We start from the raw sequence: 56,130 nt of genomic DNA, 5'->3' as shown, positions 1-56,130 counted from the left end.
TAGAGGTAGACCGGGACGATCTCGGCGACCGTGGCGTAGTTCTGCAGCGTCGGCTCGCGGGGGATCAGGTTCGGCGGGAAGGAGTAGATGTTCTCCTGCGGGCCCTTGAACGACGTCGACAGCTGCCACAGGAAGGGGCCGATGACGAGCACGAGCACGAGCAGCAGCAGCGCGTACCGGCCGATCAGTCCGCCGAGGGTCGGCTTGCTGAAATCGCCGGAGCCACGTCGGCGGAAGATGGGTTCGCGCGTGGTCGCAGCCGGCTGATCGCCGGGGCGACGGTCGTCGTCGATGAGGGGCGGAGTGAGGGTGCTCATGCGGAGACCTTCGCCTTCTTCTCGCGATTCATGAAGGCGATCGCGGCCAGCGGGATGAGGGTGAGCAGGAACAGGGCGACGCTGATCGCCGAGGCGTAGCCGATGTTGCCGTTGAGTCCTGAGCCGACCTGACGGATCAGCATGACCAGCGACATGTCGTATCCACCGGGACCGCCCGTGCTCTTGGAGAGGACGTCGAGCTCGGCGAACACCCTCATGGCCGACACCGCGATGAGCACCGCGATCAGCAGCATCGCGCCTCGCACCGAGGGGATCGTCACCGAGAGGAAGCGACGGAAGGATCCAGCGCCGTCGAGCATCGCGGCCTCGTGCAGCTCCTTGCCGACGTTCCCGAGGGCGGCGAGGTACACGACCATGTAGTAGCCGAGGCCCTTCCAGACCGTGAGCAGGATCGCGCAGCCGAGCAGCAGCCAGCGGTCGACGAGGAACGCCATGGGCTTGTCGACGAGTCCGAGGAACTCGAGCGTCTGGTTGATGATGCCCCGGCTGTCGAACAGCCACGTCCAGATGAGGGCGACCACGACGACAGAGGCGATGACCGGGAAGTAGAAGGTGGTGCGGAAGAACGCGATGCCGGGGAGCTTCTTCTGCACGAGCAGGGCGAGCAGCAGCGGGAGGATCGTGAGCAGCGGGACGCAGACCACCACGTAGATGATGCACGTGGTCAGCGCGTTCCAGAACATCTCGTCCCCGAACATCCGCTCGTAGTTCGCTCCGCCCACGAACTCGGGGGTCCGCAGGGGGCGCGCGTCGGTGAAGCTCAGGAACACGGTGTTGAGGAACGGCCAGAGCGCGAACACCAGCACCCAGATGACGGCGGGGCCGAGGAGGAGCCACGGGGTGAACCACCGGTGCGATCTCATGGTGGTCCTCCTGGTCCGGGTGCTGGTGTGCGCGCTCATGGCTTACTGGTCCACGCGGTTCGCGTTGGCGTACTCGACGATCTTGTCGAGCTGCTCCTTGGCGTCGGCCTCGCCGTTGACGGCCAGCGCGATCTGCTGGGTCATGTACGTCGCCATGTCGGAGGTCCACTGGAACGGGATGGCCTTGGCATCCTCCATCGCGGTGAACACCGTGTCGATCGCGGCGAGCTGCTTCTCGTCGGTGATCGAGGACGAGATGTTCTCGACGACCGCATCCCCACCGCTCGAGGTACCGGGTGCCGTGCCGACGGCGAGCGACGAGAACGCCACCTGGTTCTCCTCGTTCGTCGCGAACTCGGCGAAGGCGAGGGCGGCTTCCTTGTTGTCGGAGTCGGCCGAGACGTTGAGTCCCTGCACGTAGAGCGGCGGGATGCCGAGCCGCTGCGTGGCGACGGTGTTCTCCAGCAGCGCGGGCGCGTCCTTGGCGAGGTCCGTCGTGAAGCCGGTGCCGCCGGTCGTGAACGCGACCTTCTCCTGGATGTAGGCCTCGGCGTTCCCGCCGTAGTCGCCGGTCAGCGCCTCGGCCGGCATCGCGCCCGCGGCGTAGGCATCCGCGTACTTCTCGATGATCGCCGCCGCCTCATCCGTGTTGAAGTCGAACTCGCCCTTGTCGTTGATGACCTCCATGCCTGCGGAGGTGAAGGTGTCGAGGGCCGGGATCGACGAGAGCAGCTGCACCTTGCCGCCGGACTCGGTCGCGACGTCCTCGGCGAGGTCGAGCAGCTCGTCGACCGTGGTCGGGAGGTTGTCCTCCGTGACGCCGTAGGGCGCGAGCTGGGCGAGGTTCCACCACGACGCATCGCTGGAGAGGTACCAGGGCAGACCGTAGGTGCCCTCGACCTCGGGGTACTGGCTGTACGCGTCCCACGCCCCGGCGTTGTACTCCGACTTCAGGTCGGGGTCGGCCTTCTCGAGGTCGAGGAGCTTGCCGGCGGCCACCAGCGGGTACGCGATGTCCGGCGGCAGGTTCAGCACGTCGGGCAGGGTGTCGGCGTTGGCCTGGCTGAGGATCTTCTCCTGATAGCCGTCGCCCGGCTGGTCCAGCCACTCGACCGTGACGTCGGGGTGCTCCTTCTCGAAGGCGTCGATCAGCTCTTCGAAGTACGGGGTGAACTTCTCGTTCTTCAGCGACCAGGTCTGGAACTGGATCGTTCCGCTCAGTTCGCCGGAGGTGTCGATGGGGCCGTCGGAGCCTGCGGGGGCGCCGCCCCCGGTGCAGCCGGCGAGCGCCATGGCGCCGATCGTGAATGTTGCCAGAGCGACAATGCGTGCGGGAACTTTCATCGTGCTTCTTCCTCGAGGCGGGCGATTGGCGGTGTCCACTCCCGTGGACTACAACGCTTTAGCAGATGAAACCATCGGAAGCCGCCTCTGTCAAGGCTAGCCACCGTGTCGTCAATCGAGACAGAGAACACGCGGTAGGGCGTCCGGTGCTCAAGCGTTATAGTGGTGCGACCTGTCCTCGTCGGAGGGCTCTGTCGGAAAGGTCCGGACACATGACGCAGCGCCGCGCTCTCGATGCTCCACTGAGATTCGGGGCGAACTACACGCCGTCGAAGGAGTGGATGCACTCCTGGCTCGACTTCACCCCCGACGACGTGCGGCGCGACTTCGCCGCGCTCGCGGAGCTGGGCCTCGACCACGTCAGGGTCTTCCCGCTGTGGAACGTGCTGCAGCCCAACCGCACCCTGATCCGCGCGAAGGCCGTCGACGACGTGCGCGCCATGGTCGACATCGGCGCCGAGTTCGGTCTGGACGTCAGCGTCGACGTCATCCAGGGCCACCTGTCGAGCTTCGACTTCGTGCCCTCGTGGCTCTACACCTGGCACGACCGCAACATGTTCACCGACCCCGCGGCGCTCGAGGGGCAGGCGGCCCTCGTGCGCGCGCTCGCCGGATCGCTGCGCGATGCGCCGAACTTCCTCGGGCTGACCCTCGGCAACGAGGTCAACCAGTTCTCCGCCCACACGCACCCCTCGCCCTGGCCGGTGACGACGGATGAGGCCGGGCGATGGATCGAGACGCTGCTGGCCGCTGCCGAAGAGGCGGCACCGGGGCTCCCTCATGTGCACAGCGAGTACGACGCGGTCTGGTACATGGACGGGCACGGCTTCACCCCGGCCCACGCGTCGCGTCTCGGGGCGATGACCACCATCCACTCCTGGATCTTCAACGGCACCGCCCAGCGCTACGGCGGAAGGTCGGTCGCGGCCGACCGTCATGCGGAGTACCTCATCGAGCTCTCCCGCGCGTTCGCGACCGAGCAGGATCGGCCGGTGTGGCTGCAGGAGGTCGGCGCCCCCTCGAACTGCCTGGAGGAGGGCGAGATGCCCGACTTCCTCGAGGCGACGCTGCGGTCGGCCGTGCGCACCGACGATCTCTGGGGGGTGACGTGGTGGTGCTCGCACGACGTCAGCCGCGACCTCGGCGACTTCCCCGAGCTGGAGTACTCGCTCGGGCTCATCGACCAGAGCGGAGCGGCGAAGCCCATCGGCCGCCGCTTCGCGGAGCTCATCCCGGAGCTGCGGGCGCGGACGGCTGCCCCCGCCCGCGACACGGCCATCGTGGTCGAGGTCGACGAGCACGAAGTGCCCGTGAGTCGGGCGGCGCTGAGCCCGGGCGGCGCGGTGTTCCAGGCCTGGGTGGATGCCTGTTCCGCCGGCGTGGATCCCGCGTTCGTCACCTCACGCGAGGCGCTGAATCCTGCGGCGCTGGATGCGCGCGGCATCCGCTCGCTGATCCGTCCCGACCTGTCGGTCGGCGAGGTCGACCGCTACGGCTCGGTCAACACGGTTCTGAACGGCTGAGGCGGGCACGCCCGGCTGATGCCGGCCTGGACGGCTGACGCGGGCGCGGCTGGAATCCCGAGCGCGTCAGGATGCCGCGGTCGGTGGCGCGGTGCTCTCGCGTGCGGTGAGGGTCGGAGTGGGCCCCTGGATGCTGGGCAGGGTGGTCCCTGCGACGATCTGCTCCAGGAGCAGCGTGGCCGCGCGCTCGCCGAGCTCGAACGTGTCGCGGGTCATGGCTGTGATCGACGGGTTGATGAGACCCGCGATCACGGAGTCGTCGAACGACGCGATCGAGACGTCCCGAGGCACGGAGCGCCCCATCTCCTGCGCGACCCGGAGGCCGGCGACCGCCATCACGTCGTTGTCGTAGACGATCGCCGTGGGGCGCACCCTCCCCGAGAGCTGTGCCCTGGTCACGGCCGACGCGCGGGCGGGGGAGAAGTCCGTGGTGATGACGTCGCCCGAGACGCCGTCGGACGCCATGCGCGCGAGCACCTGCGCCCGCAGATGCGTGTGTTCGAGGTCGTCGGGGCCCGCCACGTAGGTGATGCGCGTGTGGCCGAGGGCGGCGAGGTAGGAGAACAGCGTCTCGGCGACCTCGTCGTCGGCGATCCAGACACTGGGCACGGCGCCGACGGGGGAGGGGTTCGAGCCGATCAGCACCGCGCGGGCATCGAGGGCCGTGATGCGGTCGCTGCGGGGGTCGTCGTCGCGCGGATCGATCATGATGATGCCGTCGACCTGGTTCGACGAACGCCATTGCCGGTGCACCTCCATCTCCTCGGCGATGTCCGAGACGAGCCGCAGCTGCAGGCTGACCTTGCTCTCCGAGAGTCGCGACTCGATGCCGGCGATGAGGTCGGTGAAGAAGGCCTCGGATCCGAGTGAGCGGGCAGGGCGCGCGAGCGCGAATCCGACCGTGTTGGCGCGTGCGCCGACGAGCGCTCTGGCGGCGGAGCTCGGCTGCCAGTGGTTCTCCTCGACGATCGAGAGGATCCGCTGCCGGGTCTCGTCGCTCACGCCGGGACGGCCGTTGAGGGCGAACGACACGGCACCGGGGGAGACTCCGGCCATGCGCGCGATGTCCGCGATCGTGACGCGTTTGCCGGAAGCCATGGGCATCACCCTACTTGATCGGTTTAGAGGCCAGGAAGTGCGACTCGGAGCACGGATCCGACAGCGTGCTAGATCGCTTTAGTAAATCCGATAGCATTGTCGGCACCCCGTCCGCGCAGCGGACGTCCGTCGAGCCCCCTCTCACCGTCGAGCCCGGAGAACAGACCATGCATGACGACACCTCCCTCACCGTCGGCCGCGTCACGCGCGTGCTCGACGAGCGCATCCGCCCGGCCGTCCATTCGGCCTCCGTCCCGCTGACGATAGAGGTCAACGAGCTGCCGGGGGAGCCCATCAGCCCCGCCGAGGGACTCGCGCTGGACTTCGCACCGGCATCCGTCCCCGCCCTGTGGGGACCCGCCTGGTCGACGACCTGGTTCAAGATCACCGGACGGGTTCCCGCCGAGTGGTCGGGGCGCCGCGTCGAGGCTGTCATCGACCTCGGATTCGACATCAACATGCCCGGCTTCCAGTGCGAGGCGCTGGTCTATCGCCCGGACGGCACGCCGGTCAAGAGCATCAACCCGCGCAATCAGTGGCTGTCGATCACCGAGACGGCGCACGGCGACGAGCCGGTGGAGCTGTACCTGGAAGCTGCGGCCAACCCTGTGCTGCTCGATTACCACCCCTTCCTCCCGACGCAGGAGGGCGACATCCAGACGTCCTCGCGCGAGCCGCTGTACCGCACACGCCGCATCGACCTCGCCGTGTTCGAGCAGGAGGTGTTCGAGCTCTCCCTCGACCTCGAGGTGCTGTTCGAGCTGCAGGCCGAGCTGCCGGCGACCTCGCCGCGGCGCATGCGGATCCTGCAGGCGATGGACGACGCGCTCGACGTGCTCGACCTGCAGCGCATCGTCGAGACAGCGCCCGATGCCCGCGCCAGACTCGCCCCCGCGCTCGCGGCTCCGGCCGAGGCCAGCGCCCACCGCATCTCGGCCGTCGGCCACGCGCACATCGACTCCGCCTGGCTGTGGCCGGTGCGCGAGACCATCCGCAAGGTCGCCCGCACCACCTCGTCGATGACCACGCTGATCGAGGAGCAGCCCGACTTCCTCTACGGCATGTCCAGCGCCCAGCAGTACGCCTGGATCAAGGAGCACAGGCCCGAGGTCTACGCCAGGGTCAAGGCAGCCGTCGCCCAGGGGCGCTTCCTGCCGCTCGGCGGCATGTGGGTCGAATCCGACACCGTGATGCCGTCCGGCGAGTCGCTCGTGCGGCAGTTCTCGTACGGTCAGCGGTTCTTCGAGCGAGAGTTCGGCATCCGCTCGAAGGGCGTCTGGCTCCCCGACAGCTTCGGCTACTCGCCGGCGCTTCCCCAGCTCATGCGGCGCGCGGGCTTCGAGTGGTTCTTCACGCAGAAGATCTCCTGGAACCAGCAGAACGTGTTCCCCCATCACACCTTCCTCTGGGAGGGCATCGACGGTTCGCAGGTGTTCACGCACTTCCCGTCGATGGACACGTACAACTCGCAGCTCAGCGGCATGGAGGTCGCGAAGGCGTCTCGACAGTTCAAGGAGAGTCGGGTCACGTCGCGCTCGATCGCGCCCGTGGGCTGGGGCGACGGCGGCGGCGGGACGACCCGCGAGATGACCGGCAAGGCGAAGCGTCTCGAGAACCTCGAAGGCAGCGCCCAGGTCGTGTGGGAGCACCCGGACGACTTCTTCGACGCCGCCAGGGCCGAGCTCCCGAACCCGGCGGTCTGGGTCGGCGAGCTGTACCTCGAGCTCCACCGCGGAACCCTCACCAGTCAGCACGCCACGAAGGCGCTGCACCGCTGGGCAGAGCACGCGCTGGTCGAGGCGGAGCTGTGGGCGGCGACGGATGCCGTGCGCACCGGCGCCGCGTACCCGCAGGCCGAGTTCGATCGACTCTGGGAGACCGTGCTGCTGCACGAGTTCCACGACATCCTCCCCGGCACGTCGATCGCCTGGGTGCATCGGGAGGCCGTCGAGGTCCTCTCGAACGTCCTGTCGGATGCCCGCGACCTCGCGGATGCCGCCCGCCGCTCGCTCGCGGGCGAGGGCGACCGCGCCCTGCGGTTCGTGCCGACCTCCGTCGGAGCTTCCGTCGGTGGCAGCCGTGCGCTGGGTGCCTCCTTCGCCGATGCCGAGAGCGCAACCGAAGCGGCATCCGTCCTGCTCTCCGGCGAGGACGGCGGATGGCGTCTCGAGAACGAGCTGGTGTCGGTGCTGATCTCCGCCGAGGGACTCATCGTCTCCGCCGTCGACAAGGCGACGGGGCGCGAGGCGGTCGCCGAAGGGCGCGCCGCGAACCTGTTCCAGCTGCACCAGGACTTCCCCAACATGTGGGATGCGTGGGACATCGACAAGTACTACCGCAACAGCGTCGACGACCTGACCGGCGCCGCCTCGATCACCGCATCCGTCGTCGACGGCGTCGCGAGCGTCGTGGTGACGAGGTCGTTCTCGGAGTCGACGATCGAGCAGACGATCACCCTCGCGCCGGGCGAGCGCACCGTGCTGCTGCGCAACGACATCGACTGGCATGAGACGGAGAAGCTGCTCAAGCTCGCCTTCCCGCTCGACATCCAGGCCACGCACACCGAGGCGGAGACGCAGTTCGGGTACCAGTCGCGCGTCACGCACACGAACACCAGCTGGGAGGCGGCGAAGTTCGAGACCTCGATGCACCGGTTCGTGCTGGTGCGCGAGCAGGACTTCGGCGTCGCCCTCGTGAACGACTCGATCTACGGCTACGACACGTCGCGCGAGGTGTCGGACGACGCGGTGTCGACGACGGTGCGGCTCTCGCTGCTCCGCGCGCCGCGGTTCCCCGACCCGGACACCGACCACGGACACCACGAGATCACGATCGGCTTCGTGATCGGGGCGGATGCCGCGGTCGCGACGACCGAGGGCATCCGGCTCAACACCATGCCCTCGCTGGTGCGCGGCGCCCGCGAGGTCGCCCCGCTCGTCTCGGTGCAGGGCGAGGGGATCGTCGTCTCGGGCGTGAAGCTCGCGGATGACGGGTCCGGTGACGTGATCGTGCGCCTGTACGAGGCGCTCGGACGCCGTGCCGTCGGCGCGCTCATGGCGGACTTCGATCATCGGGAGATCCGCGAGGTCTCCCTCATCGAGGACGAGATCGCCGACCCCCGCACGGGCGGCGAGCTGCGGCTGCGGCCGTTCGAGGTGCAGACCCTGCGCATCGCGCGCTGAGTCCGGGCGGCGGAAGCCGTGCCAGCGCCTTCTCGGGGCGAGGTCGCCATTGTGGCGGGCCTCTCCCGGGAGGACGATAGGCGGATGGCGACCATCGACGACGTCCGTGAGATCGCTCTCACGCTCCCCGGTGTGACGGAGCGGATCGGCGGTCATACGGGTGAGCCCTCCTGGAGGTTGCCGAGCGGGCAGATCGCCTGGATCCGCGGACCCAGCAAGGTGGATCTGCGCCAACTCGCCGACCTCGGCATGGAATGGCCGGACGGACCCGTGCTCGGCGTTCGAGTCGGAAGCCTGGAGGAGAAGGCCGCACTGCTCGCCGCGGAACCGGACGGACTGTTCTCCATCCCGCACTTCGACGGCTACCCGGGGCTGCTCGTGCAGCTGGATGCCGTCGAACGGGATCGGCTGGCCGAGATCCTCGCGGACGCCTGGCTCGTGAGGGCGCCCGTGCTCGTGGCGAAGAAGTGGCTCGCGGAGCGCGGACTCGACTGACGGCGGGACGGCGGCCTGGTGAGGTCAGTCGGGCAGCCGGGCAGTCTGGTGAGGTCAGTCGGGCAGGAGGAAGGGGCGTGCCGCCGCCAGGAAGGCGCGTGGATCGTCGGCCCAGAGCCGGACTCGATCGACCACGTGGATCCCGCCCTTCGGCGCGACTCCCGGCAGGCGGATCTCGACGGGGCGCTCGAGCTCGATCTCGATGTTGGTCTCGTCCTGCATCCGCTCCGCATACTCCGAGCCGGTGACGCGGCGCTGCTTCGGCTCGTCGACGCGTCGGTCGATCGCGACGGAGGCGACGTCGCTCCAGGCGAGGGGGACGTCGAGCTCCAGTCCGCTGCGCACGCGGATGCCGTCGGGGCCGACGGTGTGCGGCCGCATCAGCATGGCGCACAGCAGTCCGAGCATCCAGGTGACGCCCCAGATCCCGAGGATCAGGAGCGGAATGCGGACGGCCGGCCACGGGTGCACGATCAGGTCGATGATCGGGATCTCCACGGCGGACAGTCCGATGAAGATGAACAGCACCGTCAGCACGGGGCGGTGGTAGCCGATGCCCGTCGCGCCCTTCGCCACGGCGGGGCGGCGTGCGATCGCGCGGCCGATGCTGGAGTACACGCGCAGCTCGGCGATCCACGCCCTGTGCAGGAAGTTGAGCGCGCGGGCGAGGGGCGTCGGGCCGGCTGACGGGGTGGGTGTCGTGGCGTGCAGTTGCTCGGTCATGGCGTCGCGGTGGTGTCGGGGGTGGTCGGTGTCGGTGTCGGTGCTGGTGCTGGTGTCGGTGTCGGTGTCGGTGCTGTGTCGTTCGTGGCGGCGTGGACGAGCCGCTCCAGGTGTGTCGCCACCGCGGTCAGGCCCCTCTCGAGAGCGGGCCGGTCCTCCGGAGCGACCGCCTCGAGAAGGGACGCATTGAGTTCGGCGTGCTCCTCCTGCATCCGAGCCATGGTCGCCTTCGCATCGTCGGTCAGCTCGACCAGGACGGCCCGTCGGTCGGTGGGGTGCGGAGTGCGGCGGACGTGTCCGGAGCGCTCGAGGGCATCGACGAGTCCGGTGATGTTGCGCGGGGTCACCTCGCACAGCGTCGCAAGGGTCTGCTGGGTGGAGGGGCCGGAATGCTGCAGGACCCAGAGCAGATGCACCCTCGTCGGCGTCAGGTCGGTGCCCGCGAAGGCTCGCGCCATGTCCCTCTGGAACAGGTCGCCGATCTGCAGGAGTCGGTCGACGAAGAGGATGTCCATAGTCGTGATGCTACTACATTGTTACCTTCATTCACTAGTTTGGGGATCGGGGAACGTGCGGGGTCGATTTCGCACCGGGAAACGGTGTCGGGGTCGATTTCGCACCGGGAGACGGTGGCGGGGTCGATTTCGCACCGGGAATGGGCTCCAGCGATGCCATTCTGACCCCGCACTGAGACGGGCGGTGGATATCGTCGTCAGTCCACGGTTTTCAGAGCCCCCTTCCTTCCCTGCGCTCACGCGCCCCACCTCGTGCCCGTGCGCTGGCGTCCATCTCCTCTGATCCCTTCTCGTCGCTGCGCCTCGGTTGTTCACTCGGTTGTGGCTGGTCGGGTTCGGTCTCTTCGGACCCTCTCGCCTTCCCCTGCGCAGGCTCGTTCGCGTGCTATGCCGGGAGATTGGAATACGGGGTCTGATCTGGGGTTCTGGGGGTGGTTTCGGGGGATGAATGTCGGTGGGGTGGGGTTGACTGGCGGGTATGAACAGCACCGTGCAGCGTTTGGATCAGGTCATCAGCGACCTGTCCGGGGTGTTGTGTGATGACGTGTTGGCGGGGTTGTCGGACGCGGAGCGGGTCGAGGTGTTGCAGCGGGCGGGGGCGGCGTTCCGGCGGGCGGAAGCGGTGGTGGTGGAGACGCTTGCGACGGCGGATGCGGTGGGGTTCCCGCATGCGGTGGGGTGTCGGAACACGACCGAGTTGTTGCAGCGGACGGTGCGTGTCGAGGTGCGTTCGGCGACACGGGTGGGGACGACGGTGACGCGGGTGCGGCGGGAGTCGAGCCTGGTGTCGGGGGAGCGGCTGCCGGCTCGGTGGCCACATATGCGGGAGGCCCTGTTGGATGGGGTGGTGGGGGTGGCGGGGTTTCTGGCGGCGACGGGTCCGATCGAGAAGGTCTGGGACCGGTTGAGCACCGACCAGCGTCTCGCTGCGGATCTCGCTTTGGCCGGTGCTGCCCGCGGGCATGGTCTCGCCCCGGTCGATGACCCCGATGGTGGCGACCCCGACGCGGACGGCTCGGGTGATGACGATGACACTGCCGACGTCCCTGATGCGGATGCGGATGGCGATGCAGACGATGGTCCTGCTCCGACGACGGATGATCTGTCGAGTCTGGCGGAGGGTCTCGCGTCGATCTTCGATCCGGATGGGGAAGAACCCAAGGATGAGGATGCGCGGCGTCGCCGCGGGCTCACGATCGGCCGGTTGAAGAACGGGTTGCACGCGATCCGCGGGTATCTCACCCCGGAAGTCGCAGCGCAGTTGCTGCTGATCATGGACGCGATCCTGAACCCCAAAGGCCCGGGAGCTCCGATGCCCGGGGTGTTCTTCACCCCCACCGACACCACCGACACCAGCGACACTGGAGACACTGAGGCGACCAGTGACACGGGTGCGGACTTCGAGTCCGCTGGCGTTGGCGCTGACGCTGACGCTGACGGTCGCGCCGACTCCGAGTCGCACGATCCCGGAGGGGAGGATCCGTTCAATTCGGATCCGCGGAACGTGTTCGATGACCGCACGACGGAACAGAGACGTCATGACGCTCTCGCGGCCGCGCTCGCGATCGCCGCCCGCCACACGGACATGCCCACCCTGGGCGGGGCGGCACCGACCGTGGTCGTCACCGTCGACGCGACCGCTCTTGCCACCGGGACCGGGTGGGCGACGATCGCCCGCACCGGCGCGCACCTGCCCGTCTCGATCGCCGCGCACGCCGCGTGCGCGGGCGCGATCCAGCGGGTCCTGTTCGATGAGGGCCGCATCATCGGGATCACCAGCACCGACCGGGTCTTCACCGTCCACCAACGCCGCGCGATCATCGCCCGCGACAAGGAATGCCTCATCCCCGGCTGCCACGTCCCCGCATCCTGGTGCGAGATCCATCACGTCACCGAGCACGCCCGGGGCGGTCCCACCCATACCGACAACGGTGTCCCGTTGTGTTGGTGGCACCACCGCTCCCTGGACACCTCCCCGTGGGAGATCCGCATGCACAACGGCCTCCCCCAAGTCAGAGGACCAGGATGGTGGGACCCCACCCACCAGTGGCGCACCCCACGACACAGCCTCCCACCCGACTCAACGAGCCCACCGGGCACCCCGCTTCCCAGAACCGTCGAGCCGACACTCCGTCGCACCGGCTGACCTCCCTCGCACCGGCTGACTTCAGCGACCGTATGAACCGCTGAACCTGAAGGAACGGCGAATCGGCCGATTCGCCGACGACAACACCGATCCGTCCCATTCGCTGATCAAAGCCCAATCCGCTCGTCAAAGGAGTACAACAGCACCATGAGCACAGACGTCACAGGGATAGGTGGACTCTTCTTCCGCAGTAGAGATCCGGAGGCGCGCGCCGAGTGGTACCGCGAGCACCTGGGCATCGGCGCCGGGGACGAAGGCATGTGGAACCAGGAAGCCGGGATGACGGTGTTCGCACCGTTCGCATCGGACTCCGACTACTTCGCGGCCGATCAGCAGTTCATGATCAACCTTCGCGTGAAGAACCTCGAAGGTCTCGCCGCCCGACTCGAGGCGGCGGGGATTCCCGTCGAACGCCGAGACGAATGGAACACCGACGAGTACGGCACGTTCGCGCGGATCCACGATCCCGAAGGGCTGGCGATCGAACTCTGGGAGCCGCCGACGACAGCCGATGAGAGCTGACCTGCCCACCCTGAACCTGACCAGCCCACCCCGAACCTGACCAGACCCCCCGAACCTGACCAGACCCCCCGAACCTGACCAGCCCACCCTGAACCTGACCAGCCCACCCGAACCTGACCAGACCCCCGACCAGACCCCGAACCCCGATCAGCCCCCGAACCCCGATCAGGCCGGGTCGAGTCGAAGCACTTCGGGGGATTCGCCGCCGGTCAGCTCATCGGCGATGCGGATGCTTCGCGCGAGGTCGTCGAGCGAGCCGTCGAGGGTCCCGAAGCGCTCACGATCGCTGCAGACGGCGGTCAGGGTCACGAGGTGCGTCCCGGTGTCCCAGGTGTACGTCACGAATGGGGGCGCGGCGGGTGTCGGCGGCATCGCCACGACGAGCTTCTCCCCGGCGCCCAGCCAGCGACTCGAGAACGACTGCGTGTCGTCGTAGTCCATCGGCATCGAGGCTCGGGCGATGCGCACCTCCGGCGTCAGCGCCTGAGCGGTCGCCATCGCGACCACCAGCTCGGGGTCGCCCTTCCACGTCCACACCAGCACGCGACCGGCGGCCCTCCGCATCAGCAGCGGGGCGGCCTGGCTCATAGCCCAGGCACCCACTCGCGAACCCGGTCGCTCGGTGACGCCGATGGCCGAGTTCACCTGTCCCAGCAGCATCCGGATCGCCGCCTTGCGATGGCGGCGCCCCCTCCATCCCAGCGAGTCCGTGACGGGGATCCACAGTTGGGGGTCGGCGTCGGCAGTCAGTCGCATGGCTCCACGCTAGAGGGTGAGGCTGAGGGATGCCGGTAAGCCTCGGCCGCCCGATCAGGGCCCTCGGGTAGAGTGGCCAGCGCCCGATCGGGCTCCCTGGCCGCCGTACCGTAAGGCAGAATGTCCTCCTCTACCTCCGATCCGACGAGTGCTCCCGACGTCGCCCCCGATTCCGGACAGCGCCCGCTGCGCATCCTGATCGGATGCGACACCTTCGCACCCGACATCAACGGCGCCGCCCGCTTCGCCGAGCGTCTCGCAGCGGGTCTGGTGCAGCGCGGACACGACGTGCACGTCTCCGCACCCAACCAGGCGTACCGCCGCACCACGCCGCGGACCGAGGTCATCGAGGGTGAGCCGATGACCCTTCACCGGCTGCCGTCGGTGCGCTGGCTGCCGCACGACTGGCTGCGGTTCGTCTGGCCGTGGCGCGCGAAGCACTACGCGCGCAAGGTGCTCGACAGCGTCAAGCCCGACGTCGTCCATATCCAGTCGCACATCGTGATCGGTCGCGGCCTGGCCCGTATCGCCCACCAGCGGGGCATTCCTGTCATCGCCACCAACCACGTGATGGCCGAGAACATCCTCGACCACTCCGTGTTCCCCGACTTCATCAACCGCCCGATCATCAAGCTCGCGTGGGCGGATGCCGCGCGCACGCTGAAGCTCACCCGAGCGGTCACGACGCCCACGCGCCGGGCCGCGGACTTCCTCGAGAAGACGATCGACCTCAGCGGCGTCATCCCGGTCAGCTGCGGCATCGACCGCACGCAGTACTTCCCGGTGATCGGTCCGCGAGAGCGGAACCGTCTGATCTTCGTCGGCCGCCTCACCGCGGAGAAGGAGATCGAGGTCATCCTGCACGCGATGACGAAGCTCGATCCCGCGCTCGACACGACCTTCGACATCGTCGGCGGCGGCGATCAGCGCAAGAAGCTCGAGCATCTGGCGCACGATCTCGGCCTCGATGAGCAGGTCGTCTTCCACGGCCGCACCACCGATGAGGAACTCCGTTCGCTGCTCTCGCGAGCCAGCGTCTTCACCATCGCGTCCATCGCCGAGCTGCAGTCGATCGCGACGATGGAGGCGATGGCCTCCGCACTGCCGATCGTCGCCGCTGACGCGGTCGCACTGCCGCACCTCGTGCACGACGGCGAGAACGGCTACCTGTTCGAGCCGGGCAACGCCGACGCCCTCGCCGCGCGGCTGACCGATGTGCTGACCGCCGACCGTGCAGAATTCGAGCGGATGCAGCAGGCGTCCCTCGACGGCGTCGCGATCCACGACATCAACCGCACACTCGACACGTTCGAGGCGCTCTACCGCGACGAGCCGCTGCCCGAGTGACGTCGCGCGCCATGCACATCGTCTTCTTCGCCGACCAGCATCTCGACTCGCTCGGCGGGGCGCAGGTGTCGATGAGGCTGCAGCGCGAGTTCCTCGAACGGGCCGGGCACACCGTGACGGTGGTGGCGCCCCGGATGCATGGAGCGCGCGCCGGTCGCACCGGCATCCCCTCCTCCATCGATCTGCCATCCGTGCCGATCACCGTCGACCGCGAGTACTCGATGAGCTGGCCCGGCCGCGCCACCGATCGCTTCCTCGACCGCGCGATGACCCGGCGCCCTCCGGTGGACCTCGTCCACGTGCAGGCCGACTTCTGGGGCGCGTTCATCGGCCGCCGGTATGCGGCACGGCACGGCATCCCCGTCGTCGTCACGATGCACAACCGAGTGGATGTCGGCATCGCCGCCGTCACTCCGCTGCACCGGCCGGTGCTCGCGGTGCTCAACCTCTGGCGCCGCGTCGCTCTGCAGGGCGCCGTCGAGAAGGCCGCCGGCAGCGAGAGTGTGCGCGGGGTCGAGAACGGGCGCGACAGTGAGAGCGTGCGAGACGGTGAGAGCGTGCGCGGCAGTGAGAGCGTGCGCGGCAGCGACGGCTGGGCGTTCCTGCGCGGCATCGCCCGCGGCGCATCCGCCGTGACCGCGCCATCGACCCACTTCGCCCGTCGCCTCGAAGAGCACGGCGTCTTCACTCCGGTCGACGTCGTCTGGAACGGCATCGACGACGACATCCGAGAGGCGACGCTGGCCAAAGCCCCGTCGGATCGTGAACCGGGCCGGCCGCGCTTCGTCTGGCTCGGGCGTATGAGCCCCGAGAAGCGCCTGCTCCCGTTCCTCGAGGCTTTCGTGGACTCAGGAGTCGACGCCGACCTCGAGATCATCGGCGGTGGTGCGCAGCGTCCTGCCGCCGAGAAGGTCGTCGCCGGTGCGGCGAACGTCCACTTCGCCGGCAAGCTCGGCTATGGGGAGACCCTCGCTCGCATCGCTGCAGCCGACGCACTGGTTCAGACGTCCATCGGCTTCGAGACACAGGGGATGACTCCGTTCGAAGCGGCGACCCTCGGTACGCCCTCGGTCATCAGCGATCCTGACATCGCCGCCGAGCTCGGAGGAGGTCTCTGGGCGGTTCCCGGTGCGGAGGGCAACGAGGATCAGCGCACTGCGGGCCTCGTGCAGACGCTGCGTCGCGCCGCCTCCGACATCGCCGCCGGCACGGCGCCCGTGCCGATGCGGGAGGTCGCTGAGGCCTTTCGCCAGTCGTCGCGCACGGCGGCCATGATCGAGGTGTATCGGCGCGTGCTCGCGCGCTGAAGGCGGCCCGCGCCGGTCGGCTGATCGTCGCGTGCCCGCGCAGGGATGACGGCGCGTGCTCGTGTCGTGCTGCAGAGTGCGAGCGTTGAGTGTCGGCGGCGTGCCCGAAGCCGGAGCCTCAGAAGCCGATGTAGTACATCAGGCTCGACATCCACGACACCAGAACGGTGGCGACGGTGCTGCCGGCGAGACCGACGGCGATCGCGGCGAGCAGATGCGGTGCCGGGCGGCGCAGCGCGACGAGGCCGAGCACGAGTCCGGCGACGGCGGCGAGCAGCACGATGACCCGTACGAGGTTCGACACCACCTCGACGGCGTCGTATCCCACGCTGGAGTACAGGAACGGGGTGATCAGCAGCACGAACAGATCGGCTGCGACCGCGATCAGTGCGACGAGGAACGCCGTGCGACCGAGGTTGCCGCGGGCACCCGGGCCGGTGGTGCCCTGCGGGACGCCGGCGGAGGGCGAACCGTACGGCTGGCCGGGCTGAGCGTAGGGCTGGCCGGGCTGAGCGTAGGGCTGGCCGGGCTGAGCGTACGGCTGGCCGGGCTGAGCGTAGGGCTGGCCGGGCTGAGTGTACGGCTGGCCGGACTGGGACTGGCCCGGCTGAGAGTAGGGCTGGCCGGGCTGGGACTGGCCCGGCTGGGAGTACGGCTGTTCGGACTGGGACTGGCCCGGCTGGGAGTACGGCTGGCCGGGCTGGGAGTACGGCTGGCCGGGCTGGGACTGGCCCGGCTGGGAGTACGGCTGACCCGGCGGGGAGTACGGCTGGCCGGGCTGGGGCTGCTGCGGATCTGTCATGGATGTCTCCGGGCTCAGAACGTGAAGGCGTAGAAGAGGTTCGACACCCAGGAGATGACGATTCCGGCGATCTGCGTCGCCGCGATGCCGATCGCGATGCCCGCCAGGATCGGCGAGCCCGGACGGCGCACCGCCATGAGGCCCAGAATGAGCGTGACGATCGCGACCACGAGTACCAGCCCGTTGCCCATCGCACTGACGAGGCCGATGGCGTACGTGTCCTGCAACGTGCGGACGATCACGGGGAAGGCCAGAGCGACGACGAACCCGACGGCCAGTGAGGCGAGGGCGAGGATGAAAGCGAGTCGGCCGAGTCCGCTGCCGGCGGCCTTCGCCGGTGCGCCGGGGTACTGCTGCCCCGGATACTGCTGCCCCTGGTACTGCTGCCCTGGATACTGCTGCCCCTGGTACTGCTGCCCCGATGGATACGACTGCCCCCCATGGGGTGGCTGGCCTCGGAACTGACCTTGGGGCGGCTGGTCAGGATGCTGCTGCGCGGATGGCTGCTGCGGCTCGCTCATGTCACGAGCGTAGCCCGCGCTGCCCGGTCGACGGGAGACCCTTGCGCGCGCCCGGCGACAGCCGGACCTCAGCGGTAGAGGTGGCGGGCTTCGGCGCGGTCGAGGCTGTCGCGTCGGCCGACGCGGGACCAGTCGGTGGGGACGCGGCGGTATCCGTCACGGTGGAGTTCGACGATGGTGGCGACGAGCGCCCACAGGCCGAGGGCGAGGAGTGCGATGAGAATGATCATGGCAGAAACGCTACGTTCACTCTTGATCTGCCACGAGTGGCCGAATAGACTCTGAACGTAGGAAATCTGCCAACCCGGGAGCACCTCATGCTGAAGACCGTCGCCTGCATCATCCAGGACGGTTTCGCGCCGTTCGAGTTCGGTCTCGCCTGCGAGGCCTTCGGGCTCGACCGATCGAATGACGGGGTGCCGAACTTCGACTTCCGCGTCGTCGCCCCGCATCCGGGCGTGGTGACCTCGAAGCTGGGGTTCTCCCTGAACGTCGAGCACGACCTGTCGTTCGCCTACGAGGCCGACCTCGTCATCTTCTGCCCGGTGCCCCGCGAGTACTGGGGGCAGATCGATCCTCTGCTGCTCGAGGTGGCCCGCGACGCCGTGGCGCGCGGCGCGTGGGTGCTGACGATCTGCAGCGGCTCGTTCATCCTGGGAGCGGCGGGAGTGCTCGACGGGCGACGCGCGACCACGCACTGGATGTACTCCGAGGTGATGGCCGAGATGTACCCGCAGATCGACATCGACCCCGATGTGCTCTTCGTGCAGGACGGGCGAATCATCACGAGTGCGGGAACTGCGGCGGGCATCGATGCCTGCCTGCACCTGCTCCGCCAGGAGCTGGGGGCCGAGCTCACCAACCGCATCGCCCGACGCATGGTCGTGCCACCGCAGCGCGACGGCGGCCAGGCGCAGTTCATCGATCGTCCCATCCCGGTCGTGCCGAGCGATTCGCTCGCCGCCGTCGCCGACTGGGCCGTCGAGCATCTGCGCGACGACCTGGGCGTCGATCAGCTCGCCGCCCGTGCGCTGATGTCGCCGAGGACGTTCGCGCGGCGATTCAAAGCCGAGTACGGCGCGACGCCGGCAGCCTGGCTCGCTCGGCAGAGGGTGCTGCACGCGCAGCGGCTGCTCGAGCGCAGCGATCTGGCGCTCGATCAGATCGCCGACGAATGCGGCTTCGGATCAGCCGCCGTGCTGCGACAGAACTTCTCCCGGGTGCTCGGGACGACGCCGACCGCCTATCGCGCCCGCTTCTCGTGCGCGGACGACGCCGAGTCGTCTGCGGCCTGAGAGTCCGTCGGCACGCCCCAGTGCCCGGGGCTCGGCAGTGCTCGATAGTCGACCTCGACCGCCGCCGGCGTGATCTCCGCCGTGCAGTACAGAAGCGACTGGGTCGGGTAGCCGTGCGGGCGGTTGTCGCGGATGATCGCCCGATCATCCTCCGGGTCGAGCTGCGCGGACGACGCGAGGAGATCCGTCCAGGCAGTCGCCCAGTCGGCGCTTTCGGCGGTCGGGCCCAACGCGCGGAACTCCGGCAGCCAGGCGGCGATGCGCGCAGTGCCCGGGTCGTCGAGGTCATCGTGGGCGATCATGTGGATGCCGTCGGCGACCGGCGTCTCGCGCAGCTCGGCACCGTCCCAGCTGAGCACCCGCGCCCCGCCGGGTCCGACCTCGAGCAGGTTGAATCCGTGCATAGGCAGCGGGGCGACAGGGGAGCGGCCCAGAACGGATTCGAGCACGAGGGAGCCGCGGGACACCGCTGCGTCCGCGGCGAGGTCGCCCACGTCTGCCCTGTTCAGCAGGACGGCGAGCCGTCTCTCGGAGGCGTTCACCGCCATCCAGGCGCCACCCGCCCGACGGTCGCGGATGCCCGAGACGCCGGGGTAGTCGTGCGGCCACCAGTCGCCCAGAGCATCCCATTCGCGCTGCGGATCCTCGTCGCGCACCGCGAGCAGCCGCGCGTCACCGGCCCCTGCCACGTCGATCACCACTGTGCACACGGCCCTCATTCTACGAGCGGGTCGCGAGGGCGGGCCGGACGAGCGGGCCGGACGAGCGGACCGGACGAGCGCACCGGACGAGCGTGCTTCGAGAGCGGACCCCTGAGACCGGATGCTGCGGCAGAATCGAATCGTGAACATCGTCGTCGGGGTTACGGGTGGTATTGCCGCATACAAGACAGTGCACCTGGTGCGTCTGCTGACCAAGGCGGGTCACGACGTGACCGTCGTGCCGACCGAGGACGCACTGCGCTTCGTGGGCACTCCGACCTGGGAGGCGCTGAGCCGGCATCCCGTCACCACCAGCGTGCACGACGACGTCGCCCGCGTCCGTCACGTCGCGCTCGGTCAGGGCGCCGACCTCGTCGTCGTCGCACCGGCGACCGCCAACTCGATCGCGAAGATCACCGCCGGCATCGCCGACGATCTGCTCGGCACGACGCTGCTCGCCACCGAAGCACCGGTGCTGCTCGCCCCGGCCATGCACGCCGAGATGTGGCGGAACGCCGCGACGCAGGCCAACATCGCCACGCTCCGGAGTCGGGGCGTGCACCTCGTCGGCCCCTCGGACGGCGAGCTCGCCGGTGGCGACAGCGGTCCCGGGCGCATGGCCGAGCCGGAGGAGATCGTCGACAGGGTCATCGCACTGCTCGGCCCGCGCGACTTCCAGGGGCTGCGCGTCGTGGTCTCCGCCGGCGGCACGCGCGAGCCCATCGACCCGGTGCGCTTCCTCGGCAACCGCTCCAGCGGGCGCCAGGGGGCAGCGCTCGCCGCGGAAGCCGCCGCACGGGGAGCCGAGGTGACCCTGGTCGCGGCGAACATCTCCGCCGACGTGCTGGCCGAGGCCCGGCATCCGTCCGTCCGGGTCGTGACCGTGGGCACGGCTGCGGAACTCGCCACCGCGATGAAGGGAGCCGCCGCAGCTGCCGACGTCGTGGTCATGGCGGCGGCCGTCGCGGACTACCGCCCGGCCTCGGTCGCCGCACACAAGCTCACGAAGGAGCAGGGCGTGCTCACCCACGTCGACCTCGTCGAGAACGAGGATGTCGTGGCCGCCCTCGCGTCAGCGCGCGCGCAGGGCGGGGCTCCGAGCGGGCAGACCATCGTCGCGTTCGCCGCGGAAACCTCCGAGGATGCCGAGGAGCGCCGCGACCGCGCCCGACGCAAGCGCGAGCGCAAGGGCGTCGATCTGCTCGCGGTCAACCTCGCCAACGCCGAGCAGGGTTTCGAACGACCGGACAACGCCGTCGAGATCGTGGGCGAGGCGGGCGCGGTCGTGGGGGCCGCGGCGGGAACCAAACGCGAGGTCGCCTCCACGATCCTGGACGCCGTGCTCAGCGTGCGCTAAACTTGAGTCAAGTCCACTCAACTTTCCGGACGCTCGGCTGCGGATGCGCAGCTTCCCCAGCGATCAGCCGTCCGTGACCAGAAGGAGTCTCCCAGGAGGAACGCATGCCAGGCCCACAGAGCGCGCAGAACGACGACCAGCAGTCCGCCCTCGAGCAGTTCGGGATCAACCTCACCGACCGTGCCCGCCAGGGCAAGCTCGACCCGGTGATCGGTCGCGACAGTGAGATCCGCCGCGTCAGCCAGGTGCTCACCCGACGCACGAAGAACAACCCCGTGCTGATCGGCGAGCCCGGCGTCGGCAAGACCGCCGTGGTGGAGGGTCTCGCGCAGCGCATCGTCGCCGGTGACGTCGCCGAATCGCTCAAGAACAAGGAGCTGGTGTCGCTCGACATCTCGGCTCTCGTGGCCGGCGCGATGTACCGCGGCCAGTTCGAGGAGCGGCTGAAGAGCGTCCTCAAGGAGATCACCGAGTCCGAGGGGCAGATCATCACCTTCATCGATGAGCTGCACGTGCTGATGGGAGCGGGGGGCGGCGAGGGATCGGTCGCCGCATCCAACATGCTCAAGCCCATGCTCGCGCGGGGCGAGCTGCGTCTCATCGGCGCGACCACGCTCAACGAGTACCGCGAGTTCATCGAGAAGGATGCCGCCCTCGAGCGGCGCTTCCAGCAGGTCTACGTCGGCGAGCCGACCGTCGAGGACACGATCGCGATCCTGCGCGGACTCAAGGGGCGCTACGAGGCGCACCACGGGGTGACCATCTCGGACAGCGCCCTGGTCGCCGCGGCCGCCCTCTCGAACCGCTATCTGCCCGCCCGGCAGCTGCCCGACAAGGCGATCGACCTGATCGACGAGTCGATGTCGCGGCTCAAGATGGAGATCGACAGCTCGCCGGTCGAGATCGACCAGCTCAAGCGCCAGGTCGATCGGATGAAGCTCGAAGAGCTCGCCCTCAAGCGCGAGAAGGATGCCGCGTCCAAGGAGCGCCTGAGCGCCCTGCGCGAGCAGCTCGTCGGCATGGAGGCCCAGCTCGCCGAGCTCGAGGCCCGCTGGGCGCGCGAGCGCCAGGGGCTGAACAGGGTCGGTGACCTCAAGAAGCAGCTCGACGATGCGGTCACGCAGCGCGATCTCGCGATGCGCGAGGCCGACTACACCCGCGCCTCGAAGCTCGAGTACGAGACCATCAAGCGCCTCGAGCGCGAGATCGCCGAGGCGGAGCAGGCCGAGGCCGCGGTCTCGACCGAGGGCCGCATGGTCAACGAGCAGGTCACGGACGAGGACATCGCCGCCGTGATCGCCGCATGGACCGGCATCCCCGTCGGTCGGCTGCTGCAGGGTGAGAGCGAGCGGCTGCTGCACCTCGAGTCCGAGCTCGGCCGGCGCCTCATCGGACAGAAGGATGCCGTCAAGGCGGTCTCCGACGCGGTCAGGCGCTCGCGCGCCGGCATCAGCGACCCCGGGCGTCCGACCGGCTCGTTCCTCTTCCTCGGCCCCACCGGCGTCGGCAAGACCGAGCTCGCCAAGGCACTCGCGGACTTCCTCTTCGACGACGAGCGCGCCATGGTGCGCATCGACATGTCGGAGTATGGCGAGAAGCACTCGGTCTCCCGGCTCGTCGGAGCCCCTCCCGGGTACGTCGGCTACGAGCAGGGCGGTCAGCTCACCGAGGCCGTGCGGCGGCGTCCGTACAGCGTCGTGCTGCTCGACGAGGTCGAGAAGGCGCATCCCGAGGTGTTCGACGTGCTGCTGCAGGTGCTCGACGACGGCCGCCTGACCGACGGCCAGGGGCGGACGGTCGACTTCTCGAACGTCATCCTGATCCTCACCTCGAACCTCGGATCGCCGATCCTCATCGACCCGATGCTGTCGCCGGATGAGAAGCGCGAGCAGGTGATGGCGCTGGTGCGCCAGGCGTTCCGTCCCGAGTTCCTGAACCGTCTCGACGACGTGGTGATGTTCTCGACGCTCACCGAAGACGACCTGGCGCAGATCGTCGAGCTGTCGATCGATCAGCTGCATCAGCGTCTGCACGATCGTCGACTCACCCTCGCGGTCACGCCCGACGCGCGGTCCTGGCTGGCCGAGCGCGGCTACGACCCGGTGTTCGGCGCGCGGCCGTTGCGCCGCCTCATCCAGACCGAGGTGCAGAACAAGCTCGCCACCGCCCTGCTTGCGGGCGGAGTGCACGACGGCGACACGGTGCGGGTCGACGTCTCGGTCGACGGCACGGGCTTGGTGCTCACCTCGACCTCACCCGAGCCCGAGCCGGAACCCGGCTCCGACGACGATGTGATCGAGGCCGAGCTGCTCGACGAGTAGAGGGGCGGATACGACGAGAGGGGCGGATGCTGTCGCATCCGCCCCTCTCGTGTGTCGCCCGTGGGCGATGCGTCAGGCGCTGAGGACGACCGTCTCGGCGATCGGGCGACGCACGCGCGGGGCGACCTCGCGCTCCTGCAGGACCTCCGGAAGCGTCTCGACATCGCCGAACTCGCCGACCGCGATGACGGTGGCCGGCACGAAGCGCTCGTCGAGGTCGGCGAACTCGCGGACGACCTCGGGGTCGAAGCCGCTCATCTGGTGCACGACGAGTCCGTCGTGGTGCGCCTGCACGGAGAAGTGCGCGACCGCCTGGCCGAGGTCGTAGAAGGCGTGGGTGATCGGGGTGCCGTCTGCGGTCGCGGTCTCGGCGATCGCGACGACGAGCACGGCCGCGTTGCCGGCCCAGGCCTGGTTGAAGCCCATCAGCGAGTCGACGACCTGCGCGTGCAGAGCGGTGCCGCGACGGGCGACGATGAAGCGCCACGGCTGGGAGTTGTTGGCCGAGGGGCTCCAGCGTGCGGCCTCGAGGGCGGTGGCGAGCTTGGCCTCGTCGATCGCGTTCTGCGCGTCGTAGGCGCGGGGGCTCCAGCGCCCGGCGAGGACGTCGAGGACGGGGTGCTCGGTGGGGGCGGTGCGATCGATCACGGTAGTGCTCACGGGAGGGCCTTTCGACAGGAGTTCCGACTGGGGTGGATCGGACTCCGTCGTCCGCGTACGAGGATCTCAACGAATGCATGTGAATGCATATTCCCGGCGTCACGGAATGACTCCGTGCCCGGGTCGCGGCGGGGGTCAGGACGGGGGTCAGGGCGGGGGTCAGGACGGCTTCAGGTGTGGGTCGGGCAGCCCAGCTGCTCGGCGACCGCGCGCATCGCGGCGGCGGCCTTCGGTACCGTCATGAGGGCGTTGCCGCCGACGATGTGCAGGCCGTATGCGTCTTCCAGCGCGACGAACGTCATCGCGAGCTGCTCATCGTCGAGGCCGGGGGTGAAGACCCCCGCATCGCGTCCGGCGGCGATCACGCCGCGGTACGTCTCGAGCTGGCGGACATAGAGCTTCTGCACGAGCTCGTCGTGCAGGGCGGAGTTGCCTGCCAGGACGTCGAACTCGTACAGCAGGCTCATCAGGGCGTCGTCCGGGCCGTCGGGGAGGCCGGCGTCGATCGCCGCGCGCAGTCGCTCGCGGGGGTCGTCGATGCGGGCGAGCACGGCGTCGCGCTCATCGCAGAACCGTTGGATGCCCGCCGCGTGCGCTTCCACGAGCAGAGCGTCGAGGTCCTCGTAGTAGTACAGGATCGCCCCGCGGGTGAGGCCGGCGGTCGCCGCCACGTCGGTGAGCGAGAGCGAGCGGAGCCCGTGCTCCTTGCCCGCCGCATAGGTGGCGTCGATGAGGGCTGCGCGCCGCTCCTCCTGTCGCCGGGGTCGTGCCATTCCTTGACACTACCGGAGCGCCGTGTCACACTCGGGGAGTTCTTTGACGTTGGAGTCAAAAAACTACCCGCACGACTCGGACCGCGACGAAGAGAGCCCGATCATGTCCCACCCGAACCCCGCAGCAGGGCTGCCCTCACTCGACACCGCAGCGTCGACGACCCACGGCGGTCAGCTCTCTCGATCGCTCGGCGTCGGCGGCAACGTGCTCATCACGCTGTCCGGCATCTCGCCGGCCTCGAGCGTCTTCATCCTGGGCGGCGCCGCGTTCGCCGGCTACGGCACCGGGGTCTTCTGGGGGTTCATCCTCGCCGGAGTGATCAGCCTGCTCGTCGCGCTCTGCTACGCCGAACTCGGGTCGCGGCATCCGCTCGCCGGCGGTGACTACACCCTCGTCAGCCGCGTCCTCGGGCCCGCCGCCGGGTCGGCCGTCTTCTTCATCAGCCTCATCTCGCTGCCGCTGATCGTGGCGATCTTCGCCCTCGGCGTCGCGGATTACCTCGGCGTCGCGATCGCGGGCCTCGACCCGCTGTGGACGGCGGTCGTCGTGATCGTGCTCGCCACGGTCACCGCGTGCTTCAACATCCGCACCAACGCCTGGGTGACCGGGGCGTTCCTGTTCATCGAGATGGCCGCGCTCGCCTACCTCACCGTCCTCGGGGTCATCCACATCGAACGCCCGCTCAGCGACCTGCTGAACCCGCAGGCGCTGAACGACGCGGGCGGCCTCGCGCCGCTCGGCATCGCGGGCCTCGTGCTGGCCGTGACGCAGGGCATCTTCTCGTACAACGGCTACGGCGGAGCGATCTACTTCGCCGAGGAGACGAAGGACGCCCGTCGCACCATCGCGAAGGCGCTGCTGTGGAGCGCCGTCATCACCGTGCTCGCGGAGATCATCCCGCTCACCGCGATCATGCTCGGTGCGGACACTCTGGAGGAGCTGTTCGGAGCGGACCTCCCCGTGGAGTCGTTCCTCTCCGCGCGCTCCGGCGATGCGGTGTCGACGGTCATCCTGATCGCGATCGCCCTCGCGATCGTCAACGCCATCATCGCCATCGTCCTGCAGTCCGGGCGCCTGCTGTTCGCGGCTGCACGCGACGGAGCGATGCCGCCCGCCGTCGCCGGGAGGCTCGCCCGCGTCTCGCCGCGCACCCGGATGCCGGTCGCCGCCACGATCACGATGGGCGTCATCGCCCTGATCGGCTGCTTCATCCCGTTCGACGTGCTGCTGAACGCGACGGGTTCCACTCTCGCCTTCTCCTACGGCTTCATCGCGCTCGCCGCCTTCGTCGTCCGTCGCCAGCCCGAGGTCGCCGGCGGCAGCTACCGGATGCCGTGGTGGCCGCTGCCGCCCGTGATCGCGATGGTCGCGATCGCGACCATCTTCGTGATCGGCATCCTCGATCCCGCCCAATGGCTGAGCCTGGGCATCTCCGCGGGGATCATCGCCGCAGGGTTCCTGTACTACGCGCTGTATCTGCGGGCGAACCCGGGCGCGATCCATCTGCTCGAGGCCGACGACGAGGAGCGCACCGCATGAGCATCGACACGCTGATCACCGGCGCCCGTGTGCGGACGTTCGATCCCGCGCAGCCCTGGGCGGAGGCCGTGGGCATCGACGGGGACCGGATCGCCTATGTCGGACCGGCATCCGAGGGTCCGGCTGCCCGGCGCACGGTCCACGCGGAGGGCCGCCTGCTGACCCCGGGCATCATCGACAGCCACAACCATCTGCTGCTCGGCTTCGATGAGGACGCGGTGTCGCTGGAGGGGGCGCACACGCTGGACGAGGTGCGTCGCCGCATCGCCGAGTTCGCCGCCCGCCGCACCGACCTGCCCTGGATCTGCGCCGAGAACGCCGTCTACTCCATCGTCGAGGGACGACGCCCGAACGCCGCCGACCTCGCCGGGGTCACCGACCGCCCGGTGTTCGTCACGACCTACGACCAGCACTCGGTGTGGCTGAACGCGCACGCGCTGCAGGTGCTGGGCATCGCGGACGGGCACGACATCGCCTGGGGGCGCCCGGAGCGGGATGCGGCGACAGGAGCGGCGACGGGATGGGTGACCGACTTCTACACGAGTGCCATGACGATCGCCGGCCTCGCCGAGCTGCAACGCGACATCCCGATGTACTCGCCGGAGCGTCGCTACCGCAAGCTCCTCTCGAGCATGCGGATGGCCACCGCGAGCGGCATCACGACCGCCGTCGAGCCGCAGGTGCCGCTGGCGGAGATCGGGCTGTTCCAGCGCGCGCTCGCCGCGGGAGAGCTGACCTCTCGCGTGATCACCGCACTGTTCCACCCGGTCGGTGCCGACGGCGCCTTCCGGCAGCGGCTCGTCGAGGCCGTGCGCGAGGCGGAGCAGGACGCCGACCCCGAGGGGATGCTCCGGCTCGGACCGCTCAAGCTCTACGCCGACGACGTGATCGAACCGCACACCGCGCTCATGCTCGAGGACTACGCGAACCGTCCGGGCGTGCGCGGGCGGCCGAGCTACCCCGGTCGGGAGCTGGTCGATGTCATCTCGGAGCTCGACAGGCTCGGCTTCCAGACGCACACCCACGCGACGGGGGACGCCGGGATCCGCCTCGCCCTCGATGCGATCGAGCAGGCCGGTCGTCGCAACGGGACCACCGACCGTCGGCACGGCGTGGTGCACGTCGAGTGCCTGCATCCCGACGATCTGCCGCGTTTCCGGCAGCTCGGAGTCACGGCGGCCATGCAGCCGCGGCACTGCTCGCCCGACCTCGTGGCCGGCACCTGGATGGAGAACGTCGGCGAGGACCGCTGGTCGCGGGCGTGGCGGTTCCGCAGCCTGCTCGACAGCGGCGCGACAGTGGCGTTCTCCAGCGACTGGCAGGTCGGCGAGATGGACCCCCTGGTCGGCCTCTACTCCGCCGCGACCCGCGCGGGACTCGACGGAGCGGATGCCTGGACGACCGGAGAATCAGTGGGCCTCGACCGATCGCTCGAGGCCTACACGGTCCACGGCGCCCGGGCCTGGCACGCCGAGGGCGACCGCGGCCGCCTGCGCGCAGGGATGCTCGCCGATCTGGTCGTGTGGTCGGACGACCTCTACCGGCATGTCGAGGACCCGGCCGGGCTCCTCGACCAGCACGCCGAGCTCACCGTGGTCGGCGGCCGCTTCGCCCACTCCGCGGGAGCGCTCGCCGCGCCCACCGGTGCTCGTGCCGAAGACCCCGTCGCGGCCGGCGTCGGTGTGAAGGAGGAGCACGTGCACCCGCACTGAGCTCAGCCTTGGAGGGGGATCAGGCGTCGTCCGGGAGGATCACGGCGGCAGCCTCCGCGAGCGCCTGGCGGACGGCCCTGATCGCGGGGGCTGCGGCAGACACCCGACGGGCCGAGGAGAAGACCTCGCGCCGCGGCGCCCCCGGCAGCGGGGTGACAGCGACCGTCGGGTCATCGCCCGCCCAGACGAGCTCGGGCAGGATTCCCACCGCGAGTCCAGCCCTGATCAGGCGGATGTGGGTGGTGAGGTCGGCGACCTCGAAGTGCACGTCCGGCTCGAAGCCGGCGGTGCGGCAGAGCTGCTCGGCCCACGCGCGGGACGCCGTCCCTGCGGGCTCCAGCACCCAGGGCTCGTCCCTCGTGGCCCAGAGCGCCGCCGCGGCATCCGAGGCGGGTGCGCTTCCCGGGCGCCGGGCGAGCGTGATGGCGTCGTGCGTCAGGACCACGCGATCGAGGTCGGCGTTGATCGGGCGGGTGCGTCCGGGGTACTGCTCGGCGAGCATGAGGTCGAAGTCCCTGCTTGCGACGCCGTCGAGGCTCGTCTCGGGGTCGCACTCCGCGACGTCGACGCGGAGCGACGGATGCTGTTGCTGGAGCGCGAGCAGCGCCGGCGGCAGCAGCGCATGCGCAGCCGTCTGGAACACCGCGATGTGCACGGTGCCGGTGACCTCGGTGAGGGATTCGGCGACGGCCACCTCGGCGTGCTCGAGCTGGTCGAGGATGCCGATCGCCTGCTCGACCAGGACCGCGCCCTGCGGAGTGAGCTGCACGCCGCGGCCGACGCGTCGGAGCAGCGGCACGCCGACATCGCGCTCCAGTGCGCGCAGTTGCTGCGACACGGACGCCTTGCTGTACGACAGCGCGTCAGCGACCGCCGACAGGGTGCCACGGCGCGACAGCTCGACGAGCATCCTCAGCCGGTTGATGTCGAGCATCCGCGGTCGTTCTCCCTGTGCGCGTTTGTTCAGTCTGACTGAACAGAAAGCATCCAAATTGGTTGATAGACGTAGCCTACGCGCGGACCTGAGAATGATCGAGCCGCACACGAACCCCGGGTGTGCGATCCCCTGGAAGGTTCCCCCGATGACTGTCGCCGCCGACACCACCACTCCGGCCACCGCCCCGGCCGCCGCCCCCACCACCGCCGAGGTCGCCGCCCTGGTGCAGCGCTGGCTCGCGGAGAGCGAGACCCACCCCGTCGAGCCCGCCGCCCAGCGCCTCGCCGAGGTGCTGAAGGACCCGAACGGACTCGCCTTCACCGTCGGCTTCGTCGACGGCGTGATGCGCCCGGAAGACCTCCGTGTCGCCGGTCGCGCGCTCGCCGACCTCTCCGAGATCACGCCGTCCCTGCTCCCCGGCTACCTCCGCGCGGCCATCAGGACGGGTGGCTTCTGGGCACCCAAGCTCCCGGGTGTCGTCGTGCCGATCTCCCGCCGCGTACTGCGCGCGATGGTCGGACACCTCGTGCTCGACGCGACCCCGTCGAAGCTCGGCCCGGCGATCGCGAAGCTGCGCAAGACCGGCAACCGCCTGAACCTCAACCTCCTCGGCGAGGCCGTGCTGGGCGAGCGCGAGGCCGGTCGTCGCCTGCAGGGCACCTACGACTTCCTCGCCCGCAAGGACGTCGACTACGTCTCGATCAAGGTGTCCAGCGTCGTCAGCCAGCTGTCGATGTGGTCGTTCGACGAGGCCGTCGCCGACGTGGTGACCAAGCTCACCCCGCTGTACGAGCTCGCCGCGACCTCGGAGGCCGCCGGCCGGACCAAGTTCATCAACCTCGACATGGAGGAGTTCCGCGACCTCGACCTCACGATCGCGGCCTTCACCAGCATCCTCGACCAGCCCGGCTTCGAGAACCTCGAGGCGGGCATCGTGCTGCAGGCGTACCTGCCGGACGCGCTCGGTGCGATGCAGCAGCTGCAGGAGTGGGCGACCGCCCGCCGTGCGAAGGGCGGCGCGCCGATCAAGGTGCGTGTCGTCAAGGGCGCGAACCTGGCGATGGAGGAGGTCGACTCGAAGGTGCACGGCTGGCCGCTGGCCACCTACGGCACCAAGCAGGACTCCGACACCAACTACAAGCGCGTGCTCGACTGGTCGATGACCCCGGAGCGCCTGGATGCCGTGCGCATCGGCGTCGCGGGCCACAACCTGTTCGACATCGCCTACACCTGGCTGCTCGCGAAGGCGCGCGGGGTGACGGATGCCGTCGAGTACGAGATGCTCCTCGGCATGGCGACGGGGCAGGCCGAGGCCGTGCGCAAGGACGTCGGCCAGCTGCTGCTCTACACACCGGTCGTGAACCCCGCCGAGTTCGACGTGGCCATCGCGTACCTGGTGCGCCGGTTGGAGGAGAACGCCAGCCCCGAGAACTTCATGTCGGCCGTGTTCGAACTCGCCTCCGATCCCGCTCTGCTGACGCGGGAGCGCGAGCGCTTCGAGCGCTCGCTGGCAGGGCTCGAAGCCGACCGCTCCGTGCCCTCCTCGAACCGCGTGCAGGACCGTGCGGCCGAGGCAGCGGCCGGTGCAGGCGATGACCCGACCACCGGGTTCGAGAACCAGCCCGACAGCGACCCGGCGATCGCCGCGAACCGCGCCTGGGGCCGGGCGATCCTGCAGCGGTCGGTCGACTCGACTCTCGGCGTCGACGCGATCGCCGCCGCGCGGGTGGAGAGCGACGAGCAGCTCGACGGCATCTTCGCCGCCGCATCCGCTGCCGCGACGGCCTGGGCCGCGCGCCCCGCCGCCGAGCGCGCCGCCGTGCTGCACCGGGCCGGCGATGAGCTCGCCGCCCGTCGCGGCCAGCTGATCGAGATCATGGCGCACGAGGCGGGCAAGACCATCGCCGAGGCCGACCCGGAGGTCTCGGAGGCGATCGACTTCGCGCACTACTACGCCGAGCGCGCCCTCGACCTCGAGAGCATCTCGGGTGCGGAGTTCGTCCCGTCGAAGGTCACCGTCGTCACGCCGCCGTGGAACTTCCCGGTCGCGATCCCCGCCGGCGGAGTGCTCGCAGGGCTCGCATCGGGATCCGGTGTGATCATCAAGCCGGCCAAGCTGACGCAGCGCTGCGGCGCGGTCATGGTCGAGGCGCTGTGGGCCGCCGGAGTGCCGCGCGACCTGCTCGCCCTCGTCGACCTCGCGAACCGCGACCTCGGCACGCGCCTCGTCGCCAGCCCCGAGGTCGACCGGGTCATCCTCACCGGAGCGTACGAGACCGCGCAGCTGTTCCGCTCGTTCCGCTCCGACCTGCCGCTGCTCGCCGAGACCAGCGGCAAGAACGCGATCATCGTCACGCCGTCGGCCGACCTCGACCTGGCGGCCGCAGACGTGGCGCGCAGCGCATTCGGTCACGCGGGGCAGAAGTGCTCCGCGGCATCGCTCGCGATCCTCGTGGGCTCGGTCGCCGACTCGCAGCGCTTCGAGCGTCAGCTGGTCGACGCCGTCACCTCGATGCGCGTCGGCCTGCCCGACGACCCGGCGACTCAGATGGGACCGATCATCGAGCCGGCGAACGGCAAGCTGCTCAACGCGCTGACGACCCTCGAGAAGGGCGAGCGCTGGCTCGTCGAACCGAAGAAGCTCGACGACGAGGGCCGGCAGTGGACGCCCGGCGTCAAGATCGGCGTCGCCCCCGGCTCCACCACCCACCTGACCGAGTTCTTCGGACCCGTGCTCGGCATCATGCGCGCGAAGGACCTCGACGAGGCCATCCGCCTGCAGAACGCGGTCGACTACGGCCTCACCGCCGGCATCCACTCGCTCGACTCCGATGAGGTCGCCACCTGGCTCGACCGCGTCGAGGCCGGCAACCTCTACGTCAACCGCGGCATCACGGGTGCCATCGTGCAGCGTCAGCCCTTCGGCGGCTGGAAGCGCTCGGCCGTCGGCGCCGGTGCGAAGGCCGGTGGGCCGAACTACCTGTTCGGACTCGGCGAGTGGGCTCCGGCCGAGCTCCCCGCCGCCGCCCCCGGTGCGGCCGTCGACTCCGCAGTGGACGCGGTGCTCGCGGCAGCAGGGTCCGACCTCGGCGCCGTCGAGATCGAGTGGCTGCACCGTGCCGCCGCCTCCGACGAGCGCGCCTGGGTCGACGAGTTCGGTGCCGTCAGCGACAAGTCCGGACTGGGTGTGGAGCGCAACGTCTTCCGCTACCGCCCGGTCGCTGTCGACGTGCGCATCGGCGAGGACGCGCCTCTGGCCGATGGCATCCGCGTGGTCGCCGCCGCTCTGCGCAGCGGCAGCCCGTTCACCGTGTCGGCATCCGCTCTGCCCTCGCGGGTCGAGAAGGTGCTTCGCGGTCGGGGCGTGGCCGTCACTCACGAGAAGGATGCCGCGTGGGTGAAGCGCTACGCGAAGGCCGCAGCGAAGGCCGAGCACACGTGGCAGCGGGTCCGGCTGGTCGGCGGAGACGCCTCGGCACTGTTCGAGGCGCTCGGCGGAACCCCGGATGTCGCCGTCTGGTCGCACGCCGTCACGGGTGCGGGCCGCGTGGAGATGCTGCCGTTCCTGCACGAGCAGGCCGTCTCGATCACCAACCACCGGTTCGGCAACCCGACGACGCTGTCCGACGGCCTGATCTGACCCTGTCCTGAGTCTCCCCACCGGGTACAACTTCGGAGCTGACGACCGGCACGCCGCAGAAACGACGGATGCCGCGGCGTGTCGGCCGCGGCATCCGAAGTTGTGCCCGCAGGGGCAGGGGGCAGGGGGAAGCGGGCAGGTGGTGGGGGCAGTGATCAGCCGCGCAGCGCCTCGCCCAGCTTGACCCGCGAGCCCATGCGTAGGAGCGAGTTCTCGTAGATCTTCGCGCCGACGACGATGGCCGCGACGCAGCTGGCGAGCAGGATGACCAGGCTCAGCAGCGGCTCCCACCACTGCGCCTCGCCGACGAACAGCCGCATCGGCATCCCCACCGGAGCCGAGAAGGGCACGTACGACATGATCGTCAGCACCAGCGGGTTGTCGTTGAAGACGATGACCAGCACGTACGGCGCCATGATCAGCATCGTGATGGGGGTCGTCGTGGAGCCGATGTCCTCCTGACGCGACACCATCGATGCCGCCGCCGCGAAGAGCGCGGCGAGCAGGATGAAACCGAACAGGAAGAAGACGGCGAACCAGATGATGGGGGCGCCGAGCGTCGACAGCACCTCGCGTTGCCCCGTCACGATGAGCCCGATGGTCGCGACCGCTGCCAGGGCGAGGATCTGCCCCATCGCGAGGATCGTGTTGCCGATCACCTTGCCGGCCAGCAGCGTGCGCGCCGAGATCGTCGACAGCAGGATCTCGACCACGCGGGTCTGCTTCTCCTCCACGATGCTCTGCGCGATCGTGCCGCCGAAGGTCGCCGCCGCGCCCATGAACACGATGCCGAACGCGATCGCGATGAAGTAACGCAGCAGGGGGTTCGTGGTCGCCGGCTCCAGGATCTCGATCTCCGGCGACTGCGACAGTGCTGAGACGAGACTCGTCGGGGCGTCCTTGAGCGCGACGACCGTGACACCGGTGGGGCCGTCGCCGGGGAGGACCGCCGCGTCGACCTTCTCCGCACGCAGGAGCTCTTCGGCCTCGGCCTGATCGGACACCTCGGTGATCTCGATGTCGGGCAGGGCTGAGACGACGGACGCCGTCTCCGAGGTCACGGCCACCGGCATGGTGTCGGTGTTCTTGCTCGCGAATCCGCCGATCACGATACCGGCGAGGGCGATGAGGAGCAGGACGCCGGTGGAGATCAGGAACGCCTTGCTGCGCAGCTTCGATCCGATCTCGCGCTCGGCGACGAGCCAGATCATCGACGCCTGCGACGGCGAGGCGGGGGTTTTCGAAGTGCTCACTGGATGACCTCCTTGAAGATCTGGGCGAGGGACGGATGCTTGGGGGCGAAGCTGGCGACATCGCCGCGGTCGACGGCGGTGCGCAGCACACGCTGCGCGGTGTCGGCGTCTTCGGCGTCGAACAGGGCGTAGCCGCCCTCGAAGTCGACGACGGTCACGCCGGGTTCGGCCCGGAGCCAGCCGGCGTCACCCGCGGAGACGAGCTCGTAGCGGCTGCCGGCATGCTCGGCGCGCAGGCCGTCGCGGGAGCCGGCGGCGCGGATCGTGCCGCCGGCGAGGATCACGAGGTCGTCGCAGAGCCGCTCGACGACATCGAGCTGGTGCGAGGAGAACAGGATCGAGGCGCCCTTCGCGGCGGACGACTGCAGCACCGAGGCCACGACATCGACGGCGAGCGGATCGAGTCCGGAGAACGGCTCGTCGAGGATCAGCACCTCCGGATCGTGCACGAGGGCGGCGGCGATCTGGGCGCGCTGCTGGTTGCCGAGCGACAGTGACTCGATCGTGTCGTCGAGCCGCTCCCCGAGCCCGAGCTCGGTGAGCAGCGCGGTCGCGCGCGTCACGGCATCCGCCTTGCTGAAGCCGTGCAGCCGGGCGAGATAGACGATCTGCTCCAGCACCTTCATCTTCGGGTACAGCCCGCGCTCCTCCGGCATGTAGCCGAAGTGGCGGCGGTCCGCGCTGCCGAGGGGACGGCCGTCGAGTTCGACACGGCCGCCGTCGGAGCTGAGCAGCCCGAGGACGATCCGCATGGTCGTGGTCTTGCCGGCGCCGTTGCCGCCGACGAACCCGGTGAGGCGTCCGGGGGACACCTCGAAGGAGACGTCGTCGAGCACGCGCCGAGAGCCGTAGCTCTTGGTGATGCCGGTGAGTACGAGCTTTCCTGTGGTCATGCCCTCACGCTATGGCGGGCGGTACCGGCACGACATCCCCCGTACGGCGGACTCCGGGGGATCCGTGGCGCGCCCACGCATGTGCCCGTCAGCCGTGCGGGGGAGGGCGTGCGGGGGAGCGCGGCTCCACAACTCCGGAGATCCGGGTCGAACGCTGGCCCGGGAGGGCCGTCGCGCGCTGCGCGCCCGGGTTTTCCGGAGTTATGAATGCGGAGGTGGTCGGAGCTGGGGAGAGCTGGCCGCAGCTGGGGAAGAAGAGCCGGGAGCAGTGCGTCTCAGCGCAGGAAGATGACGGAGAAGATCCCGATCGCGAACGGTGCCGTGGTCACCACGAACATGACCCCCACGATGATGCCCACGATCAGCCAGGGGCTGCGGCGGCGAAGGCGCTGGCCTGGGGGTGCGACGCCGGGCGGCGGGGGCGTGAGGAGTCCCGTCGGTGCCACGAACGGCAGCGCGGGCGCGCCGGGGATGCCGGGTGCCGGTGCAGCGGGGAGGCCGGGCGCACCGGGAGCGCCGGATGCCGCGACCGGCAGGCCCTGGTGCCCTCCCTGGTGTCCGCCCGGCTGCCCGATCATCCGCAGTCGATCGTCGCGCCACCGTGCCCATTGATCGAGCTTCGTGAGCAATGCTCCGACCGCGCCGAACAGCCAGGCCCACGTCGCGGGGTCGAGCGTGGACAGCTCCCGACGTGCGTACAGGAAGAGCCAGTCGTCGACGATCTCGACGTCGAGTTGCGCCGCGTGGTCGATGAACCGGGCCATCACGTCGGGGGTGAAGAGGTAGAGCGCATCGACCTCGTACCCGCTCGGGCAGTACAGCGAGAAGTATCGGTCGAAGTCGCCTTCGAGTGAGAGGCGCTGGTCGCTGCGGAAGGCCGCGGCGATCGTGCTCCCCAGGGTGTTGTTGCCGAGGGCGTCGAGCACGATGTTCGGCAGCGGGACGTCGAGCTTGACGGCGACGTAGCCCCAGCGGTGCGTCGTCGACTGCTTGCCGTTGCTGGTCGTGTACTGGTAGTTGCCGAACTCGACGAACCGCGGTTCGACCCCGCGCAGCACATCGGTCGACATCCGGCTCGAGCCGGAGGAGAAGATCATGCCGGGCAGCGGCGGGGCGTCGATGCGCTCGAGGTAGGTCATCGCGTTCGCCTCGGCGAAGTGCGCGAGCCGGAATCGCGTGAGGTTCCGTAGGCGGATGCTGCGGCGCACGAGCAGCACGATGCCGACCACGACGCCCGCGAGCAGGAGAAGGGCGAGGACCGCGGCGACCGCGACCCCGGTGCCGCGACCGATCGCGTAGCCGAGGCCCAGGATCATGATCCCCACCACCGGCAGCACGCACACGAGCGCGAAGATCGCTGCGACCCAGGCCACGATCTGTCCGGTCGACGTCGGATTCGCGCCGCGGCGGGCGCGGGTGAACGCGTCGACGTCGGCCGGGTTCACGGGGGCCAGCAACGCGCGGGCGTCGAAGGACCCGGCGGGCGCACCGGCCGACGGTGCAGGGGCAGGCGTGGGAACTGTCACGCGTCCACGGTAGCCGAGCGCACTCCCGGCACCGTCTCCGGAGCGTCAGGCTTTCGGACTCCGCGGATCGGCGTCAGCGACGGCCGACGTGCAGAGCGGTGCGCACGAGGAGTCCGGCCACGAGCGCCCAGAAGGCGGCGCTGACGCCCAGCACCGCGATGCCGGATGCCGCCACCAGGAAGGTCACCACGGCGGGGATGCGCTCGCCGGGGTCGTCGATCGCCTGCTGCACTGCGGATCCGAAGGCGGCGAACAGTGCGAGCCCTGCCACCGCCGGGATGACAGCTTCGGGAGCGAACAGCACCAGCGCGGCGAACGCCGCCGAGAACCCGCCGAGCACGAGGTAGGAGACACCGGTCGAGACGCCCGCGACCCACCGACGCCGTGAATCGGGGTCTGCGTCAGGCGAGGCGGCGAGGGCCGCGCTGATTGCCGCGAGGTTGATGGCATGGCCACCTGCCGTCGCGCCGAGCGCGGTGCCGATTCCCGTCACGAGCATCGCGGGACGCCAGGGGACCTCGTAGTCGAAGCTGCGCATGATGGCGATCCCCGGCACGTTCTGCGAGGCCATCGTCACGATGAACAGCGGCAGCGCGACGCCGACCAGAGCGCCGACCGTGAACGTGGGGGCGGTGAACTCGATCCGGGGGACGAGGAGTCCGGCATCCACCGCCGTGCTCTCCTGCACCAACGAGACGGCCACCACGACCGCTGCCGCGACGAAGGCGAGCGGCACGGCCCACCGCGGCGCCAGGCGCGCGAAGACCAGCCACGTGATCACCACGGGAATCACACCCCACGGATTCGCCACGAGTCCGGTGATCGGTGCGAGGCACAGGGGCAGGAGCACTCCCGCGAGCATCGCCTGCGCGATGGACGGAGGGATGCGGGCGATCAGGGTCCCGAGGGCGGGCCAGAGTGCCGTGAGCAGGATGAGCGCGGCCGTGACGAGGAACGCACCGACCGCCGCCGACCATCCGCCGTCGACTGCTCCGGTGGCGGCGAGGAGAGCGGCGCCGGGCGTCGACCAGGCGACGGTGATGGGCATCCGGTACCGCCAGGCGAGCGCGACGCAGGCGAGTCCCATCGTGAGGCTGACCGCGAGCAGCCCGCTGGCGGCCTGCTCGGGAGTCGCTCCGACGGCGCTGAGGCCCGTGAGCACGACGGCGAAGGAGCTCGTGAACCCGACCAGCGCGGTGACCACCCCGGCGAGGATGGGGCGGGAGAGGGGTGCGGCGGGTGCGGACGGCGCGGAAACGGACACCATCCGAGAGTATCTATGACCCGAGCAGGCGCCAGCGCAGATGCTCGGACGCCCTTCGATCGAATGTCACCGTCGCCGAAGCGCCGAACTGCTCCATCGTGCCGTGGATGAGGGCGTCGGCGAAATCCGCGCCGGCATCAGCGAATGCGAGCGCGCGGACGACACCCTCACCATCATCGAACTCCATCGACTCCGACTCGACCAGCCTGCGAAGAATGCCGAGAGCCGCCTCCCGGCCGACACGAGAGCGCAGTACCCAGAACACCTCGGCAAGAGATATCCCTGTGATGAAAGCGGGCGATTCGGGGGTGCGATCACCCAAGGCCTGTCGAGCGAGCGAGGATTGTATGGCGTCATCGCCCAGAACCGCGCGGAGAATGATGTTGGTGTCGACTCCGAGCAGCATGCCGCTCGTAAGCGGCGTCATATGTTTCGGGTGCGCTGGTCGCTTTCGACCGCGCCGTCTCGCACAATCGCGTCCATCTCTTCGAGCGACAGCGACGATTCGACAGGGACTGCTCCGAAAACATCTGAGATCCGGCCCGTGCGCGGGATCAAGGAGTACCGACCATCCGGCATCTTCACGAACATCACCTTCGAACCCGCGATGAGACCGAGCTCATCGCGAACCACCTTCGGCATCGTGATCTGTCCTTTGCTTGTCATCGTCGCAGTGGGCACAGTCTCACTCCTCTCGCTTCTACTCCTTCAGCTTGTCGAGGCGACAGGAGTATGGCGATATGAACGGAGTCAGGCGAGACCCATCCGGTGGGCGAGCACGACGGCCTGTACGCGGTCGCGCGCGCCGAGCTTCTGCAGGATCCTCGAGACGTGCGTCTTCACGGTCGCCTCGCCGATGTACAGCGCTCCGGCGATCTCCGCGTTGCTGCGGGCGTCGGCGAGCAACGCGAGCACCTCCGCCTCCCGATCGGTGAGCGGTTCGGCCAGGACGGTCGCACCCTGCGGCTCGGCGAGCGCAAGCGAACCCGAGGGCGAGGGCGAGGATGCGGCGGAGGATTCCGTCGCCGACGCCCTCGTGAAACGCGCGAGCACGCGGCGGGTGACCTCGGGAGCCAGCATCCCGTCGCCCACGGCGAGGGCCCGCACCGCCGCGATGAGGTCCTCCGCTCCGGCGTTCTTGAGCAGGAAGCCGCTCGCACCGGCATCCAGCGCCTGATAGAGGTAGTCATCGCGATCGAACGTGGTCACGATCGCGATGGCCGCGCCGACGTCCGGGTCTGCGACGATCCGCCGGGTGGCCTCGATGCCGTCCATGTCGGGCATCTGCACGTCCATGGTGATGACGTCGGGGCGCAGAGCGGATGCCTTCGCCACGGCTTCGGCACCCGTCGCCGCCTCGCCCACGACGGTGATGTCGGGCTGGCTGTCGAGGATGGTCCGGAAGCCCGCCCGCAGCATCGCGTGGTCGTCGACGAGGAGAACGCGGATGAGCGCATCGGTCCGGTTCATGAGGCGACATCCGTCTCGATCGGCGACACGGTCTGCGCGCCACCGGCCAACGGCACGCGGGCCCGCACGCGCAGGCCACCGGACGCGCGGGGCGTCACGTCGAGCGTGCCGCCGGACGCCGCCGCGCGTTCGCGCATGCCGAGCTGTCCCAGTCCGGGGCGGAGCGCCGCCGCACTGCGCCCGGTGTTGACGACCTCGACCTCGACGCCCTCGTCGTCGTACCTCACGCGCACGTCCGCCGTCGCGCCGATGCCGGCATGGCGACGGGCGTTGGTCAGCGATTCCTGGGCGATCCGGTACAGGTTGACGGCGACGAGCGAGGGAACGGGGACCGGGTCGCCGATCACGGTGTACTCGGTCGGCAGTCCCGCGTCCGTCGACGCCTCGGCCAGGGAGCGGATGTCGTCCAGAGTGACGGTCGATGCGGCATCCGTGGTCTCGCCGCCGGGGGAGCGGAGGGTCTCCAGCAGTTGGCGCAACTCGTGGATGGCATCGCGGGCCGACCCCTCGACACCGCTGAGAATGCTCTTCGACCGCTCGGGATCCTGGTCGATGACGAGGCGTGCGGCGCCGGCCTGCACCCCCATGACCGACACGTGGTGGGCGACGACGTCGTGCAGCTCGCGGGCGATGCGCACGCGGTCGAGTGCGACGGCTTGCGCGGCGGTGACCTCACGCTCCTGCTCGAGCTCCGCGGTGCGCTGCTCGAGCACCTCGCGTTCCTGCGCGGCGTTCCAGGAGCGCTCGCCGAAGTAGTACGCGCCGCCGAAGTACAGCACGTTGAGCAGCAGCTGGATCATCATGAAGGCCAGGTAGGGGGAGAGGAGACCGGCGGCGACCTCGGCCTTGTCGGCCTCTTCGATCGCCTCCCGGTACATCGTGATGATGAGCCAGACGAACATGCCGAGGATGATCGAGACCCGCACGATCAGCGCGGCCCTGCGGTTGTTCATCCAGGCGCCCACGGTGTACAGCGACACGAACATCGCGATGTTGCCGACGTAGATCTCGGGCACCTGGAACGAGATCGCGAGGAAGTATGCGACGCAGACGGCCACCGCGACGGGGCCAGGCCATCGGCGCCGGACCGCGAGAGGCGCGGTGACCGCGACGGCGTAGACGAGTGCGGTCCATGGCTCGGCCCTGGTGTCTCCGTAGATCTCGGCGACGGTCGAGAGGGCGGCGCTCAGCACGGCACCCACGAACATGACCGCAGCGAGCACCAGGTCGCTGCGCTGCTCGCGGATGCTGGGGATGCGGGTGAACGGCACGGCGGGCATCCTCTCACCGTAGGGCGGAACGGATGCCGAGGCATCCCCCGTGCGGGGGATCCCGCCGCCGCAGATGCCCTTGACGGCGCACTTGCATTTTGCAAGTATCAGCACATGAGCCTCTTCATCACCTGCCCCGTCGAGAGCGTCGACCGAGCCACCGCGTTCTACACCGCCCTCGGCTGGACCCTCAACGCCGAGATGTCCGATCACAACGTGTCGTGCTTCGCGATCGCGCCCGAGCAGTACGTCATGCTCGGCAGCCGGGAGATGTATGCGAGCGTCGGCGGCACCGAGGACGTGATCGGCGGCCCCGACACGCCCTCGAAGGTCACCGTCTCGTTCGACCTCGGCAGCCGCGAGGCCGTCGATGAGATGGTCGAACGGGCCGCAGCTGCGGGCGGTCGGGTCGGCGACACCGACGACTACCCGTTCATGTACCAGCGCCAGTTCGACGATCCGGACGGCTACCACTACTCGCCGTTCTGGATGAAGCCGGACCCCGCACCGGGCGCGTGAGCGAACTCGCCACCGCCCTCGAGGTCGTCGGCGCCCGCTGGGCGCTGCTCATCGTCGAGAAGCTGCTCGACGGTCCGCAGCGATACGGCGATCTGCAGCGCGAGCTCGGGGCACCGACGAACATCCTTGCCACCCGTCTCCGGGAGCTCGAGGCTGCGGGAGTGCTGCGGCGGCTGCCCCTGCGGCACAACACGCGCGCGTACGCCCTCACCGATCGCGGCGGCGCGCTGCGCGACGCGATCGAGGCGCTCGGCCGCTGGGGCGGGGCGGATCCGGATCCCACCGGACAGACCCCCTCCCGTGACCCTGGATGAGCGCCTAGTCTGGGCCGTGTCATCGCGCAGGATCACTCGGGCGAAGGAGCACTCTGATGGCCGGACGCATCGTGATCGACCTCTTCATGACGCTCGACGGCGTCGCCCAGGGGCCGGGTGGAATCGACGAGGATCCGTCGGGCGGGTTCGAGTTCAGCGGCTGGCAGGCGGGGTATCCCTCGTCCGGGGTCGGACCTCAGGTGCAGCAGGGGATGCAGCGGCTCGACGCGCTGCTGCTCGGCCGTCGCACGTATGACATCTTCGCCGGCTACTGGCCGAACCACACCGACGGCCCGTCGGGCGAGATCGGCCGCCTCTTCGACCGGGTACCCAAGTACGTGGCATCGCGCGATGCCGACATCGCACTCGAGTGGCAGCACAGCTCCCGTGTCGGGGGCGACCTCGCCGCGGAGATCGCCGAGCTGCGCACGCGGCATGACGAAGTGCACGTCATCGGCAGCGTCGACTTCGCGCACTCGCTGATCGCCGGCGGGCTGTTCGACGAGCTGAATCTGTGGGTCTATCCGATCCTGCTCGGTCCGGGCAAGAAGGTCTTCGACGACGGGGCGGTGCCGTCGGTGCTCCGCCTGATCGAGCCCCCGGTCGCCGACGACGCGGGCGTGCTGCTACTGCGCTACGCGCGCACCGATCAGGTGCCCAGGGTCGACACCTTCGAGGATTGATCCTTCTCGAGGGCTGTGCACTCAGCCGAGCGCGAGCAGCCGCTCGATGACGCGCGCCACGCCGTCGTCGTCGTTCGAGGTGGTCGTCTCGTCTGCTGCGTCCCGCACGATGTCGTCGGCATCTGCCATCGCGACGCCGTGACCGGCCCACCGCAGCATCTCCACGTCGTTGAGCGCATCCCCGAAGGCGACGACGTCGCCCCGGTCGATGTCGAGGTGCTCGCAGAGCCGCGCGAGCCCGGTGGCCTTGGTCACGCCCTCAGCCATCACCTCGACGAACGGCGCGCCCGAGAGGGTCGCCTCGAACCCCGTGAGCCCGAGTGCCTGCAGTGCTCGGAAGAGCTCCGCGGGGGCGAGCTCGGGATGCCGGATCACGAATTTCAGGCTCGGTGCATCCAGCACCCGGTCGAGGGCGACCCCGCCCATCGTGCGCGGATCGCGTTTGTGATCCGAGAGGTCCGCGATCTCGGCGTATCCGCGCTGGGCGACGAACGTCTCGCCGCCCTCGCGCACGCTCGCGAACAGCAGATCCGGGATGCTGGCGCGCAGTGCCTCGGCCAGCGTGCGGATCGTCTCGGCCGGGAGCTCTTCGGCGAACAGCATCCGCCCGTCCATGAGGTGGGTGGCGTAGGCTCCGTTGCTGCACAGCGCCCAGCCGTCGAACCCGGCCCCCGCAGCGATCGCGCGCAGGCCGATGGGCTGTCGGGCGGTCACCGGGATGACGGGGATGCCCCGTTCCCTGGCCGCGTCGAGGGCAGTGCGTGTGCGCCGCGTGACCGTCGACGACGAGTCGAGCAGAGTCCCGTCGAGATCGGTCGCGATCAGACGCACGGTCAGGAGAAGATCATCGGCATGTCGTCGTCTTCTTCAGCCCCGCCGAGATCGAACTCGACGACGACCGGGACGTGGTCGCTGGGCTGCTCGCCCTTGCGCTCCTCGCGGTGGATCGATGCGCCGGTCACGGCCTCGGCCAGTGTGCGCGAGCCGAGGACGAAGTCGATGCGGATGCCCTCGTTGCGCGGGAACTTGAGGCGCTGGTAGTCCCAGTAGGTGAAGCCCTCGGGGATCAGCGGGCGCACGACATCGGTGAGCCCGGCGTCGGCGAAGGCGAAGAATGCCTGGCGCTCCAGAGGGGAGACGTGCGTGGACACGCCCTCGACGATGTCGGGATCGCCGTTGTCGACGTCGAAGGGGATGATGTTGAAGTCGCCGACCAGGGCCAGAGGCAGATCGGGATTCGCAGACAGCTCCGCCGCGGTGGCCTTCTTCAGCTCCTCGAGCCAGTGCAGCTTGTAGGCGTAGTGCGGGTCGCCGAGCGAGCGGCCGTTCGGCACGTACAGGCTCCAGACGCGCACCCCGTCGACCAGAACCCCGAGCGCACGAGCCTCGAGCGGAGCATCCGGGCCCTCGTGCCCCTTCGCGAAGCCGGGCATGCCGTCGAATGCCGTGCGCACATCGGTGATCGGGAGACGGCTGGCGATAGCGACGCCGTTCCACTGATTCAGGCCGTGGACCTCGACGTGGTAGCCGGCCTCTTCGAACGGGGCGTAGGGGAACTGCTCCGGCTTGCACTTGATCTCCTGCATCGCGAGCACGTCGATGTCCTCTCGGACGGCGAACTCGACGGTGCGGGTGACGCGGGTGCGGATGGAGTTGACGTTCCAGGTGGCCAAGCGCATGCGTCAAGCCTAGGGCTTGCCTCCTACACTGGATGCCGTGACCGCACTCGACACAGACCGCCAGACCCTCCTCGACCTGATCAAGGACGAGGCCGTGTTCCACGGAGACTTCACGCTCTCGAGCGGCAAGAAGGCGACGTACTACGTCGACATGCGCAAGCTCACACTCGATCACCGCGCAGCCCCCGCGATCGGCCGCATCATGCTCGACCTCATCGGCGATCTCGACGTCGTGGCCGTCGGGGGCCTGACCCTCGGCGCCGATCCCATCGCGAACTCGGTGCTGCACGCCTCCGTCGCCACCGACAAGCCGCTCGACGCGTTCGTCGTGCGCAAGGAGCCGAAGGACCACGGACGCGGACGACAGATCGAGGGCGCGGACGTCACGGGCAAGCGCGTCGTCGTGCTCGAGGACACGTCGACCACCGGTCAGTCGGCGCTGAAGGCGGTCGAAGCACTGCGCAAGGAAGGGGCGGAGATCGTCGCCGTCGCGGTGATCGTCGACCGCAAGACCGGCGCCCAGGCGGCCATCGAAGCCGAGGGACTCGAATGGCGCGCCGCCTTCGACCTCGACGACCTCGGACTCGACCCCCAGTGACCCGCTACGCCCTGGCCGTCGACGTCGGCGGCACGAAGATGGAGGCCGCGCTCGTCGGCGATGACGGCGTGCTCGTACCGGGAAGCCGCAGCCGTCGGGCGACGGGCCGCGACGCCACTCCCGCGTCCCTCGACGAGGCGATCGCGACCGTGATCGCCCACGCTCTCTCCCGTCTCCCCGACGACGCCGAACTCGTCGGCGCCGGCATCGGCAGTGCTGGTCCGATCGACCGGAACGTCGGACAGATCCTCCCCGTGAACATGCCTGCAGCCCGCGGGTACGGTCTCGCGGATGCCGTGCGCTCCACCGCCTCCGGCATCCTCGGCCGTGCGCTGCCCACGGTCTTCGGCCACGACGGGGGTGCGCTCGCGCTCGCCGAGTCCTGGCTCGGTGCCACGAAGGATGCCCGATCCTCGCTGTCGATCGTCGTCTCGACGGGTGTCGGGGGAGGGTTCGTCGTGAACGGCGCCTACATCCCGGGTGCGACCGGCAACGCCGGGCATCTCGGACAGGTGCGTCGCGAAGGCGGGCTCACGCTCGAGGAGATCGCCTCCGGACCCGCGAGTGCCGCGTGGGGGCAGACACAGGGCTGGACGGGCGCGACCGGTGAGGACCTGGCGCGGGATGCCGCGACGGGCGACACCATCGCCCGTGCGGCCATCGAGCGTTCGGCGAAGGCCGTCGGCGAGGCTCTCGCAGATGCTGCGACACTGGTCGACCTCGACATGGTCGCGATCGGCGGCGGGTTCTCGCGTGTGTCCGCGGACTACATCGACCTCGTGCAGCAGGCGCTCACGGCGAGTGCCGCACACGAGTACTCGCGGCGCACCCGGGTCGTGCGCTCGGGGCTCGGTGACGAGGGGCCGCTCATCGGCGCTGCGGCGCTCGTGCTGCGCTGACTCTCGGCACCGATCAGGTCAGCGGGCCGCGACGATCAGGTGACGCTGTGGCCCTTCGATGCGGGCCATCGCGATCTTGAGTTCGGTGGTGTCGGCCGCGACTCCGTCGATGCGGGCGCCGAGCGATCTCTCGACCTCGGCGAGGTCGGCTCGCACTCCGTCGATGCGGGCGCCGAGTTTGTCCTCGACGCCGTCGATGCGGGCGCTGAGTTTGTCGTCGAGGCCGTCGATGCGGGCGCTGAGTCTCTCTTCGAGGTGGTCGGTTCTACGGATGCACCAGCCGAAGCCCGCGACCATGGTGCCGCCCAGCGTCAGCAGAAGACCGACGGCGCTGAGGACGATCGTGATGATCTCTGCGGACACGAACATGCTCCCATTCTGCGGGTGAAGGGTGGGGTCTCGCAGAATGCTACGCACGTGATGGATACCGGACGGAGCGATGGTGAGGATGGCGCCGATGAGTGTGCACGACTCGGTCAGGCGATCGAGGGTGCAGGAGAGGTCCTCTCTTCCGTTCGCCTCCCTAACAAAAGCGGCCTACGCTCGAAGCAGGCGACGGAAGGAACACACGCATGCGCGTACTCGGACTGCTCTCGGGAACCTCGCACGACGGCATCGACGTCACGGTCGTGGACTTCGACGAGAGCGACGGCGCGCTGCGCGGCACCGTCCTGCACGAGGACAGCGTGCCCTATGACCCCGAGCTGCGAGCCCGACTCGTCGCCGCCCTTCCACCGGCGCCGACGACGCTCGCCGAGGTCTGCGAGCTCGACACCCTGATCGGACAGGCCTTCGCCGAGGTCGCCGCCACGACCTCCGAGGCGGTCGGGGGAGTGGATGCCGTGTGCACGCACGGCCAGACGGTGTTCCACTGGGTCGCCGACGGACACGCTCTCGGCACCCTGCAGATCGGCCAGCCGGCCTGGATCGCCGAGCGCGTCGGGGCGCCGGTCGTCTCGGACGTCCGGATCCGCGACATCACCGCCGGAGGCCACGGGGCTCCGCTCGTGTCGTTCCTCGACGAGCTGCTGCTGCGCGGCCGCGCAGGCGTCTCGGCCGCGGTGAACCTCGGCGGCATCGCCAACATGACCGTCGTCGGTCCTGACGGCCTGACGGCCTACGACATCGGCCCGGCGAACGCGCTGGTCGACGCGGTGGTCGTCGCCGAGGGGCTGGACGCGCGCGGCTACGACGCGGATGCGGCCATCGCTCGCACCGGCACCGTCGACGAGGTGCTGCTCGCCGAGCTTCTCGCCGACCCGTACTACGCCCAGCCCGCCCCGAAGAGCACGGGCAAGGAGCACTTCCACCTCGACTACGTCCGTGCGCACGTCGACCGGGTGCGACCCGGCATCCCGCCGGCGGACCTCGTGCGCACGCTGACCGAGCTCACGGTGCGCACGGTGGCGCAGGACGTCCGAGATGCCGGCATCGGCTTCCTCGCCGTCTCCGGCGGGGGATGCCACAACCCGCTGATCATGCAGGGGCTCCGCGACGCGCTCCCCGAGGTCGAGGTGGTGCTGGCCGACGAGCTCGGGGCCCCGGTCGACAGGAAGGAGGCGATCCTGTTCGCCCTGATCGGCTGGTGCACGATGAACGGCGTCGCGGCTGTGACGCCGGGCGGGACGGGAGCGCGGGAGCCGCGCATCCTCGGCACGATCACGCCGGGCGCGGGGCCGCTGCGGATGCCGGAGCCCGTGGATCGCGTGCGCAGCCTGACGCTGCGCTGAACCCGGTCGACAGGGCACTGGCTCCGGAGCGCTCAGCGCTCAGTGCTCAGCGCTTGCGGTCGTCGTCGTCCCAGGGGCCTTCCCACCATCCGGCGCGACCGTCGCCTGTGCTCCCGTCGCCGCGGCGACGGGAGCGGACGAGCTGCACGACGATGACGGTCAGCGTGCTCAGGGTGATCAGGATCAGCACCAGGAACAGCAGGTCGGATTGGTTCACGGGCGCTTCCCCTCCGCGGCATCCGCCACGATCTTGGCGATCCGGGCGGATCGTGTCTCGTCGCGCTTTGCCATCGCGATGTGCGTGAGTCCGAACTTCTTGACCGACTTCGGAAACGAATCCCAGTGCGCTCGGGCATCGGGCACCGCATCCAGCGCGGCGGTGAGCTCGGGTGGCTCGACTCCCGCCTCCGGGCCGTCCAGCAGCGTCCAGGACCCGTCTGCCTTTGCGGCCTCCAGGACCCGGATGCCGGCGGGAGCGAGCAGGCCGGCGGCCTCGAGCTCGACCAGGCGTGCCTTGTTCGTGGCCGCCCAGCCGCTGCCCCGGCGTCGTGGCGAGAACCACTGGCCGACGGTCCGGTCGTCGAACGTGCGCACGGGGCCGTCGATCCAGCCGAAGCACAGTGCATGCCGGACGGCGTCGTCGTAGCCGACGCCGCCGGCGTCCTTTCCGCGTACGCTCAGCAGCCAGACGCCGGCCGCGCGCTCGTGGTTCGCTTCGAGCCAGGCGCGCCAGACCGCGGCATCCGCCGCCGTGACCCGTTCGCCCTCGTCGAGTGCGCCCATCTCAGTCTTCGTCGAGCGTGGGGATCGACTGGGTGACGGTCGGCAGGAGATCGGCGACCGAGTCGACGATCTCATCGGGGCGGAACGGGTACTTCTCCACCTCTGCCTGATCGCTGATGCCCGTCATCACGAGCACGGTGTGCAGCCCCGCCTCGATGCCGGCGATGATGTCGGTGTCCATGCGGTCGCCGATCATGCCGGTCTTCTTCGAGTGCGCGCCGATCTTGTTCAGCGCCGAGCGGAACATCATCGGATTGGGCTTGCCGACCACGTACGGCTCCTTGCCCGTGGCCTTGGTGATGAGAGCGGCGATCGCCCCGGTGGCCGGCATCACTCCGTCGGACGACGGACCGGTGGCATCCGGATTCGTGACGATGAAGCGCGCGCCCTTGATGATCAGGCGGATGGCCTTCGTGATCGCCTCGAACGAGTAGTTGCGGGTCTCGCCGACGACCACGAAGTCGGGGTTCGTCTCGGTCATGATGAACCCGGCCTCGTGCAGCGCCGTGAGGATGCCCGCCTCGCCGATCACGAACGCCGAGCCGCCGGGCAGCTGCTGCGCGAGGAAGTCGGCGGTGGCGAGCGCCGAGGTCCAGATCCGCTCCTCCGGGACGATGAGGCCGCTCGCGCGGAGACGGGCCGAGAGGTCGCGCGCCGTGAAGATCGAGTTGTTCGTCAGGACCAGGTACGGGATCTCGTTCTGCTCCCATCCGGCGAGCAGTTCGGATGCTCCGGGGATGGCGTCGTTCTCATGGACGAGGACGCCGTCCATGTCGGTGAGCCAGCATTCGATGTCGTCGCGGTGTGCCATGTGCACAGCCTATTGGGCCGCCGTTACGGGCAGGTGTCAGGTTCTGACGAGGTTCTCAGGCACTGAGCCAGACGACGTCGGCGGCGCCCGCGGGCAGCTCGGTCTCGGTGCCGTCGAGCGTGATGCCCGACGTCGTGGTCGTCACGACCGCCGCCACGACGACCCCTGCGGCCTCCAGGGCGCGGAGCAGTTCGGGGTCGCGGTCGTCGACGCGCAGGACGCGTCCGACGTGACCGGTCGGGGCATCGGCGAGGAGGACGAAGGGCTCGCGGTCCACGGCGCCGGCGGCGTCGGGGATCGCGTCGCCGTGCGGGTCGAAGCGCGGGCGTCCGAGCCGCTCGTCGATGCCTTCGAGCAGTCGATCGCTGATGGTGTGCTCGAGGACCTCGGCCTCGTCGTGCACCTCGTCCCAGCCGTAGCCGAACTCCTGCACGAGCCAGGTCTCGATCAGGCGATGGCGGCGCACCATGGCGAGCGCTCGCCTCGTGCCCGCGTCGGTGAGGCGCACCGCGCCGTAGGGGACGTGCGAGACGAGTCCGGATGCGGCGAGCTTCTTGACCATCTCGGTCACCGATGACGGCGCGATGCCGAGCTTCGCGGCGAGCACCGAGGGGGTGATCGGCGCATCCTGCCATTCGGTGTGCGCGTAGACGGTCTTCAGGTAGTCGTCTGCTGCCGGGGATGCCACTCGTCCAGCCTAGATCAGAGGGGGGCTGTGATCAGAGGCGGGCTGTGATCAGAGGGGGGCTGTGATCAGAGGGGTGCTGCGCTCAGGGGTTGGCCACGTCGACGAGGATGCCGAAGGCGACCTGACCCGCGAAGAACACGATGAGGAAGCCCAGCAGTGCGGCGAAGAGCGAGAGACGGCCGTCGAATCCCTCGATCTCCGCGATGCCGATCCGGCGCGCTCGGAAGGCCAGCACGAGGGTGGCGATGCCCAGCGCGAGCTGCACCCAGGGGCCGCCGACCGGCAGCACCGAGGGGAAGGCGATGAGGAGACCGCCGGCGACGCCGGTCGCGAGCCCGATCCAGGTGAGGATGCGGATGCGACGGCGCGCGGTTTCGGCAGACATCCTCCGAGCCTAACTGCCCGCCCGGTCTACGGAGACCGGCTGAATCGTGTCAATCGAGCCGGATTCCTTGACGCGATCCCTTGCGGAGGGTAGCTTCGACCGGGCACGGGAAAACGCTATCCGAGCGGGCGTCACGCCCAGAGATGGATTTCGACGATGAACATCCGACACCACTCGTTCCGCGCCGTCGTGGCGGTCGCCGCGGTCGGCTGCCTCCTCGCGGGAGGCGCGCAGAGCGCGGGAGCAGCCGCGCCGATCGCTCCAGACACCGGCCGACACGACCACGGCGCGAAGACCCCCCAGCTGGAAGCGCTCGACCGCGGTCTCGTCGCCGTGTCGACCGGCGACGGGGTCTTCCTCAGCTGGCGGCTCCTGGCCACCGAGGCGACGGGCTCCACCGCGACGGGGCTCGCCGGGCCCGACTTCGCCGTCTATCGCGATGGCACGAAGATCGCCACCGTGACCGACAGCACGAACCACGCGGATGCCGAGGGCACCGCCGACTCGGAGTACTCCGTCGTGCCGGTGGTGAACGGCGTCGAGCTGGCCGACTCGGCCTCCGCTCCCGTGACGGCGTGGGCGCAGGGGCACCATGACCTGCCGCTGCGCAAGCCCGCCGACGGCGTCACCCCGAAGGGGGAGTCGTACACGTACTCGGCGAACGACGTCTCCGTGGGCGACGTCGACGGAGACGGGCAGTACGAGTACGTCGTCAAGTGGGATCCGTCGAACTCGAAGGACGTCTCGCAGCGCGGCTACACCGGGCCGGTGTACCTCGACACCTACGAACTCGACGGCACACTGCTGAATCGGCTCGATCTCGGCGTCAACATCCGCGCGGGCGCTCACTACACGCAGTTCCTCGTCTACGACTTCGACGGGGACGGCCGGTCCGAGACGATGCTGAAGACGGCACCAGGCACCAAGTCGGTGCAGTTCGCCGCAGACGGCTCGGTGAAGAAGGAGTCGTACATCACCGTGCCGAAGTCCGACCGCAAGGCCGGATATTCGAATGACGACGACTACCGTCTCAGTGCCGCCGACTACGAAGAGCATCTCGTCGAGCTGTTCCTCGGATGGAGCGAGCGCGACGAGGTCGTCTCGGGGCAGTGGCCCGCGACTCTCGAAGAGGCCTGGGGCATGCCGGTCGCGCATGAGTACCCGCTGAGCAGGGAGAGTGCCGAAGAACTCGCCGACGCGTTCCTCGACGTGTACGCCCCGAGCCGCAGCAGCCGCAACCTGCTGCGCGAGTTCGAGGGCTTCATCATCGACGGGCCCGAGTACCTGACCGTGTTCGACAGCGCGTCGGGCAAGGAGCTCCAGACGATCCCGTATCCGACCGAGCGCGGAGACGACGGTCTGCTGTGGGGCGACTACGCGATGTCGCGCATCGAGCCGGGCAACCGGGTCGACCGCTTCCTCGCCGGTGTCGGATACCTCGACGGGCAGCATCCGTCCGCCGTGTTCGCCCGCGGGTACTACACCCGCACGACGGTCTCCGCCTTCGACTGGGACGGCAAGCGACTGAAGGAGCGCTGGGATGTCGACAGCGGTCACGTCCCGCTGTCGAACCCGTTCAACGACTCCCCGCACGGCCGCGACGGCACCGATCCCGAGTTCGGCACGATCACGACACAGGGCGACCACTCGCTCAGCTTCGCCGACGTGGACGCCGACGGCCGGCAGGAGCTCGTCTACGGATCGGCGACCATCGACGACGACGGCGGACTGCTGTACAGCTCGTTCGATGTGCTCCCCGAGGGCAGCGCCGATCCTGGCGCGACGGTGCGGCTCGGTCACGGCGATGCGATGCACGTCACCGACATCGACCCCGCCCGCCCTGGGCTCGAGATCTGGACGGCCCATGAGGGTGCGACGAGCGCGCCGTACGGATCGGTGATGCGGGATGCCGCGACCGGTGAATCGCTGTTCGGCGCCTACTCGGGCCGCGACACCGGCCGGGCCATGATCGGAGACGTGCGTCCCGACGTGCCGGGGATCGAGGTCTGGTCGAGCATGCCCGGAGGGACCGAGGGCAGCGGTCTGCTGAGCGCGTCCGGTGCGGTGCTGCAGCCGGAGACGCCCGGTACGAACATGTCGATCCGCTGGTCGGGCGACCTGACCACGCAGCTCGTGAACGGCAGCGGCACGCAGACGCCGACCATCGACGACTGGACGAGGGGCACGGTGCTCACCGCGACCGGGACGCTCACGAACAACGGCACGAAGGGCAACCCCTCGCTCGTCGCCGACGTGCTGGGCGATTGGCGTGAGGAGCTGCTCGTGCGCACGGCCGACTCGACAGCGCTGCGCTTCTTCACGACGACCGAGCCGACCACGCACAAACTCACGACCCTCATGCACGACGTGCAATACCGGGTCGAGACCGCACGTCAGCAGACGACGTACAACCAGCCCGCGTACACCTCGTTCTATCTCGCGAGCGATGTCGACTGGTCGACCGTACCGGTGCTCACGACGCCCACCACGCCGAAGGCGCCGACGTTCACGGACAAGCCGGGCACGTCCCGCGACGAGGTGAAGGTCCCGACCGGGGTGAAGGGCGTCACGTACTACGTGAACGGCGAGAGGGTCGACGCCCGTAACGGCAAGGTGCGGATCACCGGCGAGGTGACGGTGATCGCGGTCCCCGACCCCGCCTACCGCCTCGCGGACGGCGCCACCTCGCAGTGGACCGAGACGCTGCGGAAGCGGTGACGCTGCGCGGTCGCTGACCGAGCGCCGAGAAGCCCCACCCCGAGTCGACTCCTTCCCGTGCCGACTCGGGGTGGTTCTCTGTCCGGCGGCTGGCCCGGCGTCGGCGTCGCGCTCTCAGGCCCCGGTCAGCACGAGCCAGAGCAGTGCGCCGTTGAGAGCGATGAGCAGGACCGAGGCGATGATGCCGGCCGCCGTCGTCCATGCGCGGTTCGCCCACGGGCCGAGCGTGCGGCGCTGGGCGGTCAGCGCGACGAGCGGGATCAGGGCGAACGGGATGCCGAACGAGAGCACGACCTGGCTGAGCACGAGCGCCAGCGTCGGATCGACGCCGACTCCGAGGATCACGAGCGCAGGGATCAGGGTCACCAGGCGGCGGGCGAGCAGCGGGATGCGGACCTGCAGCAGGCCGTGCATGATCTCCGCCCCGGCATACGCGCCCACCGAGGTCGAGGCGAGACCGGAGGCCAGTAGCCCGACCGCGAAGAACGTCGCGACGACAGGGCCGAGCCCGGCGGCGAGTGCGGCGTGCGCGCCCTCGAGGGAATCAGTGCCCTCGACGCCGGCGAGGTTGGCGGCGGCGAGCAGGAGGATGCCGAGGTTCACGGTCCCGGCGATCAGCATGGCGATCGACACGTCCCACCGGGTGGCGGTCAGGAGTCGGCGGATGCGCGAGGTCTCGGTGCGCGCCGCCTCGGTCGCGGCATGGGTGGCGAGAGACCCGAACCTGTCGCGGGTGAGAGAGGAGTGCGCGTAGATGGCGTGCGGCATGATCGTCGCGCCGAGGATCGAGGCGGCCAGCAGCACGGAGCCGGTGTCCTCGAAGCGGGGGACGAGGCCCGCGACGACGCTGCCGGCATCCGGGGGAGCGACGAAGAGGCCTGCGACGAACCCGACCGCGATGATCACCATCAGGCCGATGATGACGAACTCGAACGGCCGCGCGCCTCGCCGGCTCTGCACCGTGAGCAGGATCATCGACACGGCCCCGGTGATCACGCCGCCGAGGAGCAGCGGCACGTCGAACAGCAGGTTGAGCGCGACGGCGCCGCCGATCACCTCGGCGAGGTCGGTCGCCATCGCGACGAGCTCGGCCTGCAGCCAGTACGCACGTCGTGCCCACGGGCGGGTGAGCCGGGCGCCGAGCACCTCGGGCAGGCTCTGCCCTGTGACGACGCCGAGCTTCGCCGAGAGGTATTGGATCAGCCAGGCCATCACGTTCCCGGCCACGACGATCCAGACGAGCAGGTACCCGTACTGGGCGCCGGCGGTCATGTTGCTGGCGACGTTGCCGGGGTCGAGATACGCGACGCCCGCCACCAGCGCGGGACCGAGCAGCCACAGGCTGCGCGACGGAGTGGCGCGGACGGTGGGAGCGTCCCGGTCGAGCGACGCATTTTTAGGCATACCGAAATCGTAGCGGATATTTCGGCGTACCTAAATATCTGTATCGGGGGTGACGGATAGCCTGACGGGATGGATGAGCAGACGCCCCCGGACGAGCCACGGTCAGACCAGGCGTCCGCGCAGCCGGGGTACGGGGTGGGGCCCTGGCCCGAAGGTCAGGCCGCATGGCCGCACGGTGCGCAGTACGACCCTGAACTCCTCGCGGCCGGCGACACCCGTAACGTGATCGACCGGTACCGCTACTGGCGGATGGACGCGATCGTCGCCGATCTCGACACCCGACGGCATCCGTTCCACGTCGCGATCGAGAACTGGCAGCACGACATGAACATCGGCTCCATCGTGCGCAGCGCCAACGCCTTCCTGGCCGACACCGTGCACATCATCGGGCGCCGCCGGTGGAACAAGCGCGGTGCCATGGTCACCGATCGGTATCAGCACGTCGTGCACCACGACGACGTCGAGAGCTTCGCCGCGTGGGCTGCCGCGGCCGGTGTGCCGATCATCGCGGTCGACAACGTCGACGGCGCCGTGCCCGTCGACCGCGCCGACCTGCCGCAGAGCTGCGTGCTGCTGTTCGGGCAGGAGGGCCCTGGACTGTCGGATGCGGCGCTCGCCGCGGCATCCGCCCACATCGAGATCACGCAATACGGCTCGACCCGCTCGATCAATGCGAGTGCCGCCGCCGCCGTGATCATGTACGAGTGGTGCCGGCGGCACGCGGGCTGAGAGGCTCTCCGCTCGCGACTCCGCGCCACCTCTCGACACGGCGGGGGCGCAGGCGTAGCGTGAGTCCCGATCCGAGGAGGCTGTCATGGCAGACATCCGTTCCATCCGCCCGTTCCTGTGGTTCGACGGCCGGGCGCAGGAGGCGATGGAGTACTACGTCTCGGTGTTCCCGAACTCGTCGATCGATCAGGTGGTGCTCTACCCGGACGAGTCCCTCGATCGTCACTTCGAGGGGATGACCGGCAAGGTGCTCAACGGCGAGTTCACGCTGAACGGCACGCCCTTCGGATGCCTCGACGGCGGGCCGCAGTTCACGTTCAACGAGTCGATCTCGTTCGTGATCGGGTGCGACGACCAGGCCGAGATCGACCACTATTGGGCGGCGCTGTCTGCTGTGCCGGATGCCGAGGCCTGTGGCTGGTGCAAGGACCGCTTCGGCGTGAGCTGGCAGGTCGTGCCCGCCGGCTTCGATCTGCTCCAGCAGCGCCCGGAGCAGATCCAGGCGCTCATGCACATGAAGAAGATCGTGATCGCCGAGCTCGAGAACGCCTGATCGCTGGCGGCCCGCTCAGTCGCGATCTATGCCGAACGTGTTCCGGTAGAGGGCGGTCACATCGCGGTCGAGCGTGTCGATCCGGCGATGCACGCTCTGGATCTCCGTCTTCACGACATGGATGAACAGGGTCGAGACGACCGTGACCATGCCGAACATCGTGGCGGCGAAGACGCCGATCAGGACCCATACCTGAGGCTCGTTCATGGTCAGCACGCTCCGATTCTCGTTCGCCTCCGATGAGAATGCCAGGCCTGGGGCGGGAGACTTCCCGAGATTCCGGGATACGTGCAGAAGTCCGGATTCGCAGCGATCGTGCAGTGCTAGACGCCCGCGGTGACCCAGCGACCGCTGCGCACCCGCCAGCCGAGCGTGCCGAGCCGCGCGAGCAGGTAGACGCCGAAGAAGGCGACGGCGAGCCAGATGAGCCCGGGGGCGTCGTCCACTCCTGTCGCGGCGATGATCCACAGCGCCGGGAGGAACGGCAGCAGATTCAGCCCGCCGGCGAGCGCCAGGTATCGGGCGTCGTTCGCCCCCATCAGCACGCCGTCGAGCACGAACACGACCCCGGCGATCGGCTGGGCCGCCGCGAGCACGAGGAGAGCGGGCTGGACGAGGGCCGCGATCCTCGCATCCCCGGTGAACACGATGCCGAGCACCCCGGAGAGCGCCGCGATGAGCGCACCGACGGCCACGCCGAACCACGCTCCCCAGGCGACGGTGCGCCGGAGGACCCGGTGCACCTGGCGTTCGTCGCCGGCGCCGAGCTCCTTGCCGATCAGCGCCTGGGCGGCGATGGCGAGGGCGTCGAGCGCGAAGGCCGCAGCGGAGAAGATGGTGAAGACGATCTGCCACCCCGCGAGCTCGTCCGTGCCGATGCCGGTGGCGACGGCGACCGTCGCGAGCAGGGCCGCCCGCAGGCTCACGGTGCGCAGGAACAGCCAGCCGCCGGAGCGGGCGGTGCTGCCCATGCCCTCGCGCCGCACCCGCAGGGAGGCGTCATGAGTGGCGGCGAGGCGGCGGATCACGAGCACATACGCGCCGACCATGCCCCACTGGGCGACGACCGTGCCGGCGGCGGAGCCCGCGATGCCCCAGCCGAGCCCGTAGATGAAGAGGACGTTCAGGAGAGCATTGGCGCCGAAGCCCAGACCGGCTATCCACAGGGGTGTCATCGTGTCCTGCATCCCGCGCAGGAGTCCGGTCGCGGCGAACACGATCAGCATCGCGGGCAGGCCCCACATCGAGATGACCAGGTAGGCGTTGGCCTCGGATGCCACGGCATCGCCGGCGCCGAACAGCGAGACGAGCCAGGGCGACGAGGCGGCTCCGGCCGCGGCGAGCACGGCTCCGATCGCCAGCGCGAGCCACATGCCGTTGATGCCGACCGAGACCGCTTCGCCGGGGCGCCCCGCACCGAAGAGCCGGGCGACGGCCGGTGTCGTCGAGTAGGCGAGGAAGACCATCAGCCCGACGATCGTCTGCAGCACGGCACCCGCGATGCCGAGTCCGGCGAGCGGGGTGGTGCCGAGGTGTCCGACC

55 protein-coding genes (2 of these 55 only partly in view) are annotated in these 56,130 nt (G+C 69.4%); 22 read left to right on the top strand and 33 right to left on the bottom strand.

Features of this window, described 5'->3' with window-relative positions; translation table 11 throughout:
• The 3 genes in view from ACESK8_RS08155 to ACESK8_RS08145 are tightly spaced (at most 42 nt apart) and all read right to left on the bottom strand, a layout consistent with a single transcriptional unit that may run on beyond the window.
• Positions 1-317, bottom strand: the 5' portion of a protein-coding gene (locus ACESK8_RS08155; protein WP_372968125.1) for a carbohydrate ABC transporter permease. It extends 619 nt beyond the left edge of the window; the window shows 317 of its 936 coding nt (coding positions 1-317); its start codon is at positions 315-317; the stop codon falls past the left edge of the window.
• Positions 314-1,201 (bottom strand): carbohydrate ABC transporter permease, encoded by an 888-nt coding sequence (locus tag ACESK8_RS08150; RefSeq protein ID WP_060927837.1) that lies wholly within the window; start codon positions 1,199-1,201, stop codon positions 314-316. The genes ACESK8_RS08155 and ACESK8_RS08150 overlap by 4 nt, the downstream gene beginning before the upstream one ends.
• A 42-nt stretch (positions 1,202-1,243) precedes the next feature.
• On the bottom strand, positions 1,244-2,545 hold the full coding sequence (locus tag ACESK8_RS08145) for an ABC transporter substrate-binding protein (protein ID WP_372968124.1): 1,302 nt from the start codon (positions 2,543-2,545) through the stop codon (positions 1,244-1,246).
• A gap of 212 nt (positions 2,546-2,757) precedes the next feature.
• Between ACESK8_RS08145 and ACESK8_RS08140 the strand changes: the two genes are divergently transcribed.
• Positions 2,758-4,068, top strand: coding sequence for a glycosyl hydrolase (locus tag ACESK8_RS08140; protein WP_372968123.1), 1,311 nt, complete (start codon positions 2,758-2,760; stop codon positions 4,066-4,068).
• Between the two features lie 66 nt (positions 4,069-4,134).
• Here the strand turns inward: ACESK8_RS08140 and ACESK8_RS08135 are convergent, their stop codons facing one another.
• On the bottom strand, positions 4,135-5,166 hold the full coding sequence (locus ACESK8_RS08135) for a LacI family DNA-binding transcriptional regulator (protein WP_372968122.1): 1,032 nt from the start codon (positions 5,164-5,166) through the stop codon (positions 4,135-4,137).
• A 167-nt stretch (positions 5,167-5,333) separates the two neighbouring features.
• Between ACESK8_RS08135 and ACESK8_RS08130 the strand changes: the two genes are divergently transcribed.
• Together ACESK8_RS08130 and ACESK8_RS08125 are read left to right on the top strand one after the other, a co-directional pair.
• Entirely contained in the window at positions 5,334-8,348 is a 3,015-nt protein-coding gene (locus ACESK8_RS08130) for an alpha-mannosidase (protein ID WP_372968121.1), read from the top strand.
• Positions 8,349-8,432: 84 nt separating this feature from the next.
• Positions 8,433-8,843, top strand: coding sequence for an MmcQ/YjbR family DNA-binding protein (locus tag ACESK8_RS08125; protein ID WP_372968120.1), 411 nt, complete (start codon positions 8,433-8,435; stop codon positions 8,841-8,843).
• 54 nt (positions 8,844-8,897) lie between these two features.
• Here ACESK8_RS08125 and ACESK8_RS08120 read toward each other — a convergent pair whose 3' ends face one another.
• Both ACESK8_RS08120 and ACESK8_RS08115 read right to left on the bottom strand, forming a co-directional pair.
• Positions 8,898-9,566: a hypothetical protein gene (locus ACESK8_RS08120; protein ID WP_372968119.1), complete on the bottom strand. Its 669-nt coding sequence runs from the start codon at positions 9,564-9,566 to the stop codon at positions 8,898-8,900.
• A complete protein-coding gene (locus tag ACESK8_RS08115) occupies positions 9,563-10,081 on the bottom strand; it encodes a MarR family winged helix-turn-helix transcriptional regulator (RefSeq protein ID WP_372968118.1) in 519 nt (172 codons plus the stop codon). Before ACESK8_RS08115 ends, ACESK8_RS08120 begins: the two co-directional genes overlap by 4 nt.
• A gap of 478 nt (positions 10,082-10,559) precedes the next feature.
• On the opposite strand from ACESK8_RS08115, the gene ACESK8_RS08110 reads away from it, so the two are divergent.
• The gene (locus tag ACESK8_RS08110) at positions 10,560-12,227 is read left to right on the top strand and encodes a DUF222 domain-containing protein (RefSeq protein WP_372968117.1); all 1,668 of its coding nucleotides are present in this window, start codon (positions 10,560-10,562) and stop codon (positions 12,225-12,227) included.
• Positions 12,228-12,374: 147 nt separating this feature from the next.
• Positions 12,375-12,749 carry a VOC family protein gene (locus ACESK8_RS08105; protein ID WP_372968116.1) on the top strand — a complete coding sequence of 125 codons (375 nt, stop codon included), beginning with the start codon at positions 12,375-12,377 and terminating at the stop codon, positions 12,747-12,749.
• Between the two features lie 165 nt (positions 12,750-12,914).
• Here ACESK8_RS08105 and ACESK8_RS08100 read toward each other — a convergent pair whose 3' ends face one another.
• Positions 12,915-13,505, bottom strand: coding sequence for a hypothetical protein (locus ACESK8_RS08100; protein ID WP_372968115.1), 591 nt, complete (start codon positions 13,503-13,505; stop codon positions 12,915-12,917).
• Positions 13,506-13,625: 120 nt separating this feature from the next.
• Here ACESK8_RS08100 and ACESK8_RS08095 point away from each other — a divergent pair, with 120 nt between their 5' ends.
• Both ACESK8_RS08095 and ACESK8_RS08090 read left to right on the top strand, forming a co-directional pair.
• Complete coding sequence (locus tag ACESK8_RS08095; RefSeq protein ID WP_372968114.1) at positions 13,626-14,852, top strand: glycosyltransferase; 1,227 nt, start codon at positions 13,626-13,628, stop codon at positions 14,850-14,852.
• 11 nt (positions 14,853-14,863) lie between these two features.
• Positions 14,864-16,159 (top strand): glycosyltransferase, encoded by a 1,296-nt coding sequence (locus tag ACESK8_RS08090; RefSeq protein ID WP_372968147.1) that lies wholly within the window; start codon positions 14,864-14,866, stop codon positions 16,157-16,159.
• A gap of 118 nt (positions 16,160-16,277) precedes the next feature.
• On the opposite strand, the gene ACESK8_RS08085 is transcribed toward ACESK8_RS08090, so the two are convergent.
• The 3 genes from ACESK8_RS08085 to ACESK8_RS08075 all read right to left on the bottom strand — a co-directional run bounded on the left by ACESK8_RS08085 (position 16,278) and on the right by ACESK8_RS08075 (position 17,712).
• Complete coding sequence (locus ACESK8_RS08085) at positions 16,278-16,961, bottom strand: hypothetical protein (protein ID WP_372968113.1); 684 nt, start codon at positions 16,959-16,961, stop codon at positions 16,278-16,280.
• A 14-nt stretch (positions 16,962-16,975) separates the two neighbouring features.
• On the bottom strand, positions 16,976-17,482 hold the full coding sequence (locus ACESK8_RS08080; RefSeq protein WP_372968112.1) for a hypothetical protein: 507 nt from the start codon (positions 17,480-17,482) through the stop codon (positions 16,976-16,978).
• A 68-nt stretch (positions 17,483-17,550) separates the two neighbouring features.
• Positions 17,551-17,712, bottom strand: coding sequence for a hypothetical protein (locus ACESK8_RS08075; RefSeq protein WP_372968111.1), 162 nt, complete (start codon positions 17,710-17,712; stop codon positions 17,551-17,553).
• A gap of 87 nt (positions 17,713-17,799) precedes the next feature.
• Between ACESK8_RS08075 and ACESK8_RS08070 the strand changes: the two genes are divergently transcribed.
• Positions 17,800-18,777 (top strand): GlxA family transcriptional regulator, encoded by a 978-nt coding sequence (locus tag ACESK8_RS08070; protein ID WP_372968110.1) that lies wholly within the window; start codon positions 17,800-17,802, stop codon positions 18,775-18,777.
• Here the strand turns inward: ACESK8_RS08070 and ACESK8_RS08065 are convergent.
• A complete protein-coding gene (locus ACESK8_RS08065) occupies positions 18,726-19,487 on the bottom strand; it encodes an NRDE family protein (protein WP_372968109.1) in 762 nt (253 codons plus the stop codon). The two genes, ACESK8_RS08070 and ACESK8_RS08065, sit on opposite strands and share 52 nt — an antisense overlap.
• A 133-nt stretch (positions 19,488-19,620) precedes the next feature.
• Between ACESK8_RS08065 and coaBC the strand changes: the two genes are divergently transcribed.
• Positions 19,621-20,835 (top strand): bifunctional phosphopantothenoylcysteine decarboxylase/phosphopantothenate--cysteine ligase CoaBC, encoded by a 1,215-nt coding sequence (gene coaBC / locus ACESK8_RS08060; protein ID WP_372968108.1) that lies wholly within the window; start codon positions 19,621-19,623, stop codon positions 20,833-20,835.
• A gap of 104 nt (positions 20,836-20,939) precedes the next feature.
• The gene (locus ACESK8_RS08055) at positions 20,940-23,156 is read left to right on the top strand and encodes an ATP-dependent Clp protease ATP-binding subunit (protein ID WP_372968107.1); all 2,217 of its coding nucleotides are present in this window, start codon (positions 20,940-20,942) and stop codon (positions 23,154-23,156) included.
• 72 nt (positions 23,157-23,228) lie between these two features.
• Here the strand turns inward: ACESK8_RS08055 and ACESK8_RS08050 are convergent, their stop codons facing one another.
• Both ACESK8_RS08050 and ACESK8_RS08045 read right to left on the bottom strand, forming a co-directional pair.
• A complete protein-coding gene (locus ACESK8_RS08050; protein ID WP_372968106.1) occupies positions 23,229-23,816 on the bottom strand; it encodes a nitroreductase family protein in 588 nt (195 codons plus the stop codon).
• A gap of 170 nt (positions 23,817-23,986) precedes the next feature.
• A complete protein-coding gene (locus ACESK8_RS08045; protein ID WP_372968105.1) occupies positions 23,987-24,589 on the bottom strand; it encodes a TetR/AcrR family transcriptional regulator in 603 nt (200 codons plus the stop codon).
• Positions 24,590-24,692: 103 nt separating this feature from the next.
• Here ACESK8_RS08045 and ACESK8_RS08040 point away from each other — a divergent pair, with 103 nt between their 5' ends.
• Both ACESK8_RS08040 and ACESK8_RS08035 read left to right on the top strand, forming a co-directional pair.
• Positions 24,693-26,129, top strand: coding sequence for an APC family permease (locus ACESK8_RS08040; protein WP_372968104.1), 1,437 nt, complete (start codon positions 24,693-24,695; stop codon positions 26,127-26,129).
• Positions 26,126-27,841: an amidohydrolase gene (locus ACESK8_RS08035; RefSeq protein WP_372968103.1), complete on the top strand. Its 1,716-nt coding sequence runs from the start codon at positions 26,126-26,128 to the stop codon at positions 27,839-27,841. The genes ACESK8_RS08040 and ACESK8_RS08035 overlap by 4 nt, the downstream gene beginning before the upstream one ends.
• A 19-nt stretch (positions 27,842-27,860) precedes the next feature.
• Here ACESK8_RS08035 and ACESK8_RS08030 read toward each other — a convergent pair whose 3' ends face one another.
• Complete coding sequence (locus tag ACESK8_RS08030; RefSeq protein ID WP_372968102.1) at positions 27,861-28,775, bottom strand: LysR family transcriptional regulator; 915 nt, start codon at positions 28,773-28,775, stop codon at positions 27,861-27,863.
• 148 nt (positions 28,776-28,923) lie between these two features.
• Here ACESK8_RS08030 and ACESK8_RS08025 point away from each other — a divergent pair, with 148 nt between their 5' ends.
• On the top strand, positions 28,924-32,418 hold the full coding sequence (locus ACESK8_RS08025; RefSeq protein WP_372968101.1) for a proline dehydrogenase family protein: 3,495 nt from the start codon (positions 28,924-28,926) through the stop codon (positions 32,416-32,418).
• Positions 32,419-32,573: 155 nt separating this feature from the next.
• On the opposite strand, the gene ACESK8_RS08020 is transcribed toward ACESK8_RS08025, so the two are convergent.
• The 8 genes from ACESK8_RS08020 to ACESK8_RS07985 all read right to left on the bottom strand — a co-directional run bounded on the left by ACESK8_RS08020 (position 32,574) and on the right by ACESK8_RS07985 (position 40,104).
• Positions 32,574-33,629: an ABC transporter permease gene (locus ACESK8_RS08020; protein WP_372968146.1), complete on the bottom strand. Its 1,056-nt coding sequence runs from the start codon at positions 33,627-33,629 to the stop codon at positions 32,574-32,576.
• A 38-nt stretch (positions 33,630-33,667) separates the two neighbouring features.
• Positions 33,668-34,564 (bottom strand): ABC transporter ATP-binding protein, encoded by an 897-nt coding sequence (locus ACESK8_RS08015; protein WP_372968100.1) that lies wholly within the window; start codon positions 34,562-34,564, stop codon positions 33,668-33,670.
• A 275-nt stretch (positions 34,565-34,839) separates the two neighbouring features.
• Positions 34,840-36,090, bottom strand: coding sequence for a hypothetical protein (locus ACESK8_RS08010; RefSeq protein WP_372968099.1), 1,251 nt, complete (start codon positions 36,088-36,090; stop codon positions 34,840-34,842).
• 73 nt (positions 36,091-36,163) lie between these two features.
• A complete protein-coding gene (locus tag ACESK8_RS08005) occupies positions 36,164-37,357 on the bottom strand; it encodes a benzoate/H(+) symporter BenE family transporter (RefSeq protein ID WP_372968098.1) in 1,194 nt (397 codons plus the stop codon).
• Between the two features lie 10 nt (positions 37,358-37,367).
• Complete coding sequence (locus ACESK8_RS08000) at positions 37,368-37,760, bottom strand: PIN domain-containing protein (RefSeq protein ID WP_372968097.1); 393 nt, start codon at positions 37,758-37,760, stop codon at positions 37,368-37,370.
• Positions 37,761-37,777: 17 nt separating this feature from the next.
• On the bottom strand, positions 37,778-38,035 hold the full coding sequence (locus tag ACESK8_RS07995; protein WP_372968096.1) for an AbrB/MazE/SpoVT family DNA-binding domain-containing protein: 258 nt from the start codon (positions 38,033-38,035) through the stop codon (positions 37,778-37,780).
• A 69-nt stretch (positions 38,036-38,104) separates the two neighbouring features.
• On the bottom strand, positions 38,105-38,824 hold the full coding sequence (locus ACESK8_RS07990; RefSeq protein ID WP_372968095.1) for a response regulator: 720 nt from the start codon (positions 38,822-38,824) through the stop codon (positions 38,105-38,107).
• Positions 38,821-40,104, bottom strand: a complete 1,284-nt coding sequence (locus tag ACESK8_RS07985) for a sensor histidine kinase (RefSeq protein WP_372968094.1) — start codon at positions 40,102-40,104, stop codon at positions 38,821-38,823. Before ACESK8_RS07985 ends, ACESK8_RS07990 begins: the two co-directional genes overlap by 4 nt.
• A gap of 105 nt (positions 40,105-40,209) precedes the next feature.
• Between ACESK8_RS07985 and ACESK8_RS07980 the strand changes: the two genes are divergently transcribed.
• The 3 genes from ACESK8_RS07980 to ACESK8_RS07970 are packed head-to-tail and all read left to right on the top strand — an operon-like array spanning position 40,210 to position 41,611.
• Complete coding sequence (locus tag ACESK8_RS07980; RefSeq protein WP_372968093.1) at positions 40,210-40,614, top strand: VOC family protein; 405 nt, start codon at positions 40,210-40,212, stop codon at positions 40,612-40,614.
• On the top strand, positions 40,611-40,928 hold the full coding sequence (locus ACESK8_RS07975; protein ID WP_372968092.1) for a winged helix-turn-helix transcriptional regulator: 318 nt from the start codon (positions 40,611-40,613) through the stop codon (positions 40,926-40,928). Before ACESK8_RS07980 ends, ACESK8_RS07975 begins: the two co-directional genes overlap by 4 nt.
• A 56-nt stretch (positions 40,929-40,984) precedes the next feature.
• Positions 40,985-41,611: a dihydrofolate reductase family protein gene (locus ACESK8_RS07970; RefSeq protein ID WP_372968091.1), complete on the top strand. Its 627-nt coding sequence runs from the start codon at positions 40,985-40,987 to the stop codon at positions 41,609-41,611.
• Between the two features lie 21 nt (positions 41,612-41,632).
• On the opposite strand, the gene ACESK8_RS07965 is transcribed toward ACESK8_RS07970, so the two are convergent.
• Entirely contained in the window at positions 41,633-42,442 is an 810-nt protein-coding gene (locus ACESK8_RS07965) for a Cof-type HAD-IIB family hydrolase (protein WP_372968090.1), read from the bottom strand.
• A 2-nt stretch (positions 42,443-42,444) separates the two neighbouring features.
• A complete protein-coding gene (locus ACESK8_RS07960) occupies positions 42,445-43,290 on the bottom strand; it encodes an exodeoxyribonuclease III (RefSeq protein ID WP_372968089.1) in 846 nt (281 codons plus the stop codon).
• A 37-nt stretch (positions 43,291-43,327) separates the two neighbouring features.
• Between ACESK8_RS07960 and pyrE the strand changes: the two genes are divergently transcribed.
• Positions 43,328-43,888 carry an orotate phosphoribosyltransferase gene (pyrE, locus tag ACESK8_RS07955; RefSeq protein WP_372968088.1) on the top strand — a complete coding sequence of 187 codons (561 nt, stop codon included), beginning with the start codon at positions 43,328-43,330 and terminating at the stop codon, positions 43,886-43,888.
• Positions 43,885-44,787, top strand: a complete 903-nt coding sequence (locus ACESK8_RS07950; RefSeq protein WP_372968087.1) for an ROK family protein — start codon at positions 43,885-43,887, stop codon at positions 44,785-44,787. The genes pyrE and ACESK8_RS07950 overlap by 4 nt, the downstream gene beginning before the upstream one ends.
• Before the next feature lie 18 nt (positions 44,788-44,805).
• Here the strand turns inward: ACESK8_RS07950 and ACESK8_RS07945 are convergent, their stop codons facing one another.
• Positions 44,806-45,156 (bottom strand): hypothetical protein, encoded by a 351-nt coding sequence (locus tag ACESK8_RS07945; protein WP_372968086.1) that lies wholly within the window; start codon positions 45,154-45,156, stop codon positions 44,806-44,808.
• Positions 45,157-45,359: 203 nt separating this feature from the next.
• Here ACESK8_RS07945 and ACESK8_RS07940 point away from each other — a divergent pair, with 203 nt between their 5' ends.
• Entirely contained in the window at positions 45,360-46,517 is a 1,158-nt protein-coding gene (locus ACESK8_RS07940; RefSeq protein WP_372968085.1) for an anhydro-N-acetylmuramic acid kinase, read from the top strand.
• A gap of 46 nt (positions 46,518-46,563) precedes the next feature.
• Here the strand turns inward: ACESK8_RS07940 and ACESK8_RS07935 are convergent, their stop codons facing one another.
• From ACESK8_RS07935 to ACESK8_RS07915, 5 genes are all read right to left on the bottom strand, one after another.
• Positions 46,564-46,734, bottom strand: coding sequence for a hypothetical protein (locus ACESK8_RS07935; protein WP_372968084.1), 171 nt, complete (start codon positions 46,732-46,734; stop codon positions 46,564-46,566).
• Complete coding sequence (locus ACESK8_RS07930) at positions 46,731-47,300, bottom strand: YdeI family protein (RefSeq protein ID WP_372968083.1); 570 nt, start codon at positions 47,298-47,300, stop codon at positions 46,731-46,733. Before ACESK8_RS07930 ends, ACESK8_RS07935 begins: the two co-directional genes overlap by 4 nt.
• A gap of 1 nt (position 47,301) precedes the next feature.
• On the bottom strand, positions 47,302-48,111 hold the full coding sequence (locus tag ACESK8_RS07925; protein ID WP_060928323.1) for an HAD-IIA family hydrolase: 810 nt from the start codon (positions 48,109-48,111) through the stop codon (positions 47,302-47,304).
• A 55-nt stretch (positions 48,112-48,166) separates the two neighbouring features.
• Entirely contained in the window at positions 48,167-48,799 is a 633-nt protein-coding gene (locus tag ACESK8_RS07920) for a metal-dependent transcriptional regulator (protein WP_372968082.1), read from the bottom strand.
• Between the two features lie 82 nt (positions 48,800-48,881).
• On the bottom strand, positions 48,882-49,184 hold the full coding sequence (locus ACESK8_RS07915) for a hypothetical protein (RefSeq protein ID WP_372968081.1): 303 nt from the start codon (positions 49,182-49,184) through the stop codon (positions 48,882-48,884).
• A gap of 156 nt (positions 49,185-49,340) precedes the next feature.
• Between ACESK8_RS07915 and ACESK8_RS07910 the strand changes: the two genes are divergently transcribed.
• Positions 49,341-51,902 (top strand): rhamnogalacturonan lyase, encoded by a 2,562-nt coding sequence (locus ACESK8_RS07910; RefSeq protein WP_372968080.1) that lies wholly within the window; start codon positions 49,341-49,343, stop codon positions 51,900-51,902.
• A gap of 114 nt (positions 51,903-52,016) precedes the next feature.
• Here ACESK8_RS07910 and ACESK8_RS07905 read toward each other — a convergent pair whose 3' ends face one another.
• The gene (locus ACESK8_RS07905; RefSeq protein WP_372968079.1) at positions 52,017-53,306 is read right to left on the bottom strand and encodes an Nramp family divalent metal transporter; all 1,290 of its coding nucleotides are present in this window, start codon (positions 53,304-53,306) and stop codon (positions 52,017-52,019) included.
• 69 nt (positions 53,307-53,375) lie between these two features.
• On the opposite strand from ACESK8_RS07905, the gene ACESK8_RS07900 reads away from it, so the two are divergent.
• Positions 53,376-54,035, top strand: a complete 660-nt coding sequence (locus tag ACESK8_RS07900) for a TrmH family RNA methyltransferase (RefSeq protein WP_372968078.1) — start codon at positions 53,376-53,378, stop codon at positions 54,033-54,035.
• An 85-nt stretch (positions 54,036-54,120) separates the two neighbouring features.
• Entirely contained in the window at positions 54,121-54,588 is a 468-nt protein-coding gene (locus ACESK8_RS07895; RefSeq protein ID WP_372968077.1) for a VOC family protein, read from the top strand.
• A 15-nt stretch (positions 54,589-54,603) separates the two neighbouring features.
• Here the strand turns inward: ACESK8_RS07895 and ACESK8_RS07890 are convergent, their stop codons facing one another.
• Together ACESK8_RS07890 and ACESK8_RS07885 are read right to left on the bottom strand one after the other, a co-directional pair.
• Positions 54,604-54,795, bottom strand: a complete 192-nt coding sequence (locus ACESK8_RS07890; protein ID WP_372968145.1) for a hypothetical protein — start codon at positions 54,793-54,795, stop codon at positions 54,604-54,606.
• Positions 54,796-54,911: 116 nt separating this feature from the next.
• On the bottom strand, positions 54,912-56,130 hold the 3' portion of the coding sequence (locus ACESK8_RS07885) for an MATE family efflux transporter (protein WP_372968076.1). It continues 101 nt past the right edge of the window; only the last 1,219 of its 1,320 coding nucleotides appear in the window; its start codon lies beyond the right edge, outside the window — the gene reads right to left on this strand; its stop codon occupies positions 54,912-54,914.

It is taken from the genome of Microbacterium sp. (genome assembly GCF_041641055.1).
GTDB lineage: Bacteria > Actinomycetota > Actinomycetes > Actinomycetales > Microbacteriaceae > Microbacterium.
This window is presented reverse-complemented; position numbering and strand designations above follow the sequence as displayed.

Coding starts and splice junctions, on each gene's coding strand:
- ACESK8_RS07985 (WP_372968094.1), bottom strand. CDS start 40,104: ATGCCCGCCGTGCCGTTCACCCGCATCCCCAGCATCCGCGAGCAGCGC.
- ACESK8_RS08110 (WP_372968117.1), top strand. CDS start 10,560: ATGAACAGCACCGTGCAGCGTTTGGATCAGGTCATCAGCGACCTGTCC.
- ACESK8_RS08005 (WP_372968098.1), bottom strand. CDS start 37,357: ATGGTGTCCGTTTCCGCGCCGTCCGCACCCGCCGCACCCCTCTCCCGC.
- ACESK8_RS07900 (WP_372968078.1), top strand. CDS start 53,376: ATGGATGAGCAGACGCCCCCGGACGAGCCACGGTCAGACCAGGCGTCC.
- ACESK8_RS08125 (WP_372968120.1), top strand. CDS start 8,433: ATGGCGACCATCGACGACGTCCGTGAGATCGCTCTCACGCTCCCCGGT.
- ACESK8_RS08140 (WP_372968123.1), top strand. CDS start 2,758: ATGACGCAGCGCCGCGCTCTCGATGCTCCACTGAGATTCGGGGCGAAC.
- ACESK8_RS07895 (WP_372968077.1), top strand. CDS start 54,121: ATGGCAGACATCCGTTCCATCCGCCCGTTCCTGTGGTTCGACGGCCGG.
- ACESK8_RS08150 (WP_060927837.1), bottom strand. CDS start 1,201: ATGAGATCGCACCGGTGGTTCACCCCGTGGCTCCTCCTCGGCCCCGCC.
- ACESK8_RS08120 (WP_372968119.1), bottom strand. CDS start 9,566: ATGACCGAGCAACTGCACGCCACGACACCCACCCCGTCAGCCGGCCCG.
- ACESK8_RS07930 (WP_372968083.1), bottom strand. CDS start 47,300: ATGGGCGCACTCGACGAGGGCGAACGGGTCACGGCGGCGGATGCCGCG.
- ACESK8_RS08115 (WP_372968118.1), bottom strand. CDS start 10,081: ATGGACATCCTCTTCGTCGACCGACTCCTGCAGATCGGCGACCTGTTC.
- ACESK8_RS08015 (WP_372968100.1), bottom strand. CDS start 34,564: ATGACCACAGGAAAGCTCGTACTCACCGGCATCACCAAGAGCTACGGC.
- ACESK8_RS08045 (WP_372968105.1), bottom strand. CDS start 24,589: ATGGCACGACCCCGGCGACAGGAGGAGCGGCGCGCAGCCCTCATCGAC.
- ACESK8_RS08055 (WP_372968107.1), top strand. CDS start 20,940: ATGCCAGGCCCACAGAGCGCGCAGAACGACGACCAGCAGTCCGCCCTC.
- ACESK8_RS08030 (WP_372968102.1), bottom strand. CDS start 28,775: ATGCTCGACATCAACCGGCTGAGGATGCTCGTCGAGCTGTCGCGCCGT.
- ACESK8_RS08095 (WP_372968114.1), top strand. CDS start 13,626: ATGTCCTCCTCTACCTCCGATCCGACGAGTGCTCCCGACGTCGCCCCC.
- ACESK8_RS07910 (WP_372968080.1), top strand. CDS start 49,341: ATGAACATCCGACACCACTCGTTCCGCGCCGTCGTGGCGGTCGCCGCG.
- ACESK8_RS08080 (WP_372968112.1), bottom strand. CDS start 17,482: ATGAGCGAGCCGCAGCAGCCATCCGCGCAGCAGCATCCTGACCAGCCG.
- ACESK8_RS07945 (WP_372968086.1), bottom strand. CDS start 45,156: ATGTTCGTGTCCGCAGAGATCATCACGATCGTCCTCAGCGCCGTCGGT.
- ACESK8_RS07890 (WP_372968145.1), bottom strand. CDS start 54,795: ATGAACGAGCCTCAGGTATGGGTCCTGATCGGCGTCTTCGCCGCCACG.
- ACESK8_RS07915 (WP_372968081.1), bottom strand. CDS start 49,184: ATGTCTGCCGAAACCGCGCGCCGTCGCATCCGCATCCTCACCTGGATC.
- ACESK8_RS08090 (WP_372968147.1), top strand. CDS start 14,864: ATGCACATCGTCTTCTTCGCCGACCAGCATCTCGACTCGCTCGGCGGG.
- ACESK8_RS07940 (WP_372968085.1), top strand. CDS start 45,360: ATGCGCGTACTCGGACTGCTCTCGGGAACCTCGCACGACGGCATCGAC.
- ACESK8_RS08085 (WP_372968113.1), bottom strand. CDS start 16,961: ATGACAGATCCGCAGCAGCCCCAGCCCGGCCAGCCGTACTCCCCGCCG.
- ACESK8_RS07905 (WP_372968079.1), bottom strand. CDS start 53,306: ATGCCTAAAAATGCGTCGCTCGACCGGGACGCTCCCACCGTCCGCGCC.
- ACESK8_RS08000 (WP_372968097.1), bottom strand. CDS start 37,760: ATGCTGCTCGGAGTCGACACCAACATCATTCTCCGCGCGGTTCTGGGC.
- ACESK8_RS08070 (WP_372968110.1), top strand. CDS start 17,800: ATGCTGAAGACCGTCGCCTGCATCATCCAGGACGGTTTCGCGCCGTTC.
- ACESK8_RS08020 (WP_372968146.1), bottom strand. CDS start 33,629: ATGATCTGGCTCGTCGCCGAGCGCGAGATCGGATCGAAGCTGCGCAGC.
- ACESK8_RS08135 (WP_372968122.1), bottom strand. CDS start 5,166: ATGGCTTCCGGCAAACGCGTCACGATCGCGGACATCGCGCGCATGGCC.
- ACESK8_RS08075 (WP_372968111.1), bottom strand. CDS start 17,712: ATGATCATTCTCATCGCACTCCTCGCCCTCGGCCTGTGGGCGCTCGTC.
- ACESK8_RS08130 (WP_372968121.1), top strand. CDS start 5,334: ATGCATGACGACACCTCCCTCACCGTCGGCCGCGTCACGCGCGTGCTC.
- ACESK8_RS08025 (WP_372968101.1), top strand. CDS start 28,924: ATGACTGTCGCCGCCGACACCACCACTCCGGCCACCGCCCCGGCCGCC.
- ACESK8_RS08100 (WP_372968115.1), bottom strand. CDS start 13,505: ATGCGACTGACTGCCGACGCCGACCCCCAACTGTGGATCCCCGTCACG.
- ACESK8_RS08105 (WP_372968116.1), top strand. CDS start 12,375: ATGAGCACAGACGTCACAGGGATAGGTGGACTCTTCTTCCGCAGTAGA.
- ACESK8_RS07960 (WP_372968089.1), bottom strand. CDS start 43,290: ATGCGCTTGGCCACCTGGAACGTCAACTCCATCCGCACCCGCGTCACC.
- ACESK8_RS07925 (WP_060928323.1), bottom strand. CDS start 48,111: ATGGCACACCGCGACGACATCGAATGCTGGCTCACCGACATGGACGGC.
- ACESK8_RS08145 (WP_372968124.1), bottom strand. CDS start 2,545: ATGAAAGTTCCCGCACGCATTGTCGCTCTGGCAACATTCACGATCGGC.
- ACESK8_RS07970 (WP_372968091.1), top strand. CDS start 40,985: ATGGCCGGACGCATCGTGATCGACCTCTTCATGACGCTCGACGGCGTC.
- ACESK8_RS07990 (WP_372968095.1), bottom strand. CDS start 38,824: ATGAACCGGACCGATGCGCTCATCCGCGTTCTCCTCGTCGACGACCAC.
- ACESK8_RS08035 (WP_372968103.1), top strand. CDS start 26,126: ATGAGCATCGACACGCTGATCACCGGCGCCCGTGTGCGGACGTTCGAT.
- ACESK8_RS07980 (WP_372968093.1), top strand. CDS start 40,210: ATGAGCCTCTTCATCACCTGCCCCGTCGAGAGCGTCGACCGAGCCACC.
- ACESK8_RS08040 (WP_372968104.1), top strand. CDS start 24,693: ATGTCCCACCCGAACCCCGCAGCAGGGCTGCCCTCACTCGACACCGCA.